The 57,335-nt window shown below is 61.4% G+C and carries 51 protein-coding genes (2 of these 51 cut by a window edge); 16 read left to right on the top strand and 35 right to left on the bottom strand.

Annotated features, from left to right (window positions below):
- The 4 genes in view from ACLH0H_RS04235 to ACLH0H_RS04220 are tightly spaced (at most 30 nt apart) and all read right to left on the bottom strand, a layout consistent with a single transcriptional unit that may run on beyond the window.
- Positions 1–1,038: the 5' portion of a heavy metal sensor histidine kinase gene (locus ACLH0H_RS04235; protein WP_411381112.1), read on the bottom strand. 339 nt of this gene lie to the left of the window's left edge; the window shows 1,038 of its 1,377 coding nt (coding positions 1–1,038); the start codon lies at positions 1,036–1,038; its stop codon lies beyond the left edge, outside the window.
- Complete coding sequence (locus ACLH0H_RS04230; RefSeq protein WP_411381111.1) at positions 1,028–1,720, bottom strand: heavy metal response regulator transcription factor; 693 nt, start codon at positions 1,718–1,720, stop codon at positions 1,028–1,030. The genes ACLH0H_RS04235 and ACLH0H_RS04230 overlap by 11 nt, the downstream gene beginning before the upstream one ends.
- A 30-nt stretch (positions 1,721–1,750) precedes the next feature.
- Positions 1,751–4,849 (bottom strand): multidrug efflux RND transporter permease subunit, encoded by a 3,099-nt coding sequence (locus ACLH0H_RS04225; RefSeq protein ID WP_411381110.1) that lies wholly within the window; start codon positions 4,847–4,849, stop codon positions 1,751–1,753.
- A complete protein-coding gene (locus ACLH0H_RS04220; protein WP_411381109.1) occupies positions 4,846–6,012 on the bottom strand; it encodes an efflux RND transporter periplasmic adaptor subunit in 1,167 nt (388 codons plus the stop codon). The genes ACLH0H_RS04225 and ACLH0H_RS04220 overlap by 4 nt, the downstream gene beginning before the upstream one ends.
- 215 nt (positions 6,013–6,227) lie before the next feature.
- Here ACLH0H_RS04220 and ACLH0H_RS04215 point away from each other — a divergent pair, with 215 nt between their 5' ends.
- Both ACLH0H_RS04215 and ACLH0H_RS04210 read left to right on the top strand, forming a co-directional pair.
- Entirely contained in the window at positions 6,228–6,461 is a 234-nt protein-coding gene (locus ACLH0H_RS04215) for a hypothetical protein (RefSeq protein WP_411381108.1), read from the top strand.
- Between the two features lie 164 nt (positions 6,462–6,625).
- Complete coding sequence (locus ACLH0H_RS04210; RefSeq protein WP_411381107.1) at positions 6,626–7,396, top strand: transporter substrate-binding domain-containing protein; 771 nt, start codon at positions 6,626–6,628, stop codon at positions 7,394–7,396.
- A 188-nt stretch (positions 7,397–7,584) separates the two neighbouring features.
- Here ACLH0H_RS04210 and ACLH0H_RS04205 read toward each other — a convergent pair whose 3' ends face one another.
- The 5 genes from ACLH0H_RS04205 to ACLH0H_RS04185 all read right to left on the bottom strand — a co-directional run bounded on the left by ACLH0H_RS04205 (position 7,585) and on the right by ACLH0H_RS04185 (position 12,171).
- Positions 7,585–8,328, bottom strand: a complete 744-nt coding sequence (locus ACLH0H_RS04205) for a YkgJ family cysteine cluster protein (RefSeq protein WP_411381106.1) — start codon at positions 8,326–8,328, stop codon at positions 7,585–7,587.
- 109 nt (positions 8,329–8,437) lie between these two features.
- Positions 8,438–8,920 (bottom strand): GNAT family N-acetyltransferase, encoded by a 483-nt coding sequence (locus ACLH0H_RS04200; RefSeq protein WP_411381105.1) that lies wholly within the window; start codon positions 8,918–8,920, stop codon positions 8,438–8,440.
- Positions 8,921–8,923: 3 nt separating this feature from the next.
- Complete coding sequence (locus tag ACLH0H_RS04195) at positions 8,924–9,826, bottom strand: chemotaxis protein CheV (protein WP_411381104.1); 903 nt, start codon at positions 9,824–9,826, stop codon at positions 8,924–8,926.
- Positions 9,827–10,018: 192 nt separating this feature from the next.
- A complete protein-coding gene (locus ACLH0H_RS04190; protein ID WP_411381103.1) occupies positions 10,019–10,993 on the bottom strand; it encodes a 2-hydroxyacid dehydrogenase in 975 nt (324 codons plus the stop codon).
- A 209-nt stretch (positions 10,994–11,202) separates the two neighbouring features.
- The gene (locus ACLH0H_RS04185; protein ID WP_314564688.1) at positions 11,203–12,171 is read right to left on the bottom strand and encodes a LysR family transcriptional regulator; all 969 of its coding nucleotides are present in this window, start codon (positions 12,169–12,171) and stop codon (positions 11,203–11,205) included.
- Between the two features lie 181 nt (positions 12,172–12,352).
- Here ACLH0H_RS04185 and ACLH0H_RS04180 point away from each other — a divergent pair, with 181 nt between their 5' ends.
- From ACLH0H_RS04180 to ACLH0H_RS04165, 4 genes are read left to right on the top strand one after another with little or no spacing between them, the layout of a single operon-like run.
- A complete protein-coding gene (locus ACLH0H_RS04180) occupies positions 12,353–13,888 on the top strand; it encodes an efflux transporter outer membrane subunit (protein WP_411381102.1) in 1,536 nt (511 codons plus the stop codon).
- Positions 13,889–13,898: 10 nt separating this feature from the next.
- Positions 13,899–16,076: an FUSC family protein gene (locus ACLH0H_RS04175; protein ID WP_411381101.1), complete on the top strand. Its 2,178-nt coding sequence runs from the start codon at positions 13,899–13,901 to the stop codon at positions 16,074–16,076.
- Positions 16,066–16,266 carry a DUF1656 domain-containing protein gene (locus tag ACLH0H_RS04170; RefSeq protein ID WP_411381100.1) on the top strand — a complete coding sequence of 67 codons (201 nt, stop codon included), beginning with the start codon at positions 16,066–16,068 and terminating at the stop codon, positions 16,264–16,266. Before ACLH0H_RS04175 ends, ACLH0H_RS04170 begins: the two co-directional genes overlap by 11 nt.
- Positions 16,267–16,276: 10 nt before the next feature.
- Positions 16,277–17,137, top strand: coding sequence for an efflux RND transporter periplasmic adaptor subunit (locus ACLH0H_RS04165; RefSeq protein ID WP_411381099.1), 861 nt, complete (start codon positions 16,277–16,279; stop codon positions 17,135–17,137).
- A 104-nt stretch (positions 17,138–17,241) separates the two neighbouring features.
- Here ACLH0H_RS04165 and ACLH0H_RS04160 read toward each other — a convergent pair whose 3' ends face one another.
- From ACLH0H_RS04160 to yaaA, 16 genes are all read right to left on the bottom strand, one after another.
- Positions 17,242–17,643, bottom strand: coding sequence for a DUF4440 domain-containing protein (locus tag ACLH0H_RS04160; RefSeq protein WP_411381098.1), 402 nt, complete (start codon positions 17,641–17,643; stop codon positions 17,242–17,244).
- Positions 17,644–18,456, bottom strand: a complete 813-nt coding sequence (locus tag ACLH0H_RS04155; protein WP_411381097.1) for an SDR family oxidoreductase — start codon at positions 18,454–18,456, stop codon at positions 17,644–17,646.
- A gap of 14 nt (positions 18,457–18,470) precedes the next feature.
- The gene (locus tag ACLH0H_RS04150) at positions 18,471–18,935 is read right to left on the bottom strand and encodes a multidrug transporter (protein WP_411381096.1); all 465 of its coding nucleotides are present in this window, start codon (positions 18,933–18,935) and stop codon (positions 18,471–18,473) included.
- A gap of 264 nt (positions 18,936–19,199) precedes the next feature.
- A complete protein-coding gene (locus ACLH0H_RS04145; protein WP_076951260.1) occupies positions 19,200–20,651 on the bottom strand; it encodes a mannose-1-phosphate guanylyltransferase/mannose-6-phosphate isomerase in 1,452 nt (483 codons plus the stop codon).
- Positions 20,652–20,846: 195 nt separating this feature from the next.
- Positions 20,847–21,503 (bottom strand): alginate O-acetyltransferase AlgF, encoded by a 657-nt coding sequence (locus ACLH0H_RS04140; RefSeq protein ID WP_411381095.1) that lies wholly within the window; start codon positions 21,501–21,503, stop codon positions 20,847–20,849.
- Between the two features lie 16 nt (positions 21,504–21,519).
- Positions 21,520–22,689 (bottom strand): alginate O-acetyltransferase, encoded by a 1,170-nt coding sequence (locus ACLH0H_RS04135; RefSeq protein WP_186688477.1) that lies wholly within the window; start codon positions 22,687–22,689, stop codon positions 21,520–21,522.
- A gap of 11 nt (positions 22,690–22,700) precedes the next feature.
- Complete coding sequence (locus tag ACLH0H_RS04130) at positions 22,701–24,233, bottom strand: MBOAT family O-acyltransferase (protein WP_411381094.1); 1,533 nt, start codon at positions 24,231–24,233, stop codon at positions 22,701–22,703.
- 226 nt (positions 24,234–24,459) lie between these two features.
- Positions 24,460–25,569, bottom strand: coding sequence for a mannuronate-specific alginate lyase (locus ACLH0H_RS04125; RefSeq protein WP_411381093.1), 1,110 nt, complete (start codon positions 25,567–25,569; stop codon positions 24,460–24,462).
- Between the two features lie 8 nt (positions 25,570–25,577).
- Positions 25,578–27,026, bottom strand: coding sequence for an alginate O-acetyltransferase (locus ACLH0H_RS04120; protein WP_411381092.1), 1,449 nt, complete (start codon positions 27,024–27,026; stop codon positions 25,578–25,580).
- An 11-nt stretch (positions 27,027–27,037) separates the two neighbouring features.
- Positions 27,038–28,627 carry a mannuronan 5-epimerase AlgG gene (algG, locus tag ACLH0H_RS04115; protein WP_411381091.1) on the bottom strand — a complete coding sequence of 530 codons (1,590 nt, stop codon included), beginning with the start codon at positions 28,625–28,627 and terminating at the stop codon, positions 27,038–27,040.
- Positions 28,627–30,114, bottom strand: a complete 1,488-nt coding sequence (locus tag ACLH0H_RS04110) for an alginate export family protein (protein WP_411381090.1) — start codon at positions 30,112–30,114, stop codon at positions 28,627–28,629. Before ACLH0H_RS04110 ends, algG begins: the two co-directional genes overlap by 1 nt.
- Complete coding sequence (algK, locus tag ACLH0H_RS04105; protein WP_411381089.1) at positions 30,111–31,562, bottom strand: alginate biosynthesis TPR repeat lipoprotein AlgK; 1,452 nt, start codon at positions 31,560–31,562, stop codon at positions 30,111–30,113. Before algK ends, ACLH0H_RS04110 begins: the two co-directional genes overlap by 4 nt.
- A gap of 83 nt (positions 31,563–31,645) precedes the next feature.
- Entirely contained in the window at positions 31,646–32,812 is a 1,167-nt protein-coding gene (locus ACLH0H_RS04100; RefSeq protein ID WP_076951267.1) for an alginate biosynthesis protein Alg44, read from the bottom strand.
- A gap of 38 nt (positions 32,813–32,850) precedes the next feature.
- Positions 32,851–34,332 (bottom strand): mannuronan synthase, encoded by a 1,482-nt coding sequence (alg8, locus tag ACLH0H_RS04095; RefSeq protein WP_411381088.1) that lies wholly within the window; start codon positions 34,330–34,332, stop codon positions 32,851–32,853.
- 83 nt (positions 34,333–34,415) lie between these two features.
- Positions 34,416–35,732 carry a nucleotide sugar dehydrogenase gene (locus ACLH0H_RS04090; protein ID WP_076951464.1) on the bottom strand — a complete coding sequence of 439 codons (1,317 nt, stop codon included), beginning with the start codon at positions 35,730–35,732 and terminating at the stop codon, positions 34,416–34,418.
- 825 nt (positions 35,733–36,557) lie between these two features.
- Positions 36,558–37,337, bottom strand: a complete 780-nt coding sequence (gene yaaA / locus ACLH0H_RS04085) for a peroxide stress protein YaaA (RefSeq protein ID WP_411381087.1) — start codon at positions 37,335–37,337, stop codon at positions 36,558–36,560.
- 132 nt (positions 37,338–37,469) lie between these two features.
- Here yaaA and ACLH0H_RS04080 point away from each other — a divergent pair, with 132 nt between their 5' ends.
- The 5 genes from ACLH0H_RS04080 (at position 37,470) to moaE (ending at position 41,640) form a co-directional block, all read left to right on the top strand.
- The gene (locus ACLH0H_RS04080) at positions 37,470–38,594 is read left to right on the top strand and encodes a polysaccharide deacetylase family protein (protein ID WP_411381086.1); all 1,125 of its coding nucleotides are present in this window, start codon (positions 37,470–37,472) and stop codon (positions 38,592–38,594) included.
- Positions 38,595–38,933: 339 nt separating this feature from the next.
- Entirely contained in the window at positions 38,934–40,328 is a 1,395-nt protein-coding gene (locus ACLH0H_RS04075) for a PhoH family protein (RefSeq protein ID WP_012722339.1), read from the top strand.
- Between the two features lie 147 nt (positions 40,329–40,475).
- Positions 40,476–40,949, top strand: a complete 474-nt coding sequence (moaC, locus tag ACLH0H_RS04070; RefSeq protein WP_411381085.1) for a cyclic pyranopterin monophosphate synthase MoaC — start codon at positions 40,476–40,478, stop codon at positions 40,947–40,949.
- Complete coding sequence (gene moaD / locus ACLH0H_RS04065; RefSeq protein ID WP_186688508.1) at positions 40,946–41,188, top strand: molybdopterin converting factor subunit 1; 243 nt, start codon at positions 40,946–40,948, stop codon at positions 41,186–41,188. Before moaC ends, moaD begins: the two co-directional genes overlap by 4 nt.
- Positions 41,189–41,190: 2 nt before the next feature.
- Entirely contained in the window at positions 41,191–41,640 is a 450-nt protein-coding gene (gene moaE, locus ACLH0H_RS04060) for a molybdopterin synthase catalytic subunit MoaE (RefSeq protein ID WP_411381084.1), read from the top strand.
- Between the two features lie 131 nt (positions 41,641–41,771).
- Here the strand turns inward: moaE and rhlB are convergent, their stop codons facing one another.
- On the bottom strand, positions 41,772–43,232 hold the full coding sequence (rhlB, locus tag ACLH0H_RS04055; RefSeq protein ID WP_411381083.1) for an ATP-dependent RNA helicase RhlB: 1,461 nt from the start codon (positions 43,230–43,232) through the stop codon (positions 41,772–41,774).
- A 95-nt stretch (positions 43,233–43,327) separates the two neighbouring features.
- Positions 43,328–43,984: an alpha/beta hydrolase gene (locus tag ACLH0H_RS04050; protein WP_411381082.1), complete on the bottom strand. Its 657-nt coding sequence runs from the start codon at positions 43,982–43,984 to the stop codon at positions 43,328–43,330.
- A gap of 345 nt (positions 43,985–44,329) precedes the next feature.
- Between ACLH0H_RS04050 and ACLH0H_RS04045 the strand changes: the two genes are divergently transcribed.
- The 4 genes from ACLH0H_RS04045 (at position 44,330) to ACLH0H_RS04030 (ending at position 48,499) form a co-directional block, all read left to right on the top strand.
- Positions 44,330–45,361, top strand: a complete 1,032-nt coding sequence (locus tag ACLH0H_RS04045) for an amino acid ABC transporter substrate-binding protein (protein WP_010212954.1) — start codon at positions 44,330–44,332, stop codon at positions 45,359–45,361.
- Between the two features lie 72 nt (positions 45,362–45,433).
- Positions 45,434–46,615: an amino acid ABC transporter permease gene (locus ACLH0H_RS04040; protein ID WP_411381081.1), complete on the top strand. Its 1,182-nt coding sequence runs from the start codon at positions 45,434–45,436 to the stop codon at positions 46,613–46,615.
- 10 nt (positions 46,616–46,625) lie between these two features.
- Positions 46,626–47,723 (top strand): amino acid ABC transporter permease, encoded by a 1,098-nt coding sequence (locus tag ACLH0H_RS04035; RefSeq protein WP_016978216.1) that lies wholly within the window; start codon positions 46,626–46,628, stop codon positions 47,721–47,723.
- Between the two features lie 11 nt (positions 47,724–47,734).
- Complete coding sequence (locus ACLH0H_RS04030; RefSeq protein WP_003171943.1) at positions 47,735–48,499, top strand: amino acid ABC transporter ATP-binding protein; 765 nt, start codon at positions 47,735–47,737, stop codon at positions 48,497–48,499.
- Between the two features lie 50 nt (positions 48,500–48,549).
- Here ACLH0H_RS04030 and ACLH0H_RS04025 read toward each other — a convergent pair whose 3' ends face one another.
- Both ACLH0H_RS04025 and ACLH0H_RS04020 read right to left on the bottom strand, forming a co-directional pair.
- Entirely contained in the window at positions 48,550–49,032 is a 483-nt protein-coding gene (locus ACLH0H_RS04025; protein ID WP_411381080.1) for a type II toxin-antitoxin system MqsA family antitoxin, read from the bottom strand.
- Positions 49,029–49,340: a type II toxin-antitoxin system MqsR family toxin gene (locus ACLH0H_RS04020; protein ID WP_411381079.1), complete on the bottom strand. Its 312-nt coding sequence runs from the start codon at positions 49,338–49,340 to the stop codon at positions 49,029–49,031. Before ACLH0H_RS04020 ends, ACLH0H_RS04025 begins: the two co-directional genes overlap by 4 nt.
- Positions 49,341–49,515: 175 nt before the next feature.
- Here ACLH0H_RS04020 and ACLH0H_RS04015 point away from each other — a divergent pair, with 175 nt between their 5' ends.
- Positions 49,516–50,769: a CynX/NimT family MFS transporter gene (locus ACLH0H_RS04015; protein ID WP_411381078.1), complete on the top strand. Its 1,254-nt coding sequence runs from the start codon at positions 49,516–49,518 to the stop codon at positions 50,767–50,769.
- A gap of 208 nt (positions 50,770–50,977) precedes the next feature.
- Here ACLH0H_RS04015 and ACLH0H_RS04010 read toward each other — a convergent pair whose 3' ends face one another.
- The 6 genes from ACLH0H_RS04010 to ACLH0H_RS03985 form a co-directional block, all read right to left on the bottom strand.
- Positions 50,978–51,601 (bottom strand): DUF1120 domain-containing protein, encoded by a 624-nt coding sequence (locus ACLH0H_RS04010; protein ID WP_411381077.1) that lies wholly within the window; start codon positions 51,599–51,601, stop codon positions 50,978–50,980.
- Positions 51,602–51,640: 39 nt separating this feature from the next.
- Entirely contained in the window at positions 51,641–52,291 is a 651-nt protein-coding gene (locus ACLH0H_RS04005; RefSeq protein WP_411381076.1) for a DUF1120 domain-containing protein, read from the bottom strand.
- 10 nt (positions 52,292–52,301) lie between these two features.
- Positions 52,302–53,429, bottom strand: a complete 1,128-nt coding sequence (locus tag ACLH0H_RS04000; protein ID WP_411381075.1) for a DUF1120 domain-containing protein — start codon at positions 53,427–53,429, stop codon at positions 52,302–52,304.
- An 11-nt stretch (positions 53,430–53,440) separates the two neighbouring features.
- On the bottom strand, positions 53,441–55,876 hold the full coding sequence (locus tag ACLH0H_RS03995) for a fimbria/pilus outer membrane usher protein (RefSeq protein WP_411381074.1): 2,436 nt from the start codon (positions 55,874–55,876) through the stop codon (positions 53,441–53,443).
- Between the two features lie 134 nt (positions 55,877–56,010).
- The gene (locus tag ACLH0H_RS03990) at positions 56,011–56,757 is read right to left on the bottom strand and encodes a fimbria/pilus chaperone family protein (protein WP_411381073.1); all 747 of its coding nucleotides are present in this window, start codon (positions 56,755–56,757) and stop codon (positions 56,011–56,013) included.
- A 2-nt stretch (positions 56,758–56,759) separates the two neighbouring features.
- Positions 56,760–57,335 carry the 3' portion of a DUF1120 domain-containing protein gene (locus ACLH0H_RS03985; protein WP_411381072.1) on the bottom strand. The gene runs 54 nt beyond the window's last position, so 576 of the gene's 630 nt are visible here — the last part of the coding sequence; its start codon lies off the right edge, out of view; its stop codon occupies positions 56,760–56,762.

Genomic DNA, 57,335 nt, shown 5'->3' with positions numbered 1-57,335 from the left:
TTCGATGTGCACCGTGGCATCGCCACGTACCTGTACCTCGACTTGGGCGTCTTCGAGAATGAAGTCCAGGTAGTCGAGGGTGGTCGCCACCTCATCAGCCAGGGAGCTTTCGATCAGCGTGGTGGCCTTGCTGCCCTGGTCGGCGCTGGCGAGGAACAGCATGTCGTTGATGATCGACCGCAGGCGCTCCAGCTCTTCTAGGTTGGATTGCAGCACCTCGAAATAATGCTCGGCCGAACGCCCGCGGGTCAGCGCCACCTGGGTCTGGCCGATCAGGTTGGTCAGCGGTGAGCGCAGTTCGTGGGCCACATCGGCGTTGAACGACTCCAGGCGCGAATAGGCCTGCTCGACGCGGTCCAGGGTGGCGTTGAACGAGTTGACGAACTGGCTCAATTCCGGCGGCAGCGGCGACAGTTGCAGGCGACCGGAGAGCTTCGGCGGTGCGAGTTTCTGCGCCTCATCCGAGAGTTTGCCCAACGGTTTGAGGCCGATGCGCGCTACCCAGAAACCCAGCAACGACGCCAGCACCACACCCACGAGCGCCAGGCTGATCAATGCCACCAGCAGGTGATGCTGGGTAGCGCGGAAATTTTCGGTGTCGATGGCGATCATGAACCGCAGTGGCGGGCGCTGATCCTTGGCCGGGAACTGGCTCACCAGCACCTTGAGCGGGTATGTACGGCCCGGCACGCGCAGGTCGCGCTTACCGGTCGGCCCTTCGGCGAAAGCGCGGATCTGCGCATCGGGGTTGCCATATTCATAGTTCGGGTCGCTGCTCACCACCCAGAAGCGGATGCGCTTGTCTTCCTCGCCCAGCAACTTGAGCTTGGCCTGTATCTTCACCCAATGCTCGGGCGTGCCGAAGCGGTTTACCGAAGACTCCAACACGCTGTAGCGCGCATCCAGCTCGGCGCCCGGCAACAAACCCAGGCTGCGGTCCACCTGCTGATACAGCGCGCCGCCGATCAACAGGAAGATCAGCGCCGCTACCAGGGTGAACATGCCGCTCAGGCGCAGGGCGATGGAGTCAGCCACCACTTGCATGCTCCTGCTGGCGACTCTCCAGCACGTAGCCCATGCCGCGAATAGTGTGCAGCAGTTTGGTATCGAATGGCCCGTCGAGTTTGGCGCGCAACCGCTTGATCGCCACTTCCACCACGTTGGCGTCGCTGTCGAAATTGATGTCCCAGACCATTTCCGCAATGGCGGTCTTGGACAGGATCTCGCCCTGGCGCCGCGCCAATACGCTGAGCAGCGAGAACTCCTTGGCGGTCAGGTCCAGGCGCTGGCCATTACGGCTTGCCTTGCGGCTGATCAGGTCGATCCACAGGTCCGCGACGGTCACCTGCACCGGTTCATGCCCGCCGCTGCGGCGGGTAAGGGCTTGCAGGCGGGCCACCAGTTCCAGGAAGGAGAACGGTTTGCCCAGGTAATCATCGGCGCCTTCGCGCAGGCCGCGGATGCGGTCTTCCACACGCTCACGGGCGGTGAGCATGATCACCGGCGTCTGTTTGCGCGCCCGCAGCGCACGCAGTACGCCAAAACCGTCGAGGCCGGGCAACATCACGTCGAGGACGATCACCGCGTATTCGTTTTCCAGTGCCAAGTGCAAACCCTCCACGCCTTCACGCGCCACGTCGACGGTGTAGCCTTGTTCCGTCAGGCCGCGGTGCAAGTAGTCCGCGGTTTTTTCTTCGTCTTCAATAATCAGGACGCGCATGAGCCTTTGCTCCAGGGCGGGGCCCCAGCCTCAGTGTGTGGTCGCCAACGCTGGCATGGGTTTGGGCTTGTGGAAAAACTTCTCCAGATACAAGTATATGACCGGTGTGGTGAACAGCGTCAGCGCCTGGCTCACCAGCAGCCCGCCGACCACTGAAATACCCAGTGGCTGGCGCAGTTCCGCACCGGCGCCGTAACCGAGCATCAATGGCAGCGCGCCGAGCAGTGCGGCCAGGGAGGTCATGATGATTGGCCGGAAGCGCGTGATGCAGGCTTCGAAGATTGCGTCGTGCGGTGACAGCCCGCGTGTGCGCTGGGCGTCCAGTGCAAAGTCGATGAGCAGGATACCGTTCTTCTTGACGATACCGATCAGCAGCACCAGGCCGATCAGCGCCATGATCGAAAAATCCTGGCCCAGCAGCCACAGCATGACCAACGCACCCAGGCCTGCCGAGGGCAGCGTCGAGATGATCGTCAGCGGGTGCACGAAGCTTTCATACAGCACGCCCAGGATGATGTAGACCGCCACCAGCGCCGCGAGGATCAGCCACGGCTGGCTGGCGAGCGAACTCTGGAACGCCTGCGCCGCGCCCTGGAAATTGCCGATGATCGAGGCCGGCATGCCAATCTGGTTTTTTGCCTGGTTGAGCAGGATCACCGCATCACCCAACGCAACACCGGGCGCCAGGTTGAACGACAGGTTGGCGGCCGGGAACATACCGTCGTGGCTGATGGACAGTGGCCCGACCGTAGGCGCGTCGACACGGGCCAGCGCCGACAGCGGCACCATTTCGTTGGTCAGCGGCGAGCGCAGGTAGAAGTAATTCAGGCTCTCCGCCTTGCCACGCTGCCGGGTGTCCAGTTCCAGCACCACCTGGTACTGGTTGATTTCGGTCTGGAACTCGTTGACCTGGCGTTGGCCGAAGGCGTCGTAGAGCGCCTGGTCGACGTCGGTGGCGGTCAAGCCGAAACGCGCGGCCGCACGGCGGTCAATGGAAATGTGGGTGATGCTGCCACCCAGTTGCAGGTCGTTGGAGATATCACGGAACGCCGGGATGGAACGCAGTTTTTCGGTCAGGCGCTGGGTCCAGGTATTGAGCGTCGCGCCGTCATTACTTTTAAGCACGTATTGATACTGGCTGCGGCTGGGGCCGGAGCTGAGGTTGATGTCCTGGCCGGCGCGCAGGTACAGCACGATGCCCGGCACCTTGGCCAATTTGGAACGGATGCGGTCGATGAATTGGCTGGCGGAAACGTCCCGGTCGCCACGGGGTACGAGGGAAATCCAGAAGCGACCGTTGGCGATGGTCTGGTTGCTGCCGGTCACGCCGACGGAGTGGGAGAACGCCCGCACGGCCGGGTCATCCTTCATGATTTGCGCCAGCGCCTTGTGCTTGGCCACCATGTCCGGGTAAGACACATCCGCCGCCGCCTCGCTGGTACCGAGGATGAAACCGGTGTCCTGTACTGGAAAAAAGCCCTTGGGGATGAACACATAGCCGGCTACGGCAAGCGCCAGGGTCAGCATGAAGATGCCGGCCATGGTGCGTTGGTGGGCCAGGGCGCGGCGCAAGGTCTTTTCGTAGCCCGCCAGCAGTCTTTCGCCGAAGCCGGGTTTGTCATGGTGCCTATGGCTGGGCGCGTTCATGAACAAGGCCGCCAGGGTCGGCGCCAGGGTCAGGGACACCACCACGGAAATCAGAATGGTCGAAGTGGCGGTCAGGGCAAACTCCTTGAACAGCCTGCCTACCACGCCCCCCATGAACAGCAGCGGTATAAATGCCGCCACCAGCGACACGCTGATGGACACCACGGTGAAGCCAATTTCGCTGGAACCCTTGAGCGCCGCCTCGCGTTTGTCCAGGCCGGTCTCGAGATGGCGATGGATGTTTTCCACCACCACAATCGCATCGTCCACCACAAAGCCCACGGCCACTACGATCGCAACCAGGGTCAGGTTATTCAGGCTGAAGCCCATCAGGTACATCAGGGCGAAACTTGCGATCAACGATACGCCCAGCACGCTCGACACAATGATGGTCGCCGACCATTGGCGCAGGAAAATCGCCATCACCCCGATCACCAGCAATACGGCGATCAGCAGGGTCATTTCCACTTCGTGCAGGGAGGCGCGGATGGTGGTGGTGCGGTCCATCAGCACGCTGACCTGCACCGATGCCGGCAACATGGCTTGCAGGCGTGGCAGTTCGGCCTGGATACGCTCCACGGTCTCGACAATGTTGGCGCCGGGTTGGCGCGTAATCACCAGGTTGACGCCGGGCGTGTCCACGGCCCAGGCCTGGACGTAGGCGTTTTCCGAGCCGTGGACGACCTTGGCCACATCACGCAGTTGAACCGGCGCGCCGTCCTTGTAGGAGACGATCAGGTCGCCGTATTCATCCGGTTGGAACAACTGGTCGTTGGTCGCCAGGGTCGACACGCTGTTCTTGCCGTACAGCGCGCCCTTGGCCAGGTTCAGGCTTGATTGCTGGATCGCCAGGCGGATGTCGGCCAAGGTCAGGCCGATGGCGGCGAGTTTGTCGGCAGACGCCTGCACGCGAATCGCCGGGCGTTGCTGGCCGGTGATGTTGATCTGGCCTACTCCATCGATCTGGCTGATCTGACGGGCCAGCAGGGTTTCCACCAGATCGCTCAGTTCGGTCCCGGGCATGTCGTGGGAGCTGACACTGACGATCAGCACCGGGCTGTCCGCCGGGTTCACCTTGCGCCAGGTCGGCAGGCTCGGCATATCGCCCGGCAGCTTGCCGGCAGCGGTGTTGATGGCCGCCTGCACCTCCTGCGCGGCGGTATCGATGCTTTTGTCGAGGGTGAATTGCAGGGTCAACAGGGTGGAGCCCAGCGCACTGCTGGAGGTCATCTGCGTCATGCCGGGGATTGCGCTGAACTGCACCTCCAGCGGTGTCGCAATCGAGGAGGCCATGGTGTCGGGGCTGGCTCCGGGCAACTGTGCGGTCACCTGGATGGTGGGAAACTCCGCCTCCGGCAGGGGGGCGATGGGTAATTTGGGGAACGCGATCAACCCGAGCAGCACCAGGGCGAAGGTCAGCAGCAGCGTGGCGACCGGGCGATCGATGCACCAGGCGGAAATCGATCCCCGCGCTGTCGTCATGGCTGCACCCTGGCGTCAGCGGTCTGGATCGTTTGCGGCGGATCCTTGAGGATCTCGACCTGAGCGCCAGCCTTGAGCCGCGACTGGCCATCACTGACCAGTACATCGCCCGCCTGGATGCCCTTGAGGATGTTACGGTCGCTGTCCTGATACACCACTTGCACCGGAAGGATCTCCACCTTGTCACCGTTGACGCGGTACACGAAGTGCGAGTCGAGGCCGCGTTGCACTACGCCTGGCGGGACGGCCAGGGCGTTGCGGTCAAGGGCGGTCTGGACCTTGATCGTCACCAGTTGGCCTGGCCAGAGCTTTTGCGTGCTATTGGGGAATTCGGCTTTGGCGCGGATCGTGCCGGTGGTGCCGCTGATCTGGTTGTCGATCAGGCTCAGGCGGCCCTCGTCCAGCAGGTCGGAGTGCTCGCCTTCGGTATCGGCACCCATGTAGGCGTCCACCCGTGCAGGCTCGGACGCGGCGATCAAGCCCTGCAACGTCGGTAGCATTTGCTGGGGCAGGGAGAACTCGATGGCAATCGGGTTGATCTGGGTGACCGAAAACAGGCCCTGGGCATCGCTCATGCGCAGGAAGTTGCCTTCATCCACGTTGCGAATACCGACGCGGCCGGTGACGGGAGAGCGAATCTGCGTGTAGGACAGTTGCACCTGGGCCGCATCAATGGCGGCTTGATTGCCTTGCAGCGTCGCTTTGAGCTGGTTGACCAGCGCCTGTTGCTGGTCGTAGGTCTGCCTGGAAATGCCGTCATCGATGCTCAATGCCTTGTAGCGCTTGAGGTTGACCTGGGCCACTTGCAGTTGCGCCTGGCTCTCGCCCAATTGTGCCCTGGCCTGGTCGAGACTGGCGCGGATCGAGCGGTCGTCGATAGTCGCCAACAAGTCGCCGGCATTGACCCGTTGCCCCTCCTTGACCAGCAGTCGAGTGAGGATGCCGTCGATTTGCGGGCGGATCACCACGCTGTGCAGCGACAGCACCGAACCAATCCCCGTCACGTAGCGCGGCAAATCCTGCTCCACCACCGTCATTACCCGTACCGGCACGGCGGCGGAGGCGGCCAGCCTGGTCTTGGCGGGGCGGGTCAGCGCCCAGGCGGCAGTCGCCAGAAGGGCAAGGACACCCACGGTCAATACAGTTTTTCTTTTAATGTGCATGCTGTAAGGCGCCCAGGCAGGGATCGGGGGAGAAGGGTGAGTATTTATAGCCTGCCGACCCAGTCAGTAAAGTGACTGCTATCTGACAGCCGTGTCAGTAAGCTCCTTACCATTCGTACGACGCTGGTCAAAGATCGCGGCTGCGCAGGTATACTTCCTACATATAGGGCCCATCACTGGGGTCCGCATCCTTGTCTGCATGCCCCGGAGCGTTCATGAAATCCCCGATACATTCCCCTGTCGAAGCGACCGACCCGGTCGATTCGGCCAACGCCGATGGCGTTGAGAAAGCCGAGATCCCGACGTTCAAGTTTCCTTTCAAGCCGGGTGAACTGGCCGGGGCCAGGAATGACGCCCAGCCCTGGTACAAGAACGGCGCCAAAAACGGCCACACCAAGACCCCGGGCATGGCCCCGCCGGGCACGCGCCGCTCGATGGGCAAACGCTAGGAATAATCAGCAACAAACATTGCAGGATGCAACCTACAGCTCTCGCTGAAATTTCCGCTTGTAGGCCCGTGATCGTTTCTTGAAAGCTTGCACCGCTTGTGTCCCGCCCCGACGTTTCAACGGGGCTGGGCAGAAGGTGCTCTTTCCGGAAAAGGACGTTTCCTGTGGCCCTGATACACCTTTGTGTCGCGCTTGCCCTGTTGCTTGCGGTGGATGCCGTTGCCGGCGTTGATCAACCGCGAAGTGAGCTCCGGTTCGCCGTTGCCGCGCAGTTTCCTCCCTTCCAGAGCCGTAATCCGCAAGGACAGTTGGTCGGTCTGAATATCGAGCTGGGCAATGCGCTGTGCCAGCAGCTGAATGTGCGCTGTACCTGGGTCGACCAGGTTGTGGTCGAAAACTTCGATGACCTTGACGCCCGCCAATTCGACGCCATCATGGGCATCGCCCCTACCTCCAGGCGCCGCCGCCGGGTGAGTTTCACCGATATCCTCTATCCCTTCACCACGCGCCTGGTCGCACGCCGCACCTCGGGCCTGATGCCGCTTGCGGCTTCGCTCAAGGGCAAGCGGGTCGGCGTATTGCTGGGCAGCAACCGCGAGGCCTTTGCCCGTTCGCAATGGGCTCGCAAGGGTGTGATCATCAAAAGCTTCTGGCTCAACGACGAGCTGGTCCGCAGCCTGGTGGCAGGCGATATCGATGCGACCCTGCAAGGCACGGTGGAAATCCGCGACGCCCTGCTCGATACCGACGCAGGCGAGGATTTCGCCTTCCTGGGGCCCGCCGTTTCGGCCGAACTGCTGGGCGAGGGGGTGGCGATCGCGCTGCGCAATACCGATACGGCGTTGCGTACCGAACTCAACCGCGCCCTCGAGCAACTTAAGCACAATGGTGAATACCAGCGGATTCTTGCGCCTTACCGCCTCAACACGCCCTAATCTGCATACATAACCTTGTAGTAAGCGGGCTTGTCCCGCGCTGGGCTGCGAAGCGGCCCCAAACCAGGCGAACCGGATTTACCTGTAGGTCGGCGGTGTCTTTATTGGGGCGGCTTCGCCACCCGGCGCGGGCGGTGCGACGATTCGACAAGCCCGCTCACTACAGAGATTCGTCAAGCCGGCAAGGCTTACGCAGCCCGCAGCGAGATAAACGCATAGTTGGCCGGCACCTCGGTTGCAATCTGCGCCCCGGCCTCCAGCACCTGTTCGGCGATGTCCATCCCCGATACATGAAACAGCCACTCATTGGCCACGGACGGGCGCTCCGCCGCTCTGTCAATCGCCAGGGCAAATGCGCCCATGTCCGGCAGGTAGGCGGTAAATCCGTCACCTTTGAGCGCCGTGGTCTTGATGCCCAGCAAGGCACATACCGCTTCCTTGGCCTGTACATCGTCGCGGTCGGCCTGGCGTGAGCGGCGGATCAACTCCGCCAGTTCCGGGTCTATCAACTCGCCACCGACGATCAGCGCCGGCCCCTGTTCCCAGGACTCCGGCGGGCAATCCTTGGCGGCGGGGTTCAGCGGGATATGCGGGTTGATCTCCATCGGGTAGATGCGGCACACCAACGGGCGACGCGCGTAGATGCGGCACAGGTTGTCTTCGTCAAGATTCCGGCAGCGGCCGGCGTTGTAGGCGGCAAAGGTGATTGCCACGAACGCCTCGGTGTTGCCACTGGGTACCACCACCGAACGGCGTTCGGCATGTTCGCGTTGCTGCTGGGGCAGGCCCAGGCCATTGCCCAGGAACCCCTCCACCAGAACAATGACAGTACCGCCGTCGGCCGCCCACATCCGGGCTTCGGCGAGGGTCAGGGGCACGTGATGGTCAGAGCAGCATTTGCCGCAACCGACGCAGGAAAAGTGAGTGTTCATGGCAGATCTGTCACCAGGCTAGGTCAGAGAGGCACGCAGGAACGGTGACGGGTTTTTACCTCTGTTCACCGTTTTGTCTCTATGGAAGCAAGTTATACGCCAGTGCCGCTCAGTCCTCGGGCACTGCATCGCGTAGGACAAATCTCATACCCGAACTTTCATACAGCTGCCGTGCGCGCAGGTTGCTCTCCATGACCTTGAGGTCCACATAGGGCTCGCCGCGCTGTTTGAAGACCTGGAAGCTGTGCAGCAGCAGCGCGCGGCCCAATCCCTGGCCTTGGGCGCAAGGGTGAACGCAGAGGTTCTTGATGAATGCGCTGGTCCAGCACTGTGCCACGCCGAGAATGCCCTCGGCGTTACTGGCGACCAGGCACAGCGTGGGATCGAACTCGGCATCGGTGACGAACTGACGCTGCCAGGTTTGCAGGTTGGGAACGCGGCCGCCGCCCTGGTCCTGGGCCAGGCGCAATACCGCATGAATCGCCGGGGCCAGGTCGTCGCGGTAATGGTCCAACTGGGTACCCACCGGCCATTGCGGGGCGGGAAGGCTGCCGGTGAGGTCGCGGCGCAGCAGTTGGAAGTACGCGGTCACTTATTACTGTCCCTGTTGTGCCACGCTCTGCGCCGCCACCACCAGGCACTTGGTCAGTTCGGGCGAGGAGAACTTGGTCAGCACCGCGTTGGCGCCGGCCAGGCGGGCTTTTTCGCTGTTCATTGCGCTGTCCAGAGAGGTGTGCAGCAGCACATAAAGGTGCTGGAAGTCCGGGGTCTCGCGCAGGGTGCGGGTAAGGGCGTAGCCGTCCATTTCAGACATCTCGATATCCGACACCACCACGTTGATCTGTTCGGCCGTGCCCTGCAGCTCCAGCAGCACATCGATGGCTTCCTTGGCACTGCGCGCGGTGTGGCAGGTGAGGCCGAGGTTGCGCAGGGTGTGCACCGATTGCTGCAGGGCGACCTGGCTGTCGTCCACCACCAGGATGCGCGCGTAGCCCAACACTTCGGCTTCATCCATGGTCAGGTCGGTCGGTGCCACTTCGATCGGTGCCGGGGCGATGCCGTGGATGACTTTTTCGATATCCAGCACCTGCACCAGGCCGCCTTCGACCTGGGTGACCCCGGTAATGAATGCGCGGTTACCGCCGGAGCCATAGGGCGGCGGACGAATGTCGGTGGTCAGGCAATGCACGATCTTGCTCACCGCCTGCACATGCAGGCCCTGCTTGGAACGGCTCACATCGGTGACGATCAGGCAGCCGCCGTCCGGGTCTGCCAGCGGCATTTCCCCCAAGGCGCGACTCAGGTCGATCACCGCCAGCGAGTTGCCGCGCAAGGTGGCGATGCCTTTGACGTGAGGGTGGGACTCCGGCAGCTTGGTCAGCGGCGGGCAGGGGATGATTTCGCTGACTTTCAGCAGGTTGATGGCCATCAGCTTGCCGCTGCGCAAGGTAAAGAGCAGAAGTGAAAGTGAGTCTGCGCGGGCTTTGGTGGTGGGCATAAAAACCTTCTGTGGATCAAGGATGGTGATCTATAGAGGGTTATCGACTTGGGGGCGCCAGGCTTTAACCGGATTTTGTGTCGGGCAGAGCTTGTGTGGGAGCTGGCTTGCCTGCGATAGCATCACCCCGGTGCAACTGAAAGACCGAGGCGCCTGCATCGCAGGCAAGCCAGCTCCCACAGGGAATTTGTGTCAACCCCTCCAGACTTGCGGGTTCACCAGATCCTGCGGACGCTGACCCAGCAGGGCGCTGCGCAGGTTGTCCAGGGCGCGGTTGGCCATGGCTTCACGGGTTTCGTGCGTGGCCGAACCGATATGCGGCAAGGTCACGGCATTGCTCAGTTGGAACAGTGGTGACTCGGCCAGCGGCTCCTGCTCATACACATCCAGCCCGGCACCACGGATGCGCTGGGTTTGCAGGGCTTCGATCAGCGCCGGCTCATCGACCACCGGGCCGCGGGAGATGTTGATCAGGATCGCGCTGGACTTCATCAGTCCCAGCTCGCGGGTGCTGATCAAATGACGGGTCTTTTCGCTCAACGGCACCACCAGGCAGACGAAGTCCGCCTCGGCCAGCAACTGGTCCAGGCTGCGAAACTGCGCACCGAGTTCTTGCTCAAGCGCCGTCTTGCGGCTGTTGCCGCTGTACAGGATCGGCATGTTGAAACCCAGCCGCCCACGCCGGGCCACGGCCGCGCCGATATTGCCCATGCCGACGATGCCCAGCGTCTTGCCATGCACATCGCAACCAAACAACGGCGCGCCGACGCTGGCTTTCCACTGGCCGGCCTTGGTCCAGGCGTCGAGTTCGGCCACCCGGCGCGCGCTGCTCATCAGCAAGGCGAAGGCCAGGTCGGCGGTGCTTTCGGTGAGGACGTCGGGCGTATTGGTGAGCATGATCCCGCGCTCATTGAAGTACGGCACGTCATAGTTGTCGTAGCCCACCGACACGCTGGACACCACCTCCAGCTTGCCCGCGCCCTGCAACTGCTCGCGCCCCAGCTTGCGGCCCACGCCAATCAGGCCGTGGGCGTGGGGCAGTGCTTCATTGAATTGAGCGTTGATATCCCCCAGCTTGGGGTTGGGCGCGATCACCTCGAAATCCTGTTGCAGGCGTTCGATCATTGCCGGGCTGACGCGGCTGAAGGCGAGGACAGTCTTTTTCATGGCAGGCGGGCTCATCGACTACGGAAGAATGCCAAGCACGCTAACATTCCTGTGCACAATTGTCAGGACGCGGCGGACCCGAACTGAACACTGATCAAATGTGGGAGCGGGCTTGCTCGCGAATGCGGTGGGTCAGTCAACTTATCTGTGGCTGACACACCGCTTTCGCGAGCAAGCCCACACATTGAATCTGCGGTGTTTGACAACAATCAGTTCGCCAGGCGAGCGCCGCTCAGGCTGCCGCTCAATTCATACGCCACCAACTCCGCCTGGTGCGCCGCCATAATTTCCGGCAACGAACCGCGTAGGTATTCGACCCAGGTCTTGATCTTCGCATCCAGATACTGACGCGACGGGTAGATGGCGTACAGGTTCAACTCTTGGGAGCGGTAGTTGGGCATGACCCGCACCAGGGTGCCATTGCGCAGCCCTTCGATGGCCGCGTACACCGGCAGCAGGCCGATGCCCATGCCGCTGGTGATCGCGGTTTTCATCGCATCGGCCGAGTTCACCAAGAAGGGAGATGTGTTGATGGCCACGCTTTCCTGGCCTTCGGGGCCGTTGAAGGTCCACTTGTCCAGCTGGATCACCGGGCTGACCAGGCGCAGGCACGCGTGGTTGAGCAGGTCATGGGGGCGATGGGCGCAGCCCTTGGCTTTCACGTAATCCGGCGAGGCACAGGCGATGCTGTAGGTGATACCCAGGCGTTGGGACACGAAACCCGAGTCCGGCAGTTCGCTGGCCAGCACGATGGACACGTCATAGCCCTCATCGAGCAAGTCCGGCACACGGTTGGCCAGGGTCAGGTCGAAGGTCACGTCCGGGTGGGTGCGGCGGTAACGGGCGATGGCGTCGATGACGAAATGCTGGCCGATGCCGGTCATGGTGTGCACTTTCAGCTGCCCGGAAGGGCGCGCGTGTGCGTCGCTGGCTTCGGCCTCGGCTTCCTCGACATAGGCCAGGATCTGCTCGCAGCGCAGCAAATAGCGTTTGCCGGCCTCGGTCAGGGCAATGCGCCGGGTGGTGCGGTTGAGCAAGCGGGTTTGCAGATGGGCCTCAAGGTTGGAGACCGCGCGCGACACATTGGCAGTGGTGGTATCCAGTTGCACCGCGGCTGCGGTGAAGCTGCCGGCTTCGGCCACGCAACTGAAGGCGCGCATGTTTTGCAAAGTGTCCATGGAGTGTTCTCAGGGGAGATAGCAAATTGTGACAGAAAGTTGCGCCGTCCAGTGATCCCTACCAACGGATTATCGCTTGAACGGTAACAAAGATTCACAGGAATGCCCGCTTATCGTCCTTCATGCCGCCGCCTAGAATTGCGCCACCTTCCCGCACTACCACCTCAGGAATTCGCTTGCCGTGCCGCGTCGCATCAGCAGAGAGCTGAAGACTCTCATTGACAGAGGGCTGCAGGCTCTCAGTGTCTGGGCCTTATCGCTGGCAATCAGCGGCTGCATCGGAACCGGAGGAATCGCGCCCCAAAGCCAGTCCATCGACGCCAACAACCTGGCCACCGACGAAGCTATCCAGAGCGCCGCCAAGGACGCCCACTGGCCCACCGCGCAATGGTGGCAAGCCTACGGCGACCCTCAACTCGATCGCTGGGTCGACCTCGCCACTCAGGGCAGCCCAAGCATGGCCGTGGCCGTCGCACGGGTGCGTGAAGCACGGGCGATGGCCGGGATTGCCGAGGCCGCCGAGTCGTTGCAGGTCAACAGCGACACCACCCTCAAGCGCCACAATTGGCCGAAGGATCAATTCTATGGTCCCGGCGAGCTGAGCGGTGCCAACACCTGGGACAACAATGCGTCGCTGGGCCTGAGCTATGCCCTGGATCTGTGGGGCCGCGAAAGCAACGCCAGCGAACGTGCCGTCGACCTGGCGCACATGAGCGTTGCGCAAGCGCGCCAGGCCCAGCTCGAATTGCAGAACAACGTGGTGCGCGCCTATATCCAACTGTCTTTGCACTACGCCAACCGCGATATCGTCGCGGCGACCCTGGCGCAACAGCAGCAGATTCTCGACCTGGCCAACAAACGCCTGAGTGCCGGGATCGGCACCCAGTTCGATGTCAGCCAGGCCGAAACGCCGTTGCCGGAAACGCATCGCCAACTGGACGCCCTCGACGAGGAAATCGCCCTGAGCCGTAACCAGCTTGCAGCGTTGGCCGGTAAAGGCCCGGGGGAGGGCGCGCAGTTGCAGCGCCCGACCTTGTCCCTCGCGGCTGCGCTGAAGCTGCCGTCGAGCCTGCCTGCGCAATTGCTCGGGCAGCGTCCGGACGTGGTCGCCAGCCGCTGGCAAGTCGCGGCCCAGGCCCGTGGCATCGATGTGGCGCATGCAGGGTTCTATCCCAACGTCGACCTGGTGGGCAGCCTCGGCTACATGGCGACCGGTGGCGGCATGCTCGCGTTTCTGGCGGGCAAGAAATTCAACTACACCGTCGGCCCTGCGATCACGCTGCCGATTTTCGATGGTGGGCGCTTGCGTGCGCAACTGGGTGAAGCCAGCGCCGGTTATGACATCGCTGTGGCCCAGTACAACCAGACCCTGGTCAATGCCCTCAAAGGCATCAGCGACCAATTGATCCGTCGTGAGTCGATGGATAAGCAATCGTCCTTTGCCGCGCAATCGGTAGCGTCGGCGCGCAAGACTTACGACATCGCAATGATCGCCTACCAGCGCGGCTTTACCGATTACCTCAATGTGCTGAACGCGCAAACGTTGCTCTTCCATCAGCAACAGATCGAGCAACAGGTGCAGGCCGCACGCCTGAGCGCCCACGCCGAACTGGTCACCGCCCTGGGCGGCGGCCTTGGTGCCGGCAACGACGTGCCGCAACCCGCCAAGACCCTCCCGAGCAAGACCCCGGCGGCGCTGGCCGTGTTTGATCACTGAGTAGGATCCGATGACCCCCTTGCCTGCACCGCTGCGCTGGTTGTACGCCCTTGAATGGCGCCGTGGCTTTTTCGACTGGGCACGCAGTGATGGCGTGACCTGGGTGTATATCTTCAAGGTGCTGATCGCGGCGTTCCTCACGCTGTGGTTGGCGATGCGCCTGGAATTGCCGCAACCGCGCACGGCGATGATCACAGTATTTATCGTGATGCAGCCGCAGAGCGGCCAGGTGTTCGCCAAGAGTTTCTATCGCTTCCTCGGCACCCTGGCAGGGTCGGCGGTGATGGTGTTGCTGATCGCCTTGTTTGCCCAGAACACGGAATTGTTCCTCGGTGCGCTGGCAATCTGGGTGGGTGTCTGCACAGCGGGTGCGACACGCAATCGCAACTTTCGCGCCTACGGTTTCGTGCTGGCCGGCTATACGGCGGCAATGGTCGGCCTGCCCGCGCTCGCCCATCCGGAGGGTGCCTTTATGGCGGCGGTATGGCGGGTGCTGGAAATCTCCCTGGGGATTTTGTGCGCCACGCTGGTCAGCGCGGCGATCCTGCCGCAAACCACCAGTGCGGCCATGCGCAACGCCCTGTACCAGCGTTTCGGCGTCTTCGCGCTGTTTGTCACCGATGGCTTGCGCGGCCGCAGCCAACCTGAAGCCTTCGAGGCCAGCAACGTGCGCTTTATCGCCGAAGCTGTGGGCCTGGAGGGGCTGCGCAGCATCACCGTATTTGAAGACCCGCACATGCGCCGGCGCAACGGCAGGCTCAGCCGCCTCAACAGCGAATTCATGAGCATTACCACGCGTTTCAATGCCTTGCACCAGCTGCTTGAGCGACTGCGCAAGGATGAAGCCGACCATGTGGTCGCGGCAATCAAACCCGGCCTGCAGGACCTTGCCGAAGTGCTCGATGGTTTCTCGGGCCGCGCGCTCACCAGCCCTGATGCGGTGCGCCTGGTCGACCAACTGAGTGCCTATAAGGACGGCCTGCCTGCCAAGGTCCGCAGCCTGCGTGCCACTTTCCAGGAAGCGAGTCCGAGCGAAGCCGAGCAGTTGGATTTCCACACCGCCTACGAGCTGCTCTATCGCTTCGTCGACGATCTGCACAACTATGCGCAAACCCACGCTTCGCTTGCTGATCACCGCCATGCGCGCGAGCAATGGGACGAAACGTTTATCCCGAAAACCAACTGGCTGGCCTGCGCCGCGTCTGGCATTCGTGCGTCATTTATCCTGATCGTGCTGGGCAGTTATTGGGTGGCCACCGCCTGGCCGAGCGGCGCAACCATGACCCTGATCGCCGCGGCCACCGTCGGCCTGTCCGCCGCGACACCGAACCCCAAGCGCATGGCATTCCAGATGGCGTGCGGCACGTTGATCGGTGCGTTGGTGGGCTTTGTCGAGATGTTCTTCGTGTTTCCCTGGATCGATGGCTTCCCGCTGCTGTGCGTGATGTTGGCGCCGGTGATCATCTTTGGCGCCTTCCTCGCGTCACGCCCGCAATACGCCGGTGTCGGCGTCGGCTTGCTGATCTTTTTCAGCACCGGGTCAGTGCCGGACAACCTGACGGTCTACAACCCCTACACCTTCATCAACGACTACATCGCCATGGTCGTCGGCATGCTGGTGTGCGCGGCGGCGGGGGCGATCATCCTGCCGCCCAACAGCCGCTGGCTCTGGCGGCGGTTGGAGCAGGACCTGCGCGAGCAGGTGGTGTACGCCATCAGCGGCAGGCTCAAGGGACTGGCGTCAAGTTTCGAAAGCCGTACCCGCGATCTCTTGCACCAAGCGTATGGCCTCGCCGTCGGCCAGCCGCAGGTACAGCGCGACCTGCTGCGCTGGATGTTCGTGGTGCTGGAGGTCGGCCACGCGATCATTGAACTGCGCAAGGAACAGGCGATTCTACCGGTGCACCCGGCGTACGCCGAATCCCAGCCGTGGCGCCAGGCGATCCGCGTGATGGGGCGCTCGCTGGTGCGGCTGTTCCTGCAACCTAGCGCGAGCAATCTGGAGCGCGGCCTGATCGCTGTCGATCACGCGATCAGCCGCGTGCAGGCCACCGACGAACCCTTCGCCCCGCACTTCGACACCTCGGCCCTGCGGCGGGTGAAAAGCTACCTGCACTTTATCCGCACCTCGTTGCTGGACCCACAATCACCGCTGGCGGCCCTCAAAGGAATCCCGAATGCCTCGTGAAATCGCATTCCACGGCCTGTACATGCCGACCATGACCCTGATGTTCCTGATCGCCGCCATGCTGGCCTGGGCGCTGGACCGCTTCGCGGCCGGGTTCGACCTGTACCGTTTTTTCTGGCACCCGGCGTTGCTGCGCCTGAGCCTGTTCGTTTGCCTGTTCGGCGCCCTGGCGCTGACCGTCTACCGTTGAGACTGCCCCGATGAAAAAGTTTTTCAGCCTGCTCGCGACCTTGCTGGTACTGGCCCTGGCGATCTGGATTGGCCGCACGTTGTGGGTGCACTACATGGAAACACCGTGGACGCGTGATGGCCGTGTACGGGCCGATATCATCAACGTGGCCGCCGACGTCACCGGTGAAGTGGTTGACGTGCCGGTGCGCGATAACCAGCTTGTCAAAAAAGGCGACCTGCTGATGCAGATCGACCCCGAGCACTACCGCATCGCCGTCAAACAGGCGCAATCGCTGGTCGCCTCGCGCAAAGCCACCTGGGAAATGCGCAAGGTCAACGCCCACCGCCGCGCCGACCTCGACGCCCTGGTGATTTCCAGGGAAAACCGCGACGACGCCAGCAACATCGCCGACTCGGCGTTCGCCGATTACCAACACGCGTTGGCCCAGCTGGAAGCGGCCGAGCTCAACCTGAAACGCACCCAGGTGGTGGCGGCAGTGGACGGCTACGTCACCAACCTCAACGTGCACCGCGGCGACTACGCACGCATCGGCGAAGCCAAGATGGCCGTGGTCGACATGAACTCGTTCTGGGTCTACGGCTTCTTCGAGGAAACCAAACTGCCCCATGTGAAAGTCGGTGACAAAGCCGATATGCAACTCATGAGCGGCGAGACCTTGAAGGGCCACGTGGAAAGCATCTCGCGCGGCATCTACGACCGGGACAATCCGGAGAGCCGAGAACTGATTGCGGATGTGAATCCAACGTTCAACTGGGTGCGCCTGGCCCAGCGGGTGCCGGTGCGGATTCATATTGATGAAGTGCCGGAGGGCGTACTGTTGGCAGCAGGCATTACCTGCACCGTCATCGTGAACCAAACACAAAACTAAACGGTGGGAGCTGGCTTGCCTGCGATAGCGCAGTGTCAGTTAACGTATACCCAACTGACCCGCCGCCATCGCAGGCAAGCCAGCTCCCACAGTTTTTGACCGAGTCAGGCCTTGATAAAGGTCTCATGCAGATGGCGCCACAGCAGCGCGCCACTGGCTTGTTTTTCGAAGACCACCGTGGCGCGCCGATCGGTCTGCGTGCCGCTGTCATCGATCTGATGCTCGCGGTAGGTCACGGTGGCGCCGCGTGCATGGCGGTCGATTCCCGCCATCTCGCTCAAGGTGATTTTCAACCCCGGCCGCATGCCGCCCAGGCGCGTGAACAGTGCTTTGACCCCGGCCGCATTCACCCGCGTGCCGGTGGCGGGGGCGACCATGCTGAATTCAGGCGAGAAGCGCGCCAGCAAATTTTGCAGGGTGCCCTCAGGCGCAGCGCCGGCAAACCATTGCTCGATCTCGACGTGGGTCTGGATCACTTCTTCGAAAAAATCGCTGTAGTCGATCATTTATAAACTCCTGTCCAATCCAAAGCGTTTGTTCAACACCTTCTCCAATAACCCTTTGGGCACTAACGCCGCCATCAACGGCAACGCTCGGCTGCCATTGCCCGAACGCAGCAGGCGGGGCGGTTTTGGCTGTTGCACGGCTTTGAGCACATCGGCCGCAAATTCGTTGGCCGGCGTCGGCTTGTCCTGGGAAGCCTGGCTGCGTGCGCGAATGCCTTCGCGCAACGGCCACCACGGCGATTGTTCGTTGATCAACAGCTCGGCCTGGGCGCCGGCGTTTTTTGCAAAGCTTGTATCAATGGCGCCGGGTTGAACTTCCATCACGCGCACGCCGAACGGCGCCAGCTCCATGCGCAATGCATCACTCAACGCATGCACTGCCGCCTTGGAAGCGCAGTAGGCGCCGGCAAACGGTGTGACTAATACGCCGGAAACACTGCCGATGTTCACCACCAGGCCTTTGCTGCGGCGCAGGGCCGGGAACAACGCCTGGGTTACGCCGACGATAGCGAACACATTGGTTTCGAACTGGCGCTGCATGGCCTCGGTACCGCCATCGAGCAACGGACCCATGCCGCCGTAGCCGGCGTTGTTGACCAGCACATCCAGCTCACTTAGTTGTTCGGCCAGGCGCTGTAGCGCGGCTCGGTCGTTGACGTCGAGTTCGACTGCATTGAAACCCGCGGCGGCGAGGGCGGTTACGTCTTCCGGGCGACGCGCGCTGGCCCATACGGTGTAGCCGGCGGCTTTGAAGGCGTCCGCCAGGGCGCGGCCAATGCCGCTGGAGCAGCCGGTGATGAGTACGTTGGGCATGACTCAGTCCTTTGTCAGTCCGAGAAACTGCCTTGCAGGTGCTCGGCACGAAATTCCAGGGTTTGCGGGCGGTAGCCGGGGCGCAGCGGCGGTGTGGGCAAGCAATCGTCCCAGGTCGCGCCGGCCTGCAACTCGCCGGGGCCGCGATAGCGGGGGGCAGCATAGACGCTATCGGCCAGGTTGACTGTGTCACCCGGTGCATGGGCGGCAACGCGCCAGCGCAGTTCGGTCAATGGTACGTCGTTACCGTTGTTGAGGGTCAGCTTAAGCGGTCGGTCGGCGGGGCATTCCTGCGGGGCGTAGGTGATGCGCAGCTCAAGGCGCGCCAGTTGGGAAGCTTCACGGTTATCCAGCCATACCATCCAGATCGCTACGAAGCCCAGGCCGACAGCGGCGGCGAGAGATACCGGCAAGGCCTTGGCGGGATAGCGCAGCAGCAGGATCAGCCAGGTGATGATCAGGAAAACGCCGAAGAACATTGAGGTTGCCTCAGAAATGGATGAGCCATCCTACTGCGGGGCAGGCGGGTTGACTATCGGGTGTGCTGCCGGACGCCTTCGCAGGCAAGCCAGCTCCTACAGTTGACCGGGGTACATCCTTTGCAATGCGGTTAACTGTGGGAGCTGGCTTGCCTGCGAAGAGGCCCTTACAGCCACTGCAAGGCCCAAACAAAAAAGCCCCCACCCAACCCACTGCGGATAGGGGACGCAATGGGTTGGGCGAGGGCTTCTCTTACGACTGTATTACTGCGCGATAGTTTTCACCGACACGCCACGTTCAACCGGGGTTGAGCGACCGTAGATGTCTTCGAAGCGCTCGATATCGTCTTCGCCCAGGTAGCTGCCCGATTGCACTTCGATGATCTCCAACGGGATCTTGCCCGGGTTGCGCAGGCGGTGCACCGAGGCGATCGGGATGTAGGTGGACTGGTTTTCGGTGAGCAGGAACACGTTTTCATCGCAGGTCACTTCGGCCGTGCCGCTGACCACGATCCAGTGTTCGGCGCGGTGGTGGTGCATCTGCAGCGACAGGCACGCGCCCGGCTTGACCGAGATGTGCTTGACCTGGAAGCGACCGCCCATGTCCACCGAGTCGTAGGAGCCCCACGGACGATAGACTTCGCAGTGGTTCTGGGTTTCGCTGCGGCCCTGGTCATTAAGGGTCGAGACCATCTGCTTGACGCCCTGGACCTTGTCCTTGTGGGCAATCATCATCGCGTCCTTGGTTTCCACTACCACGATGTTGTCCAGGCCGATCACCGACACCAGTTTGCCGTTGCCGTGGATCATGCAGTTGCGGCTGTCTTGGATCACCACGTCGCCTTTGCTCACGTTACCGTGGACATCTTTATCGTTGACCGCCCACAGCGACGCCCAGCAGCCCACGTCGCTCCAACCGGCGCTCAGCGGCACCACGCAGGCGCGCTGGGTTTTTTCCATCACGGCGTAGTCGATGGAGTTGTCCGGGCAGCAGGCGAAAGTGGCTTCGTCAAAGGTGACGGTGTCAGCATCCTGCTGGCTGCGCTCAAGGGTCAGCAGGCAGGTGTCGTAGATGTCCGGATCGTGTTTTTTCAGCTCTTCGAGGAAGCGGCTGGCACGGAACAGGAACATGCCGCTGTTCCAGAAGTAACCGCCGCTCTTGACGAACTCGACGGCGCGTTTTTCATCGGGCTTCTCCACGAACTGTTCGACGCGGCTCACGCCCTCGGGCAGCAGCGCATCGTTGGTGGACTTGATGTAGCCATAACCGGTTTCCGGACGGGTCGCCGGCACGCCGAACAGCACCATCTCGCCGCGTTCGGCCGCTACGGTGGCCAGGGCCAGGGCACGTTGCAGGGCTTTCTGGTCGTCGATCACGTGGTCGGCCGGCAGCACCAGCATCAGTTCGTCACGGCCTTCATTGACCAGCATCATCGCAGTGAGGGCCACGGCCGGCGCGGTGTTGCGGCCGAAGGGCTCCATCAGGATGCGCTGGCATTCGAGCTTGCGCGCGGCCAGTTGCTCGTTGACGATAAAACGGTGGTCCTTGTTGCAGACCACGATCGGGGAGTCCATGCCTTCGAACACCAGGCGTTCCAGGGTTTGCTGGAACAGGGTGTGCTCGCCGGTCAGGGCCAGGAATTGTTTCGGGAACTGTTTGCGGGAAAGCGGCCAAAGACGTGAGCCGCTACCACCGGAAAGGATTACTGGAATCATGGGGGTTTCTCCTTGAATCGATTTGGGTCAGAGCTACGAAGGTTTGTCGTTTCACTCTTGTTTTTGTCTCGGTCCGAACTGACGCCTCGATCCTTGTGGGAGCTGGCTTGCCTGCGATGGCGATGTTGGATTTACCATCGCTATCGCGGGCAAGCCCGGCTCCCACAGGGGGCATAGGTCAGTTCAGGAATTCATTCAGCGGGTCGACACGGGACGTTTTACCCAGACTGGCGACAGGTTCGAACCGGAGCCTGTGACGTACAGCACCGCCGCTTCACCGCGCTCCAGGGCAACCGGCTTCACATCGCCGACCTTCTTGTCACCGTCATACAACGCCAGGCTCACCTTCACCGGGTTGATTTCGCGTTCGCCGCGGCTTTTGGCTGCGACCGCCTTGACCACGTCAGTCTTGCCATCGGCGGTTTTCAGGGTCAGCGCTTTGTCGCTGAGGTTCTGCACACGCACCAGGGACTTCTGCTTGTTCTTGAACGGCGGTTCTTCGATCAGCTGTGGCTGGCCGCTGCCGCTGTTGACCAGGGTGTAGTAGTGATCGGGAGCCAGTTTGACCGGCACGGTCTGGCTGCCGACCTTGGCGCTGTAGTCACCGCCAGGCATGAAGCTGAAATCGCTGCTGGCCAGTGGCGCGACTTCGCTCAGGTTGGTGCTGCCCACCGTCGCGCTGACTTCCTGGTTCGAAGCGTTGTAGATTCGCACGAAGCTCGAGCCTTTTGGCGCGGTCGGGCCATACAGGGCGGCGTCACCGCCGGCGAAGGCGGACATGGATACGAAGCTCAAGCCGGCAGCGATGGCCAGGGTCTTGGCGAGACGACGCGGAGTTGTAGTGAAAGTCATGTGAGTTACCTCTCTTTCAGTTTTGCGCCCGGTCGGGCGTCTCGGATTTAGTGTTGATTGCCATGTTTTGTTGGCGCGAACCGGCTTGTTTCAGCTGCGCAACCCATGAAGGGTCGGCATCGCCGATTTCGTTGTTGATAGGCAGATAACGTTCAGGGAACTCCCAGACCAGCACCTGTGGCGGGCTGTTCTTGAAGTCATCGCTTTTGAGGTAGCTGAGCATCGGCAGGATCGGGCCGTGGCCGTCTTCGGCGTAGCTGACCACGTCGCGGCCCAGGGCTTGCTTGAGCGCGCCCACGAAGTTCCAGTTGGGGTTGGCGCTGTAGCTGGTGCCCACCAGGGCCACCGGGGTTTCGCTGTCGCTGAACAGCGCGTCGTCGCCTTTGGTTTCGGCCAGGTGCGTCACGCGTTTTTCCAGCGGCTCTTTAGGCGGCATCAGGTTTTCGAACAGCGGGTCCAGCGGCAGGAACAAACGCAGGTCGCCTTTATGCGGCACAGTTGTTTCGGCCTCGGTGACAAACTGCTGTGGCTCGCCGCTCAGCGGGGTCTTGTCGGCAATCGCCTTGGCCAACTGCTTGGCCGCGATTTCCGCGCCGTCCGGCGTCCAGTGGGTGTCGGTGCGCAGGAACACTTGCTTGCCGCCCAGCTTGGCTTGTTGCAGGGGGCCGAGCAGGTCCGGAGCGATGATCTTGTCCGCCGCAACGCGGGCATGGAAGTCCTGGTACAGGTTGGCGTGGATGCTCGCGGGTTTCACCTCATCCAAGTGCTCCGGGTACAGGCGCACCTTGGCCGGCACGATCGCCATCACCAGTTGAATGCCTTGGGCCTTGAGCTTCTGGCGTACGCCTTCGACCAGCGCGTAGTTGCCTTCAAGGTTCTGGTCTTCGTTGACGGCGGGGTTGAACTCCTCGTCGCTGTACAACCAGTGATCGCGGCCCAGCACCACGCCAGGGCGGCCTTCATTGAACAGCTTGTAGTCCAGCGCCGCCCACAGGTTGGTGCCCAGGCGCTTGATCGGGAACTCCTCGTCGTAGTGCGTCTCGACGGCTTTGGCCCAGCGGCCGTTGAGCACGGTCGCGTCTGCATTAGTGCTGAAGCCGAAGAAGCTGCGCAGCGACCAGGCGCCCAGGGCCAGCAACAGCACCAGGAACAGGCCGATATAGAGGACGCGTAATGAACGGGTCATGGTCGGCTCCCTCAGAATTGGAAGTAAAGGAACGGCGAGAAACTCTGCGCCGACAGTTTGAGAATCGACGCCACGAACAGCAGCAGCACCGCAGCGCGCATGGCGTAGCGTGGCCAGTCAGCGGTCCAGTAGGCCGGTTGCACGGCGGCGTCACGGCCCACGGTAAAACCGGGCTCGTGGATGCTGCCTGGGTTGTCGCCCGGTACGGCCTTGATCAGGCTCGGGTCGGCCGGTTTGGTCTTCTCGGCGGGGCGATTGGTGTAGAAGTCGCGCAGGCCGAAGAACGCCAGGGTTGCGTAGGCCACCACCAGGGTCGCCACTTGCAGCCCGGTGAGGTTGGCGCGGTTAAGTTCCGACAGCGACCACTCGCCAAAGCTGAACATCGCACCGTACATACGCCCGGCAACGTGCAGGTTCTCGGCGCGGAAGATCACCCAGCCCATCACCACCAGCAGGAAGGTGAAGGCCCAGCGCAGCACATTGAAACTACGCGGCGCGGTATTGAGGCCAATCGCTTTCTCGATCGCCAGCCACATGCCGTGCCAGGCACCCCACACGATGTAGGTGATGTTCGCACCGTGCCACAGGCCACCGAGCAGCATGGTCAGGAACAGGTTGCGGTAGGTGATCAGCGTGCCTTTACGGTTGCCGCCCAGGGTGATGTACAGGTAGTCACGCAGCCAGGTGGAGAGGCTGATGTGCCAGCGCCGCCAGAACTCGGTGATCGACTGGCTGATGTACGGCTGCTTGAAGTTTTCCATGAAGCGGAAACCCATCATCAAGCCCAGGCCGATCGCCATGTCGCTGTAGCCGGAGAAGTCGAAGTACAGCTGCGCGGTGTAGGCCAGCGCGCCAAGCCAGGCATCGCCAGTCGTCGGGTTCTGCAAGGCGAAGCAATGGTCGGCCACCACCGCCAGGGTATCGGCGATGAACACCTTCTTGATGAAACCCTGCATGAACCGCGTGCAGCCCTCGGAGAATTTATCCAGGGTGTGGGTGCGGTTGTTGAACTGGTCGGCCAGGTCGCGAAAGCGCAGCACGGGGCCTGCGATCAGATGCGGGAAAATCGCCACGAACGCCGCGAAGTCGATGAGGTTGCGGGTCGCCGGGGTATCACCGCGATACACGTCGATGATGTAGCTGATGGACTCGAAGATGTAGAACGAGATCCCGATCGGCAACAGCACGTGCGTGAGGATGAACGGCTCCAGGCCCATCGACTTCATCATCACGTTGATGCTGTCGACGCCGAAGTTGGCGTACTTGAAGTAGCCGAGGATGCACAGGTCGACTGCCACGCCGAGCAGCAGCCAGCGCTGGGCCGGCTTGGTGCGCACGCCGGCCGCACCGACCTTGAGGCCGATCCAGTAGTTCCACAGCGTCACGGCGGCGAACAGGGCCAGGAAGTCCACTCGCCACCAGGCGTAGAACACGTAGCTGGCCAGCAGCAGCAGCAAGTTGCGATAGCGTTGCCCGCTCAAATAGTACAAGCCGAGAAAGATCGGCAAGAACAGAAACAGGAACACATTGGACGAGAAAACCATCCCGATCTCTCCATGTTTAAACCAACAGTCAAGGGCCGCAGCCCCCCCAAACCCCCCACGAAAATCGGGGAGGGCGGTATTACATTCCTACTGAAGAAACCGGGTTAACTGTGGGAGCGGGCTTGCTCGCGAATGCGGTGGTTCAGTAACAGATGTGTCGATTGATACACCGCTTTCGCGAGCAAGCCCGCTCCCACATTGGGAACCCATTTCTTCAGTTAATTCGTCAGGAACCGTTGTTGCCTTTTTCATGCGTCGGGTCGTAGACCTTGGTCAGGTCACCCCCCAGACGGAACGTCTTGAACGGCTGCATCCCATGCTTGCGCTCGATCACATCCGGCGCGCAGGTGTAGAGGGTGCAGAAGGGCTCAAGCCAGGCGTATTTCATGTCTTCCTTGAGGTCCTTCATGTCCTGCTCTTTGCCGTTCTTCTTCTCGAAAATCTCCGGGTCTTTCACGCCGGCCAGCACTTTTTCGCCGAGGCGCTTGAGCGCGCTGTTGTTTTCCTGGCGCAGGTCAACGCCGTTGACCAGGGCAAAACTGGCGATCATCGACAGCGGCGGCAGGGCGTAGTTGTGGTACGACAAAGCCCGTTGCTGACGCTTCAATTCATTGGGCAGGAAGCCCTGGTCATCGACCTGATTCACGCCGACCTTGTATTCCTTGACGGCCCAATCGAACAGGTCGCGGCGGTTGGTGGCGATGGAAGTCGCCATCACCGACCAGGCGGCCCAGTAGGAATGGTTGTTGGTTTTTTCCAACGGCAGGTTGTCCCAGTCGCTGACCACTTGATCGGCCAGTTTGTTGAACCAGGCTTCGATCAGTTGCGCTTCCTGCGGGTGGTTGGCCAGCGGGTGCGACTCGGAGAACTTCAGGCGCACATAGGCCGAAGCCATGCTGCCCAGCGCCCATTTGCGCATCGATTTGCCGGTGTGGTTGAAGTCCTTGGACATCAACGCATCAGCCTTGGCCCACGACACCAGCCAGTTCAGCGTGCATTCGAGCTGCTCCGGGCGACCGTCGCGCATGAACTGCATCACGCGTTTGCTGGTGTCTTTTTCCAGCTTGGTGATGTCGGCGGTACTGTCGCGAAAGGCTTTTTCCGACTGCACATTGAGCGTCGAACGCGCCTTGTCGGAGCCTTCGTACTTGCTGCGAAACTGCAGAGGCCCGGTGTAGGGCGTCGGCATGGCGTCGCAGTTTTCCTTGGCCTCGCCGGTCTTGAACGCTTCGATCGGTGCGAAGTAGCCCTGGGGCGGACGCAGCGGGGCGGCGGCGTTGGCTGCGCCGGCGAAGATCGCCAAGCCCAGTAACGATGGAATCAGTAATTTCTGCATAAGTAACCTCATTGCCCCGTTGAAGCGGTCTGTTGACCACCGGCGGGGAATACGTTGCGTGTGCAAATTTTCGCTTCGACTTTCTGCGCCGCAGCGCCCGCTTCAGGGCCCTGCACTTCCACGGCCAGCAAGTTCTGCGAGGCCCAGTCTTCATCGGTGCGCAGTTCAAAGGCGAAACGCCCGTCTGTATCGGATGTTTCGGGTTTCTCGATCTTGATGTCCTCGTGGCGCCCGTTCATGTACCAGAGGGTGGCTTGCAGGGTTTTCACCGACGGGTCGGCGAAGCGGATATCAACCTGATGGTTGGCGTTGCGCAGGTCTTTGTTCGAACTGTTAACCATCAATTCGTTCTTGCCGGGTTTCAAGGTCGTGCTCGCGGTCATCTGCGCGGTCTTGCCCTCGCAACCGTTGTCCAGCAGCGCCATCATCTGGCGGTAGATGGTTTCCTGGTCAAGGCGGTACAGCGGCGAGAATTCCCAGATCAGGATCTTCGGCGGGTTTTTCTGGAATTCTTCGCTGCCCAGGTACTGGATCATCGAGCCTTCCAGGCCACCGCCGGGGAAGGCGACGTTGAGGATGTCGGCACCGATCTCCTCCTGCAGGAAACCGGCGAAGTTGTAGTTCTTGCCGCTGTGGCTGGTGCCCACCAGTGTGATCTGCGGGTCGCCCGAATCGCCGAACAGGTCCCCGTCGCCCGCTTCGCCCTTGGGCTCGGTGGTGAACTGGTCCATGTACTGGATCGCGTAGCTGGTGCCGCACAGTTGCCCGGCCATGTTGTGCAGGGTGCCGGTCTTGCCCATGCGCCCGGAGCGCTTGGTTTCGAATTCGCGCTTGGGAATCCCGGCGTACTCAGGCATCTGCTTGATCTTGGCGGCGACGATTTTCGCCGTGCGCTGGGCACCGTAAGGGGTCCAGTGCTGGTCGCCACGGAAGTAGAAGTCGTGGGCCGGCAATTCATCCGGCAGTTGCTCGTTGGTCAACGGCGACAGGTCCGGTACCACGTAGCCCATCTTGGCGAAACGGCCGAGCATGGTCTTGTAGTTGCCCAGCGCCTTGTCGAAGTCGAACTTGGCTTTCTCTTCGGGGTTGAGCTTGTTGCGGTTCACCAGGCCACGGGTCGGCTGGTAGACCACCACCAGTTCCACGCCCTTGCTCTTGAACGCATCGTGCAACTGCTGCATGCGCTTGTAGCCGGACGGGGTGGTGTCGAATTCGGTCCGCAGGTCTTCCTGGGTACGGAACAGCCAATCGCCCTGGGCTTGCACCAGGGTGGTGAAGTTCTGCTGATACCGCGTGGTGTAGTTCTTCGCGTCATGGGCGGCCGGGCACAGGCTGCAGCAAGGTTCGGCGGTGAAGGTCGGCGCCTTGATTTCGTCGGCGCGCACGCCCTGGCTGGCCGCGAGCAGGCCGAGGGTCAGACCCGAGAGGCTCAGCAGTTTGATCATGTGTGGGTGCATAAGGGTCATCCTCAGTCCTGCAATTCGGTCTGGCGTTCGACAGGGTCGATCAGCACGGCTTTCTGCTGGCGCACCAGCAGGTCGAGAATCTCTTCCTGGCGATCGCCCAGCACGCCGTTGAAGCTGATACCGCTGGTTTTGGTCGGCGCCAGCATCGACACGCGATACAGTTCCACGCTCAACGGCGAGTCGATGGACAGCGGCCCGCTGCCGTTACCCGCCAGTTCACCGCCGACCACGATCAGCGACACCTTGGCGTCGAACGGGTCGAGCGCGATGTCGCGGTCAGTGTCGGTCAGGTCCTTGATGTGGCCGTAGAGCCCGGTCAGGCCGTTGGCCATCGAGGTGTTTTCGTAGAGCTTGATGTTCACGCTGTTACGCACGCGGATGCCGTGACGACGGTTGGCGATCACCTTGTTGCCCCACAGCAGGTTGTCACCGCTCTCATAGAGTGTGATGCCGTCGGTGTGGTTGCGGTAGAACTCGTTGTCGGCTACCAGGTTGTTGACGCTGTTACGGTCGAGCACCAGGCCCGAGAGCTTGTTGTCGTAGCTGCGGTTGTTGAAGATGAAGCTGTCGTTCACTTCCCGGGAAATGATGATGCCGTGCTTCTTCTTCGTGCCGTAGACGGTGTTGTCCGCAATGATCAAGCCGTGGGAACGGTCATGCGGGTCAATGCCGTAGACGATGTTGTCTTTGTAGGTGTTGCTCTTGATCACAAAGCCCGTGGTTTCGTAGCAGTAGAAGCCGTACCACATGTCCGAGAACTCGGAATCGATGATCCAGCCGGTCGGCTCCGGACGCTTGAGCACCTTGGCCATGTTTGGCGTGTACTGGGAGATACTCACCCCGTACGACTTACTGTTGGCGTAGCCGAAACTGGCCATCTTGGTGTTGGAGATGTATGTCTCGGTGCCGCCCCATGCCAGCAGGAACGGGCGGAATTCCTTGGGCGACTTGAACAGCGCCGGGCCATTGGCCTTTTCGCTCCAGCCGGTGACTTTGGTGTCACGCACAAACAGCTGGCCGTCGTTGATCAGGAACGAACCGGCTTCCTGGGACAGGCGCAGCTCCTGAGTGTTCTTGTCGATGTCCAGGATGCCCTTGCGCCCGACCACGATCGGCAGCTTGGCCAGGAACACACCCGGCGAAGTTTCGCTCAGGTACTGCTTGGGTACTTTGCCCAGCAGGTCCTTGAGGTTCATGTAGCCATCGTCGATGAAGATCGCCTGGGGGATGCCGTGCTGGCGCACCACCCATTCGGCCATCTTGTTGTCACCGCCAATGAAGTCCTTGAGCGCGTCTTCCTGCATCATGCGGCGGATGCTGATTTTGCCTGGTTTGGTGCGCACGATCTTCTTCTCGATCGCCGCCGCGGTGTAGCCCGACAGGTCCGGCAGGGCCGGCTTGGCCATTTCCAGCGGCGCGGTCGGCGGGCTGGAAATGGTGTAGGTCTTGGCCTGCTGCAGCTCTTTGGCGATGGTCGGCGCTTTAGCCTGCGGCGCGACATCGGCCATGGCGGCGCCGCTTGCCAGCAGCATCGCTGCCGCCAGCAGGGCCGAGCCTTTGAGGGCTTGAGGGTTCATTGCGCAGGCTCCCATCAGAATTTCCAGATCACGTCGACGAACGCGCGATGCATGTAGGAGTCGACATTGCTGCCGTAGGCATCACCCGGCTTGAACACACCGGCACGAAAACGCACCAGGGCCGAAGGCTCGTCAAACGACTGGCTGATTGCGGCCGGCAACAGGCCGGACTTGAAGTACTTGGTGACCACCAGGTCCATTTCCTGGCCCAGGTCTTTCTTGCCGTCTTCAAGCGGCAGGGAAGTGCTGGACAGGATCGCGCCGGTCACGTCGTCGGTGTTGTTTTGCACGGCATCGATGCCGTTGCTGCCCACCGGCTTGTTACCGTCCACGCGCCAGAACTTGTGGTACACCAGGCTGGCGTCATAGTCCTCACGCAGCTGCCAGGAACCGAACAGGCTCATGGACTGCATGTTGTTCATCTCGCCACGGAACGCTTCGCCGAAACGGTGCACGCGCGACTGGGTGCCGGTCCAGTTCGAACGGTTGCTTTGCAGGCCGTTCTGCTCGTAGTTCTCGCTGGCGCGGGCATAGGCCGCACCCACTTGCCACTGCGGGTCCAGACGCAGGCGAACACCGATGTCGGTCGCCCAGCCATTCACGTCCTGACTGCGCTTGGCCTGGTCCGGGCGTGAGCCGTCGGACTTCAACGCGTTGACGCTGTCACGGTCGCCGCGCATGCCGGTGATGCTGGCCCAGTAGTTCACGGTGTTGGTGTTGCGCCAGTTGTAGGCGTCGCTGTTGGCTTCGATGCCGAGCCAGGTCAGGTCGCCGTTCGAGCGCTTGTCCAACGAGTCGGTGGGCTGGCCCGGTTGCGGATAATCGAGCTTGCCGTTGTCGTGGGTGTGATGACCGCGCAGGCCGATCCACTGGCCGGGCATCCACTGGTAGGACGCGTCGGCGTAGAGGTGCTGACGGTCCTTGTCCACCGGCGACAGTTCCTTGAGGTCGGTGCGGTATTCGCTGAAACGCTCGGCGACGCCGACATTGGCCTTGAGCAGGGTGGTGTCGAAGGTCCAGTTCAGCGCTTCGATATTGGTGTCGCGCCACTGGCCGTCGTCATTGCGCAGGCGTTGGCGACCCAGCTTGAGGATCTCGCCGGGGTACGGCGTGAAGCCGCTGTAGCCGACCCAGAATTCGCGCATGGCCAAGTAGTTCTTCTTGGCCTTGCGATCATTGTTGGTGGTCTGCTGGTTTTCGTCATTCGCCGACTGTTGCAGGGTGTCGGTCTCGATGATGTCGCTCGACACCACCGCCTGACCCATGGCGTAGGCGCTCCAGGCGCCACTTTCGCCGTAGACCCAGGGGCGCAGGTCGAGGCCGATGCCGTTGACGTCGCCGCCTTTCTGCGTGCCCAGGTCGCGGTCATCTTCGGACTGGGCGGTGGCCTTCACTTCCAGGCCGAAGTTCTTGGCTTCGGTCAGGGCGGCCAGGGTCGGGCACGACCACAGCAGGGCAAAAGTCAGGCCGATGCCGGCCTTGACGAATGGGTTGAGCTTCATAGGGATTCCTCGCCTTCTTCTTCTTCATCCAGGGCGTGCAGTTGCAGCGTGCTCTGGGCCAGGGTGCCGCGGGCGGCCAGTTCCTGCTGCACCAGGCGTTGGCCTTGCGCGCGTTGTTCCGGCGTGAGCGGGGCTTCGAGCTGCGTGGCCAAGTCGTTGGCCTCTGGCGTGTCCTGGGCTTTAGCCAATTGGCTGAAGACATAGGCGTTCAATGGGTCGGGCTTGGTGCCCTTGCCTTGGGAAAACAATTGGGCGATGGCGAAATCGGCACTGTTCTGGCCGTTGCGCGCAGCGGTCAGCAAGTGGTCCAGGGCTTTTTGCGGATAGACCTTGCCCAGGTAGCCACGACGGTAGATCTGGCCGAGGTAGTAATCGGCGGCCACTTCCTTGCCGACGGCTTTTTCGAAATGGGCTTCGGCGGCCTTGGCGTCAGCCGGTACCCACTTGCCTTCGTAGTAGAGCTTGCCCAGCAACAGCTCGGCGCGCGGCTGGTCGGCGGCGCGGCCGTTGTCCAGGTATTTCATCATCTGGTCGACGTCGCCCAGTTCCGGGAAGTCGTAGAGCAGTTGCGCCAGGCTGACCCACGATGCCGGGTAGCCAGGGGCGATTTTTTCCAGCAGGGCCTGGGCGGTTTTTTCGTCGGTCTTGCCCAGGGTCGAATCGCCCAACACACGGGCGACGCTGTCGACACGTTGTGCGGTGACGGTGCCACGGCTGTAGCCGGCTTCCATCTGCTTGAGCAGCTCGGCCTGTTTTTCCGGCTCGGCTTTTTTCTGGTAGACCGTGGCCAGCTCGACGTAGCAGATATCGGTGGTGTTCAGCGCCGCTTTGCAGATGCGCTCTACGTCATCCAGATGCTGGTCGTAGGTGTCTTGGGTGCGATACAGCAGCACCTGGGCCAGGCCGGCTTCCGGGTAGCCGGCGGCTTGCCACTGGCTGATCTGCTGCTGGGCGTTGACGTTGGGGAAACTGTGCGGGTATTGCAGGTACAGCATCGCCAGCGGGATCAAGGTGTTGCCTTCGCCATTGGCAAAAGCTTTTTTCAGCAGGCCTTCGGCTTCATGGTGTTCGGCTTCGGTGCTGCCTGGCTTGGCCACCAGCAGGCGGCCCAGACGGGCCTGGGCGCGTGGCGAGGTGTCCGCCGCCGCACGGTAGGTGGCCTCGGCCTGCTTGATTTGCGCCGGATCGCGGGTGCTCACCTGGATATCGGCCAGGCCCACCTGGGCCTCGCTGTAGCCCAGGTCTGCCAGTTGCTGGTAATTCTGCTGGGCGGTGACGGTGTCGCCGCGCTTGAGTGCTTCATTGGCCAGGCGTTGGTCGGGCAGGCCGGCGCAACCGGCAAGGCTGACGGCCAGCGCCAGCGCGCAATACACAGCCGCCGAATGGGCTCTGCTCTGTGTGGGAGCTGGCTTGCCTGCGATAGCATCGCCGCGGTGCAACTGATGCACCGAGTCGTCTGCATCGCGGGCAAGCCCGGCTCCCACAGAAGCTGATGGTGTGATTGAAATACGATTCACAGGCATGTCCTCGCTTACAGACCGTGAGCCATGGCTTTATCGATCAGCCAGTTCAGCGATGGGCCGCGGTCGCTGGTCACTTCCACCGGGCGGCCGGCGTAGGTGCTGTCCAGCGGTGCATCAGGCTTGATCTGCACACGGATATCGGAGGACAGGTCGGCGCTGTTCAGGCTGGTGCTGCTGACGATGGTGCCGGTGCGGGTCTGTTCTTCGTCGGCGACCTGGAAGGTCACCGGCGTGCCTGGGCGCACGTCGCCGAACTGGCGATAGGAGAAGCGTGCTTCAACGTTGGCCTGGGCACCGCGTGGAACCAGTTGGAAGATCACATCGCCTTTGCTGGCGTACTGACCGTCGGCGACCATTTGCTGGGCAACGATGCAGTCGCATGGCGACGTCAGGGTGCCGGTCATTTGCTTGCCGAACAGCTCTTCAACCTTGGCCGGTTGCAGTTGGTCTTCGTCCAGGTGGCCCTTGAGCACGTCCAGCATGCTGGTGCTGAAGGTTGCCAGTGGCGCGCCTTTGGCCGCGATGGCGTCACCTTTGAGCAGGCTTTGCACGGTGCCGTCGCGCGGCATGGTCACGTTCATGCCCGGTACGCTGACCAGGCCGGCCTGGGCGTGGCTGACGAAATACATGCCGTAGAGGGACTTGAAGACAAAACCGAACGCGGCAAGGCCCACCAGGAAGATCGCCAGGCTGAACGTCACGGCGCGCAGACGGCCAAAGGCGCTCATGTTGCTGCCGCTGTCCTTGTTCTTGCGCGCCTTGGTGAAGTTGTCGCGTTGCAGGGTGGCCAGCACGTCGCCCATGGTCACGATGTCACCGGACAAGTGCGAGGTGATCAGGTGGCGCAGGGTGGAAATATCCTGGGCGTCGAGGTTCTGGAACTGGCAACCGGTGCGGCCGGTCTGGCGGTCGTAGGAGCGGATCTGCAGCTCCACGTCCATGGCCAGGCCGAGGTTATCGATCACGAACTGCAGGCGGCCCTTGTGCACTTCACCCACGGTCAGCGGCTGCGTGGCGGTGAACGCCAGGCCGCCGGCGGACAGGTCGAGCACGCGTGCTTCGGTCGGCGTGCGGTCAGTGTTGAAGAAGCGCAGCTTGGCCGGGATTTTGACCCGGGCGTGCTGGCGCTGGGCTTCGGATTCGTGGACAACGTTGGCGTTTACTTGGCTATTCATGATGTGTGTAGTTCCTAGTTAATTCAGGCTTGGCAGGGTCAGACCATCATCAGCAACACGGCAACGAAGATGCTGCCGGCGGAGAAGGTCATGGTCCGAGACGACCAGGTGTTGAACCAACGTTGAAAGCTGGCCAAATCGCGGGTCAGTTTGGTGTCCTGGCGGGTCCAGGACTGTTGATCAAGGCGGAAGAACACGTAGATCTTCACCAGCGCGCCCATGATCTGGTTGTAATAGAGAATCGCCGGGTACGCCGGGCCGATCTTGTGGCCGGAGCACGACAGCAGCAGGGTCAGGATCAGGCGGGTGATGCCGATCCACAGCAGGTAGACGAGGATGAACGCGCCGCCGTACTTGAAGGTGGCGATCATCGCCACGGTCAGGCCGAGCAGGGAGGTCCACATCGACACGCGCTGGTCGAACAGCACCACGCTGGTGAACAGACCCAGGCGGCGTACACCCAGGCCCAAGGCACGGGAGTTCTGGCGCAGGTTGTTGCCGTACCAGCGGAACATCAGCTTGCGGCTGGCCTTGATAAAGCTCTTTTCCGGCGGGTGTTCCACGGTGTGGATCGCTGCGTCCGGTACGTAGAAGGTGTCGTAGCCCAGGCGCATCAGGCTGAACCAGCTGGACTTGTCATCCCCGGTGAGGAACTTGAAGCGGCCCAGGCGCCAGTGTTGCAGCGAGTCGCTTTCCACGTCGGCGATAAAGCCCGGGTCGGTGACGACGCTGGCACGGAACACCGACATGCGACCGGTCATGGTCAGTACGCGCTTGGATAGCGCCATGGAGCACATGTTGATGTGGCGCTGGGCGAAGCGCAGTTTGTGCCACTCGCTCATGATGTAGCCGCCGCGCACTTCGCAGAACTCGTTGGTGGTCAGGCCGCCGACATTGCCGAACAGTTGGAACCACGGCACGGTCTTGCACACCACGCCTTCGGCGAGCACGGTGTCGCCATCGATCACGGCAACCACTGCGCGGTCATCCGGCAGGTGGCGCGAGATGGCGCGGAAACCGAAGGCCAGGCCGTCGCGCTTGCCGGTACCGGCGATACGCACGAAGTCGAGCTTCACATGCTCCGGCGGGTTCATGCGTTCCCACAGGCTTTTCACCAGCAGCTCATCGGACATTTCCACCAGCGAGCACACGACGGTGGTGGGGAAACCGCACTCGATGGCTTCGCGGATCACCGAGCTGTAGACCTGGGCGGTGGTCAACGCATCGATACGGAAACTGGTGACCATCAGGAACACATGGGACGGGTCGGCGGTCTTGCCCAGTTTGCGCACTTTGCGGCGCAGGTGTGGGTACACCACATACAGGAACAGCATGCCGCGAAAGAAATGCGTAGCACCCATCGAGTAGCGCCAGATACCGACGGCACCAATCAGGAAAATAAAATTCTTCGACTCGGAGTCGAACGTACTCGCCGGCAGCAGCAGGGCGAGTCCCATCAGCAGGCTCAGGAAGAACAACCAGCCGGCGGATTGAAGGAGTACGTGTTTTAACTTGGACATAAGCGTCATCCGAAGGTGAAGAAGGCTCCAGGCTGCAAGCGCTGGGGATTGGTACGCTTGCAGCCCGGAACTTGCCGTTGCTGTTACCAGCAAATGCCTTCGGTGCGACCGCCCGCACTGGTGGCCTTGGACATGAAGCCCACCAGGTCGATCACTTGCTTGCCGTGCGGTGCGTTCTGCGCCAGGGCACGGAACTTCTCATCACGGTTGCCCAGGATGATCACGTCGGAGTTGTTGATCACGTCGTCGAAGTCCGAGTTGAGCAGGGACGACACGTGCGGGATCTTGCCTTCGATGTAGTCTTTGTTCGCGCCGTGCACACGGGCGTACTCGACGTTGCTGTCGTAGATGCTCAGGTCGTAGCCCTTGCCGATCAGCATTTCGGCCAGCTCGACCAGCGGGCTTTCGCGCAGGTCATCGGTACCGGCCTTGAAGCTCAGGCCCAGCAGCGCGACTTTGCGTTTGTCGTGGCTGGACACGATGTCGAAGGCGTTCTGTACCTGGGACTCGTTGCTGCGCATCAGCGAGTTGAGCAATGGCGCTTCCACGTCCAGGGAGCTGGCGCGGTAGGTGAGGGCGCGCACGTCTTTTGGCAGGCACGAACCACCGAAGGCGAAGCCTGGGCGCATGTAGTACTGGGACAGGTTGAGGGTCTTGTCCTGGCAGACCACTTCCATCACTTCACGACCGTCGACGCCGACAGCCTTGGCGATGTTGCCGATCTCGTTGGCGAAGGTCACCTTGGTGGCGTGCCACACGTTGCAGGTGTACTTGATCATCTCGGCAACGGCGATGTCCTTGCGGATGATCGGTGCGTCGAGTTCTTCGTACAGCGACTGCAGGACATCGCCGGAGGCTTTGTCGAATTCGCCGATGACGGTCATCGGTGGCAGGTCGTAGTCAGCGATGGCGGTGGATTCACGCAGGAACTCCGGGTTGACCGCAACACCGAAGTCGACGCCGGCTTTTTTGCCGGAGCAGTCTTCAAGGATCGGGATCACCACGTTGGCCACGGTGCCTGGCAGGACGGTGCTGCGCACGACCACGGTGTGGCGGGTGGCTTTGTCACGCAGGACCAGGCCGATCTCGCGGCATACCGCTTCGATGTAGTCGAGTTCCAGGTCGCCGTTTTTCTTGCTCGGCGTACCGACGCAAATCATCGACAGGTCAGTATCGCGAATGGCTTCGGCGAAGTTGGTGGTGCCGCGCAGCCGGCCGGTTTCAATACCCTGGCTCAACAGCTCGCCCAGACCGGGTTCAACGATTGGCGATTTGCCTGCATTGATAAGGTCAATCTTGTCCTTGGAGATGTCTACGCCAACCACTTCGTGGCCGCGGGCAGACAGGCAACCGGCACATACCGCGCCAACGTAACCCAAACCAAATATGCTGATGCGCATCGCATTTACCTCATTGTCATTGAAGACGGTGTTAATCATGCCAAATAGATGGCGAGTTCATTTTTGCAAGCGTCACTGAATGCCACGGAAGTTGAGCGAATAGACGCCGACTTACCGCGTACAGGCATGTTAAGTAGTGAGTGACTAACTATTGCACTCAAGTTGTGCGCAACTTGGCCTTGTTATTGGGGCTTGCTCCTAAATGCAGCCGGCCTTCTTGGGGGAAGGTGCCGACGCCAGTGCCACAAGGTGCAGATAGAGGCTGTGAGCCTTTAAATATCAACACCTTGGGTGTCATCACTGACACATTTGGGTAAGCGCTACCTTGGCCTTTCGGGGATAGCAATTCATCCTTATCGCCGCCCTCAACTCATATCAGTCGATGATGTGACCCGTGAGTCAAAGTTGATGGGGCAACTTGGCTGCTTCCTTGGGTCGCTATGTAAGTCATCTCTTACAGAAACAGAGAATTTCGTTACCGGTGGTATGAGCCGTGCGTTCAGACGAAGTTCCGGGCCGCTCATCCTGTTTCCCGAAATTTTTTGAAATATTGGCTGAGATGGCACTAATACTATATTGATAGCACTTGCAATTTGGGCCAGTAGTTACAGGTAGTTGGCGCGAAGGGATAGTTTTGTGCCACTAGTGTTTTAAAAAAGTGGTGCCACTACGAAAAAAACCGACGGATGTCGAGTGAAAGAATTGTTAGATGTGCTTCATGATGTTTTTTGACGCCAAAAGTATGACGTTTTAAGGCGGGAATGCGCTAAAAAATGTGGGAGCTGGCAAGCCAGCTCCCACATTTGAAATCTGTGCGAGCGCGCCTTATTCCGGTGCGTGATCGCGCAGGAATACCAGGTTGTCCGGCTTGGACTGCTGCGCATCGAAGCGATAGCCCTGCGCATCAAAGGCCTTGAGCTTGGCCGGGTCGTTGATGCGTTCCTGGATCACAAACCGGCTCATCATGCCCCGCGCCTTTTTGGCGTAGAAGCTGATGATCTTGTATTGGCCGTTCTTGAGGTCCTTGAATTCGGTGTTGATGATCCGTGCGTTAAGCGCCGTGCGCTTGACCGCCGAGAAATATTCGTTGGACGCCAGGTTCAGCAGCACGTCGTCACCCTGCTCAGCCAGCGCTTCGTTCAGCCATTCGCTGATGCGCGTGCCCCAGAACGTGTACAAATCCTTGCCGCGCGGATTGGCGAGCTTGGTGCCCATCTCCAGGCGGTACGGCATCATCAGGTCCAGGGGGCGCAGCAGGCCGTAAAGGCCGGAGAGCATGCGCAGGTGGTCCTGGGCGTAGGTGAAGTCGGCATCGCTGAAGGTCTCGGCATTCAGGCCGGTGTACACATCACCTTTGAACGCCAACAGCGCCTGCTTGGCATTGGCCGGCGTGAACGCCGGGGTCCAGCTGCCGAAGCGCGCGGCGTTGAGGCCGCCGATCTTGTCGGAGACGTGCATCAATTCGCTGATCTGCGCCGGGCTGAGTTCGCGCAGTTGTTCGATCAGTTGCTGGGAGTGGTCCAGGTACTGCGGCTGGGTGAAGCGCTGGGTCGTGGGCGCAGTCTCGAAATCGAGGGTCTTGGCGGGGGAAATCACCATCAACATGAAGTCGTTTCCTTAAATCGTGGCGTGTAACGTGAGCGCGATTCTAGGGGCTGGGGCGTTTTGACTCCACCTATGATGGCGATAGGCATGATCCGCTATAGTGGCCAACGACTCTGGAGAAGGAGACCCTGTGTGCGAATCGCACTTTCATTATCGGCCTGCCTGCTGTGCCTGAGTGCCCAGGCGGCGCCAGTCGATGTAGCCAGCCTCGACCGTGGCACCTGGCCTGAGCAGTTCAGCACGCCAGCGCTGTTCGATGTGGCTTCGCGCGCGGAAATCCTGATGTTCGCCCACAGCCTGCTTGCGAGCGAGGCCTTGGACGACGCGGCGCTCAAACAGCGCCTGGGCTTGAAGATCATTAACCGGGCCGCCATTGACGACCTGCGCCGCCAGCTCTGGCAGCGCTTGCTGGAAAACTACAGCTTTGCCCAGGAAAGCTGCGAGGTCGACGCTTCGTTCTGCTATCTGGTCGAAAGCATGGACGACCTGCGAGAACAGGCCGGCAAGTTCGAAGTGGGCGATGATTCTTTCTATATAGGCTGGGCTGCCCCGAGCCACACGTTTCATGAGCGCTATCTGGACGATTTGCTGCGCAAGGCCGCGCTGTTCCCGCAGATCAGCAGCGAAGTCGCGCGTTTCGGCGAGCATGAGCGCAATGGCGACGAATTCAACGACCGCCTGTTCCTCCTGACGTTTGACGGCGGTCCCGCGCCGGTCAGCGGCAACACCGACTGGCTCACCGATTACCTGCGCAAGCAAAAGATGAACGCCACGTTCTTTGCCCTCGGCAGCAGCCTGCAAACCCGCGTGGAACGTAGCTCGGTTGCGCAGGTGCAGGCGTTGTACCAGGGCCAGTGCGTGGGCACCCAGGGCTGGCAATATCGCTCCCACAGCCACTGGGTGGACTGGCAGGGCTCCGTCACCCGCAGCGCCGCGCTGGTGCAAAACCTGATGCCGGAGAATTATGTGCCGCTGTTCCGTCCGCCCTACGGCCAGCGCCGCGCCGACAGCCAGGGTTTTTTCCAGGCCCAAGGCTTGCAGGTGGCGCTGTGGGACATCGATTCCCAGGACGAGCCGGGCAAGCTCAAGGCCCAAGAGTCAGCGCAACGGGTGCTCACGCTGATGCTGCTGTGGCGCAAGGGCGTGATTGTGTTTCACGACACCCAGGACAAGGCACGGGTGGCGTTGCCGATGTTGCTGCAGGCGACGGCGCAGAGTGGGCTGGGTTGGCAGGACTGCCGGGAGGCGTTTCGCTGAAGTGCCCGGCCCTGTTGGGTGCGGGGGAATTTCGGGGTAATTTTGCGCGACATTTCGATGCAGGCGGACTTCCGACTTTAGCGGGCTGCCTGGCACTCGGCTAGTGCTATTCGTCATCCTGAAAAATAAACTTCAAAAAAACGTCAAAGTGCTTTTTCCTGTCATGGGTTTTGCGGTATTACGAAGTCAGATCGCCGAAACCTGCAACACAGGTGGCGTCTTCCAAGACTCCTGCTGTGGGCAATGCACTTGACGTCACTCAGGTGTGTTCGGTGGTCGATTCGAGGCGCAGCACCGCCCAGGTATTGCGTCGAATGGCTCCCACAAAGGTGACCGAGTATGGATGATCATGGACGTAACCCTTCTTCCGACCAGCCAATCCTTTATGTGCTTGATACCAACGTACTGATCCACGATCCAAACGCACTGCTTAACTTCGAAGAACACCACGTCGCCATCCCCATGATCGTGCTTGAGGAGCTCGACAAACTCAAAAGCGGGCACCACAGCGTGGCCGCCGAATGCCGCCAGGCCATCCGCCTGATCGACAAGACACTGGGCGAAGCGTCGCCGGAGGATGTCGAAGTCGGCGTACCGATCCAGCGTGGCAAGAGCGGGCCCAAGGGCTTGCTGTCGATTCTGATGAGCAAGCGCAGCGAGCCCAACAGCCTGCTGCCCGAAAACCTCAACGACAACAAAATCATCAACCAATTGATCGACCTGCACGCGCGCGACAAGGACCTGCGCCTGGTGCTGGTGACCAAAGACATCAATATGCGCCTCAAGGCCCGCGCGTGTGGGATCGCCGCCGAGGACTACAGCACCGACCAACTGGTCGACGACGTCTCGATGCTGTCGCGTGGTTATCACACCGTGACAGGCTCGTTCTGGGACCTGGTCAGCAAGGTGGAAACCCGTCAGGACCATGGCCGCACCTGGCACCAGGTACAGCTGATCGACAACCTGCCGGCCGTGCACATCAATGAATTCATCATCGACGAACAGGGCTTCGTCGGCTGGATCAAGGAAATCCAGGTCGACAAGCTGCTGATCCTCGACCTGCATCAGGAACCCCTGTTGCACCAGGAAGCCTGGGGCCTGAAACCGCGTGATATCTACCAGAGCCTGGCGCTGTATGCGCTGCTCGATCCGGACATCCACCTGGTCAACCTGACCGGCGCCGCGGGCTCGGGTAAAACCATCCTCGCCCTGGCCGCCGCCATCGAGCAGACCATGGTCACCAAACGCTATCGCCGCATCATCGCCACCCGCAGCGTGCAGGGCCTGGACCAGGAGATCGGCTTTTTGCCCGGTACCGAAGCGGAAAAAATGGAGCCGTGGCTGGGGGCTATCACCGACAACCTCGAAGCCTTGCACATGGATGACGAAAACACCCATGGCAGCGTCGACTACATCCTCAGCAAAGTGCCGTTGCAGTTTAAATCCCTCAACTACATCCGAGGTCGCAGCTTCCAGCAGAGCCTGATCCTGATCGATGAATGCCAGAACCTGACCCCGCACCAGATGAAAACCATCATCACCCGTGCCGGCGCCGGTTCCAAAGTGGTGTGCCTGGGCAACCTGGCACAGATCGACACCCCTTACCTGTCCGCGACCAGCTCCGGGCTGACCTACCTGACGGAACGCTTCAAAGATTTCCCGAACGGCGTGCATATTGCGCTGCAAGGGGTACCTCGTTCGATCCTGGCCGAATACGCCGAATCGCATCTGTAAAACGCGATCACTGTAGGAGCGAGCTCGCTCGCGAAGAACGTCAACGATAACGCGGGGTCACTGGTGCTCCGCGTTGTTCTTTGGTTTTCGCGAGCGAGCTCGCTCCTACAAGGTTTACAATCGCTGCTCCTGATCAGGAGTATCCCTGTGCTGACTCATCTCGATTCCCAAGGTCGCGCCCATATGGTCGACGTCACCGACAAGTCCGTGACGTTCCGTGAGGCGGTGGCCGAAGCGCGGGTGCGCATGTTGCCCGAAACCCTGCAAATGATTGTCGACGGCGCTCATCCCAAGGGCGACGTATTCGCCGTGGCCCGCATTGCCGGGATCCAGGCGGCGAAAAAAACCAGCGACCTGATCCCCCTGTGCCATCCGCTGATGTTGACCGGCGTCAAGGTCGAACTCAGCGCCGACGGTGCAGACTCGGTGCACATCCTGGCGCGCTGCAAACTCTCCGGCCAGACCGGCGTGGAAATGGAAGCCTTGACCGCCGCCAGCGTCGCGGCATTGACCATCTATGACATGTGCAAGGCCGTGGACCGTGGCATGACCATCGAAAGCATTCGCCTGCTGGAAAAACTGGGCGGTAAAAGCGGGCACTTCAAGGCGGAGCATGCATGAGCATCAACGTATTGTTTTTTGCGCGTTACAGCGAAGCGGTGGGCCTGGATTCCCTGGAAGTGGAAGGCGAGTTCGCGACCGTTGATGCAGTGCGCCAAGCGTTGGCGGGTGATGAAGGGTTCGAAGTGCTCAAGGAATCCAGCTTGATGTGCGCCCGCAATCAAGAACTCTGTAGTCTCGACGAGCCCTTGCAGGCTGGCGATGAAGTCGCGTTCTTCCCGCCTGTGACAGGGGGCTGAGCATGGCCATCCGTGTGCAGGTCGAAGCGTTTGATCCCGGTGCCGAAGTCAACGCGATGCACGCGGCCAATGTCGGCGTGGGCGCGGTGGTGAGTTTTGTCGGGTATGTGCGCGATTTCAATGACGGCCACGACGTGTCAGGGATGTTCCTGGAGCACTATCCCGGCATGACCGAAAAGGCCTTGGCCAAGATAGCCGTGGAAGCCGAGCAGCGCTGGCCGTTGCTCAAGCTGGAAGTGTTGCACCGCATTGGCGCGTTGGAGCCTGGGGAGCCGATTGTGTTTGTTGCGGCGGCGAGTGCCCATAGGCAGGCGGCGTTTGATGCCTGCGCGTTTGTGATGGACTACCTGAAGACGCGGGCGCCGTTTTGGAAGAAGGAGAATACCCCTGAAGGCCCACGCTGGGTGGAAGGGCGCGCCAGCGACCACACCGCCGCTGACCGCTGGAAATAATCGGCCGAACATAGAACCCAATGTGGGAGCGGGCTTGCTCGCGAAAGCGGAGTGTCAGTCGATACATGCATGACTGATACACCGCTTTCGCGAGCAAGCCCGCTCCCACAGTTTTGACCGCATTCCAATCGTTAAGGGCGTTTGCGCTCCACGGCCCGCAACAAATGCGTCGACGGCGTCTCGCAACTGATCTTGCGCCCCAGCAGCGTCTCGATCGACGGCAACTGGTACGAATCATCTTCCCCGGCAAAACTGATCGACACACCCGCCGCCCCGGCACGGCCGGTACGGCCAATGCGGTGCACGTAGTCGTCCGGCACTTCCGGCAGGGTGAAGTTGATCACGTGGCTGATGCCGTCGATGTGAATCCCGCGCCCGGCCACGTCGGTGGCCACCAGCACGCGGATCTTGCCTTCGCGGAAGCCTTCCAGGGTCTTGATGCGCTTGTGCTGGGGTACATCACCGGACAATTGCGCGGCGTTCACGCCGTCACGCACCAGGCGCTCTTCGATGCGGCGCACTTCGTCCTTGCGGTTGGCGAACACCATCACGCGTTCCCAGCCGTTGTCGTTGATCAGGTTGTAGAGCAGCTTGTACTTGTCGGCACCGGCCACGGCGTAGATGTGTTGCTCAACGTTTTCGCTGGCGACGTGAAGCGCTTCGATCTCGACGATGGACGGGTCGGTGGTCCATTGCTTGGCCAGGTTCATCACGTCTTCGGTGAAGGTCGCCGAGAACAGCAGGGTCTGGCGCTCGGCTTTCGGCGGGGTCTGGCGAATGATCTGGCGCACTTGCGGGATGAAACCCATGTCGAGCATGCGGTCAGCTTCGTCCAGCACCATCACTTCGACCATGTCCAGGTGCACGTCGCCGCGCTGGTTGAAGTCCAGCAGGCGGCCCGGGGTGGCGACCAGGATGTCGCAGTGGCGGGCTTCGAGGTGCTTGAGCTGCTTGTCGAAGTCCATGCCGCCAACGAAGGTCATCACGTTGAGGCCGGTGTACTTGGTCAGGTCGGCGGCGTCCTTGGCGATCTGCACCACGAGCTCCCGGGTGGGGGCGATGATCAGTGCGCGCGGCTCACCCATGTAGCGTTCTTTCGGCGGCGGCGTCTGCAGCAGTTGGGTGATGATCGAGATCAGGAACGCGGCGGTCTTGCCGGTGCCGGTCTGGGCGCGGCCGATGGCGTCCTTGCCGGCGAGAGTGAAGCCCAGCACCTGCGCCTGAATCGGCGTGCAATACGGGAACCCCAGGTCCTGGATGGCGTGCATCAGTTCCGGGGCCAGGTTGAAATCGTGGAAACGGGTCTTGCCTTCCTGGGGCTCGACGACGAAGTCTTCGAGTTTCCACGGGATGAGGACCGGTTTGGGCGCGCGTTCGCGGCGCGGCTTTGGCGCGACTGGCGCGACGGCGACCTCAACCGGTTTTGCCTGCTCAGGCGCGGTTACCTTCGGCTGGGCAACAGGTGCCGTCCTGGCGGGCTGTTTGCCGTCATGGCGGCTGCCGGTTGGCGGGACAGGAGCACTGGGAACTGGCGCGAGCGGCTCAGCCTCGCTTTTGCCGAACATCTTCTTGAGTGCTTTGAGCACGGTCATCTCATCAATTGGTTAAGGAATGTACGCCGGCCAGTGTAATGCAAGAATCGGGCGCGGCGTAGTGCGTCTGTCATACGGCTACAAAAACGCCCGGTTCAGCCCAGGCGCGCGGTCAACCAATTGCCGATATCGCGTATCTCCTCGGGTAACACTTCGTGGCCCATTGGGTATTCCTGCCATGTCACGGTGACACCACGGCTCTTCAAGTGCTCGAAGGCGCTGCGGCCCATGGCGTTCTGTACCACCTCGTCGTAGTGGCCGTGCAGGCACAGCGTCGGAATGCGCTGTTGGCTGGCGGATAATTCCAGCTCATCACCGAAGGTGGGCGCATAAGTGGAGAGGGCGATCACGCCACCCAACGGGCCTTCCCAATTCAGGAAGGCGGTGTGGAAGACCACGGCGCCGCCTTGGGAAAAACCGGCAAGGAAAATTCGCGAAGCGTCTATTCCGGTTCTCTTCTGCGCTTCGATCAGGTCCGTCACCATCTTTGCCGACACTTCCAGCTCTTCCAGGCTGATCGAACGGGCCGGGCTCATGGCCTTGATGTCGTACCAGCTGGGCATCTCGTAGCCGCCATTGATGGTCACCGCACGGGTCGGCGCCTGGGGCAGAACGAAGCGGGTAGACAGCAAGCTTTCCTGCAGCGCTTCGGCCACCGGCAGGAAGTCGTAGCGATCGGCACCCAGGCCATGCAACCAGATTACGCAGGCGTCTGCGGGCTTGGCGGGCTGGAGAATCAAGGGTTCGGTCATATCTGCTCCATTAATGTGCGCGCGCTCCGATTGGGTGCGTCGGAACGGTGCGCGACGGGTTGATCTGTTAAGAAGATGTCGCACGGTTGAATCTTTTTCTATTGACCGTGGGCTGGATCGACTCAGCGGGCACTCTGGTACGGGCCTTGCTATGTGTTGAACGATGTCAGCGCTATCTCAGGACGGTAACACTATCAGTGACAGCCGCTCGTGGGATAGCAACTGGAATGACCGCGACAACTTCATGCCGCTTGACCCCAAAAAAAGCCAACACGGGTCGATATCGCCTCATAAGGGTGCGCTGAAGTTCGAGCTCCGACACAACAAGAGCAACTGGAGGTTTGAATGAAGGTATTGAAATCCACCCTGGCCATCGTTTCCGCGGCGGCTGTACTGGGTGTCAGTGGTTTCGCCCAAGCTGGCGCCACGCTGGACGCCGTGCAAAAGAAAGGCTTTGTGCAATGTGGCGTGAGTGACGGTCTGCCGGGTTTCTCGGTACCGGATGCCAGCGGCAAGATCCTGGGGATCGACGCTGACGTTTGCCGCGCTGTGGCCGCTGCCGTTTTCGGCGACGCGACCAAGGTCAAATTCAGCCAGTTGAACGCCAAGGAGCGTTTCACCGCGCTTCAATCCGGCGAAGTCGACATTCTGTCCCGCAACACCACCATGACCAGCTCCCGTGATGCCGGCATGGGCCTGAAATTCCCGGGCTTCATCACTTACTACGACGGCATCGGCTTTCTGGTAAACAACAAGCTGGGCGTTAAAAGTGCCAAGGAACTGGACGGTGCAACCATCTGCATCCAGGCCGGTACCACCACTGAGCTGAACGTTTCCGACTACTTCCGTGGCAACAACCTCAAATACACCCCGATCACCTTCGACACTTCCGACGAAAGCGCCAAGTCGCTGGAATCCGGGCGTTGCGACGTATTGACCTCCGACAAATCCCAACTGTTCGCCCAGCGCAGCAAGCTGGCCGCGCCGAAAGATTACGTGGTGCTGCCGGAAACCATTTCCAAGGAACCCCTGGGCCCGGTCGTACGTAACGGCGACGACGAGTGGCTGGCTATCGTGCGCTGGGTGGGCTACGCCATGCTCAACGCTGAAGAGGCCGGTATCACCTCCAAAAACGTTGAAGCTGAAGCCAAGTCCACCAAGAACCCGGACGTTGCCCGTCTGCTCGGTGCCGACGGCGAATACGGCAAAGACCTGAAAGTGAAGAAAGACTGGGTCGTGCAGATCGTCAAGCAAGTGGGTAACTACGGTGAAGTGTTCGAGCGCAACCTGGGCAAGAGCACCCCGCTGGAAATCGACCGTGGCCTGAACGCACTGTGGAACAACGGCGGCATTCAATACGCACCCCCTGTGCGCTGATCGCTGATGGTTCTGTCACCCGGTGGGCCAACCGCCGGGTGATGTTCTGTTCCATTCTTTTCGGGGCACTTCATGCAAAATCAAATCGGCGCACCCAAGCAGAAGCTCAGCTTCAGCGATCCCAAAGTGCGTGCGTGGCTCTTCCAGATCATCACGATTGTGGCGGTGGTCTCGCTGGGCTGGTACCTCTTCAACAATACCCAGACCAACCTGCAACACCGGGGCATTACCTCGGGTTTCGACTTCCTTGAGCGCAGTGCCGGCTTCGGCATCGCGCAGCACCTGATCGACTACACCGAATCGGACAGCTATGCCCGGGTGTTTGTGATCGGTTTGCTCAACACTCTTTTAGTGACCTTCATCGGCGTGATCCTGGCCACACTGCTCGGGTTCGTCATTGGCGTGGCGCGGCTTTCGCCGAACTGGATGATCAACAAGCTGGCGACCGTGTATGTGGAAGTGTTCCGCAACATTCCGCCGCTGCTGCAGATCCTGTTCTGGTACTTCGCGGTGTTCCTGACCATGCCGGGGCCACGTAACAGTCATAATTTCGGCGATACCTTCTTTGTCAGCAGCCGTGGTCTGAACATGCCTGCGGCGCTTGCCGCGGATGGTTTCTGGCCGTTTGTAGCCAGTGTGGTGGTGGCGATTATCGCTATCGTGCTGATGGCGCGTTGGGCCAATAAACGCTTCGAAGCGACCGGCGTGCCTTTCCACAAATTCTGGGCAGGCCTGGCACTGTTCATCGTGATCCCGACCTTGTGCGCGCTGATCTTCGGCGCGCCGCTGCACTGGGAAATGCCAGAGCTTAAAGGCTTCAACTTTGTCGGCGGCTGGGTATTGATCCCCGAACTGCTGGCACTGACCCTGGCGCTGACCGTCTACACGGCCGCGTTTATCGCCGAGATCGTGCGTTCGGGCATCAAGTCCGTCAGCCACGGCCAGACCGAAGCCGCGCGCTCCCTGGGCCTGCGCCCTGGGCCGACGTTGCGCAAGGTCATCATCCCCCAAGCCTTGCGGGTGATCATTCCGCCGTTGACCAGCCAATACCTGAACCTGGCGAAAAACTCTTCGCTGGCCGCCGGTATCGGTTACCCGGAAATGGTTTCGCTGTTTGCCGGCACGGTGCTCAACCAGACCGGCCAGGCGATCGAAGTCATTGCTATCACCATGAGCGTGTACCTGGCGATCAGCATCAGCATTTCCCTGCTGATGAACTGGTACAACAAGCGCATTGCGCTGATCGAGCGGTGAGGAAACGCCCATGAGTTCTCATACATTCAAACCGGATATGCCGCCGCCGAACAAAGTGTTCGGGCCGATGGCATGGATGCGCGCCAACCTGTTCTCCAGCTGGCTCAACACGCTGCTGACGTTGCTGGCGTTCTACCTGATCTACCTGGTGGTACCGCCGATCCTCAGTTGGGCGATCATCGACGCCAACTGGGTCGGCACCACCCGCGCCGATTGCACCAAGGAAGGCGCCTGCTGGGTGTTTATCCAACAGCGCTTCGGCCAGTTCATGTACGGCTACTACCCCGGCGACCTGCGCTGGCGGGTGGACCTCACCGTGTGGCTAGCCATCGTTGGCGTGGCGCCGTTGTTCATCTCGCGTTTCCAGCGCAAGGCGGTCTACGGCCTGAGCTTTTTGGTGCTGTACCCGATCATCGCGTTCTTCCTGCTGCACGGCGGCGCGTTCGGGCTGACCAACGTGGCCACCAGCCAATGGGGCGGCCTGATGCTGACCCTGGTCATCGCCACCGTGGGCATTGCCGGCGCGTTGCCGCTGGGCATCATGCTGGCGTTAGGGCGACGTTCGAACATGCCGGCGATTCGGGTGGTCTGCGTGACCTTCATCGAATTCTGGCGCGGCGTGCCGTTGATCACTGTGTTGTTCATGTCTTCGGTGATGCTGCCGCTGTTCCTGCCTGAAGGCATGGGCATCGACAAGCTGCTGCGCGCATTGATCGGTGTAATCCTGTTCCAGTCGGCCTACGTGGCCGAAGTGGTGCGCGGTGGCTTGCAGGCGATTCCCAAGGGCCAGTACGAAGCGGCCGCGGCGATGGGCCTGGGTTACTGGCGCAGCATGGGCCTGGTGATCCTGCCGCAGGCGCTGAAGATGGTGATCCCCGGCATCGTCAACACCTTTATCGCATTGTTCAAGGACACCAGCCTTGTGATCATCATCGGCCTGTTCGACCTGCTCAACAGCGTCAAGCAAGCCGCCGCCGACCCCAAATGGTTGGGCATGGCCACCGAAGGCTACGTGTTCGCCGCCCTGGTGTTCTGGATTTTCTGTTTTGGTATGTCGCGCTATTCCATTCATTTGGAACACAAGCTCGACACAGGCCACAAGCGTTAGGAGTTGTTGTTATGAGCGAAGCGATTAAACAGCCTGTTAGCCCTGAAGGCATTATCCAGATGCAGGGCGTCAACAAGTGGTACGGCCAGTTCCACGTGTTGAAAGACATCAACCTCAACGTCAAGCAGGGCGAGCGTATCGTGCTGTGCGGCCCGTCGGGTTCGGGCAAGTCCACCACCATCCGCTGCCTCAACCGCCTGGAAGAGCACCAGCAAGGCCGCATCGTGGTCGATGGCGTGGAACTGACCAACGATTTAAAGCAGATCGAAGCGATCCGTCGTGAAGTCGGCATGGTGTTCCAGCACTTCAACCTGTTCCCGCACCTGACCATCCTGCAAAACTGCACGCTGGCGCCGATGTGGGTGCGCAAGATGCCCAAGCGCAAGGCCGAGGAAATTGCCATGCATTACCTGGAACGCGTGCGCATTCCGGAGCAGGCCCACAAGTTCCCCGGGCAACTGTCCGGCGGCCAGCAACAGCGAGTAGCGATTGCCCGTGCCTTGTGCATGAAGCCGAAAATCATGCTGTTCGATGAGCCGACGTCGGCGCTCGATCCGGAGATGGTGAAAGAGGTATTGGACACCATGATCGGCCTGGCCGAAGACGGCATGACCATGTTGTGCGTGACCCACGAGATGGGTTTTGCGCGCACTGTGGCCAACCGGGTCATCTTTATGGACAAGGGCGAGATCGTCGAGCAGGCGGCGCCGAATGACTTCTTCGACAACCCGCAGAATGATCGGACGAAGTTGTTCTTGAGCCAGATTTTGCATTGATTGCAGCTTAAAGACACCCGGCTTTTACGCCGGGTTTTTTGCGTCTGTTCTCAAGGTGTAGTCAGGGTTTCGTGTTCTCTATGTACCGTATTCTTGGAGTTGCGCAGGTCTGTACCTTCACTCAGGATTTTCGCATCGACAAGCAAATGTGGGTGACGTTCAAGCAAGCGCATCAGGATGACGAGCGATTTGGGTGGTAATACTTCGCCGCGTTCGTAGCGAGAAACCGCGTTGTGCCCGCCACCTGACAACAGTTCTACGGTTTCCTTTTGTGACAGATGCAATTTGCGGCGTATGCGTTTCAGCTCTGTGCCGATCATTCGCCGGAAGCTGTGGACTATGTCATCGCACAGGTTCGAATAGCGTTCTGCGTCTTCCGGATCGAGGAGGACTTCTCCACACGCCTCGCATTCCCACCCAGACAAATTGTCGATACGGCGAAGCAAGCCTTTTACTTCCATTGTCTCGCTGCGTCCCGAGAAATGAAGCATCCCGTCCTGCCTTCCGCAACTGCAACATTGTTGTCTTTTCATGTGTTTTTCTCCTTGAAGGAGATCACCGGAGGTCCGTCGCCTGGACGATAAGTCACCTTTATGTAGATCTCCAAACCGTGCGAGCAAATGTGGTAGACGTCCTGCCAGGCACGATGATCGTCATAACTTGTCATCGACTTGTACAACATCGTCCTTTTCAGCGCGTAGATGACTGCCTGCATCTCTCCTATATCCAGGCCAAGGTCTTTACCGCTCAGCCGTGCGGTCGCGGTAAAGGCTCTGAAGCCAAGCCGCCTGACATCCGCCTTTATCACCGCCAGGTCGTAATGAGGTGTGTACTTTTCCATAAGACACCCGAGTCCAATAATTACCCTTTAAGGGTAATTTTACCAATCGAAAATACTGCTCCTTTTGCCGCTTAGAAAACCTAGTGCGTTGCTCTTGTAGGCGCGTCCGAATAGTCTGTGAGACTTTTCGTTCATTGATTAGGGCAAACGCCCGTCCCTCTGCCGGCAGTGAGCAATGACCCCCGAAAGCAAACTTGAAGAACTGTTAATTGACGCCGAGGCCGATGATGAAGTGGTGCAACACAGCCACCCGCGGGTGAGTCGTCCGTGGCTGTTGCTGCTGGGCCTGGTGCTGGTGGCGCTGAATCTGCGCCCGGCGCTGTCGAGCTTGTCGCCGTTGCTGAGCGAGGTGTCCGGCAGCTTGGGGCTGTCGGCCGCCAGGGCGGGGTTGCTGACCACTTTGCCGGTGCTGTGCCTGGGTTTGTTTGCGCCGCTGGCGCCGATCCTGGCGCGACGGTTTGGTGCCGAGCGTGTGGTATTGGGGATTTTGCTGACCCTCGCCGCCGGCATCGTCCTGCGCAGCGCTTTCGGCGAAGCCGGACTGTTTGCCGGCAGCCTGGTCGCCGGCGCGAGCATCGGCATCATCGGCGTGCTGCTGCCGGGCATCGTCAAGCGCGACTTCGCCAGCCAGGCCGGCGCGATGACCGGTGTCTACACCATGGCACTTTGCCTGGGCGCCGCGTTGGCGGCGGGGGCGACGGTGCCGTTGAGTCATTATTTTGGTGACAGCTGGAACATCGGCCTGGGCTTCTGGATGATTCCCGCGTTGGTGGCAGCCCTGTTCTGGCTGCCCCAAGTCGGCCAGAAACATGGGGCGCACCAGGTGGCTTATCGGGTTAAAGGGTTGCTGCGCGACCCGCTGGCCTGGCAGGTGACCTTGTACATGGGCCTGCAGTCGTCCCTGGCGTACATCGTATTTGGCTGGGTGCCGTCGATGCTGATCAGCCGTGGCCTGAGTGCCACCGAGGCCGGCCTGGCGCTGTCCGGTTCAATTATCGTGCAGTTGCTCAGTGCGCTTACCGCGCCGTGGCTGGCCACCCGTGGCAAGGATCAGCGCCTGGCGATCGTGGTGGTGATGCTGCTCACCCTCGGCGGTCTGTTCGGTTGCCTGTATGCACCGCTCGACGGGCTGTGGGGCTGGGCGATCCTGCTGGGCCTCGGCCAGGGCGGCACGTTCAGCCTGGCGCTGACCTTGATCGTACTGCGCTCGCGGGATTCCCACGTCGCCGCCAACCTGTCGGGCATGGCCCAGGGTATCGGTTATACCCTGGCCTCCCTCGGCCCGCTGGCCGTGGGCGTGCTGCACGACTGGACCGGTGGCTGGGGCGCCACCGGTTGGGTATTCGGCGTGATCGGCGTGGGCGCGATCATCACCGGCTGCGGCGCCGGACGTGCGCTGTACGTTGGCGTCACCAGCGAAAAAGCCTGACCCTCCTCAATACAAATGTGGGAGCGGGCTTGCCCGCGATGGCGGTGGGTCAGTGAATAATCCGGTGGCTGGCCCACCGCTTTCGCAGGCAAGCCAGCTCCCACTGGGGATTGATGTTGTCCACCCGTCCTGTGTCTGGCACCGAAAAGTGTGGGAGCGGGCTTGCTCGCGAATGCGGTGTGTCAGTGGATAAATCCGGCGGCCGGCGTTACAGGTACCTTACGGTCAGCGTCACCGAGCCGTCGATGGGTTGCTCTTCGTTCAAGGTCAGGTTCTGGGCTGGGGCTATTACGGCTCCGACCTGCAAGTCGGTGGTGAGTGCTTGTATCGGCAATGGCGTGGTGGTTGTCAAGTCGGCAAAGGCTGTCAGACCGTCGTCCGTAAAAGAGCTTTCACGTTCCCACGTCACACCACCGTCTCTTGAGCCAACGCTTCTGACTGTTGCACCGTCCGCGATGGAGTTGCTCGGGCTGATCGTGACGTAACCCAGTTTTTCACTGCCGTTGATCAGTCCTATACCAAAGTTGTAGTAATCCATGCTGGACTCAGTGTTTTCACGGTTGTCCTTGGCGGCTATCGCAATGAGCGTCGCGGCATCGCAGTTCACCGTCATTTGCAGGTTCTGCCTGGGCAGATAGGTGTGTTGGGCAGGTCGCAGGTCCTTGGCGGAAATCTTGCCGAGATCAACCTCGCCACCGTTGGCCAGGGTTGGTGTACAAGCGCTGGGCGTAATCATGCCTTTGACACTAAGGTCAACGCTTGAGGCGGCAAACGCGCCGCCGCTGACGGCCAGTAGCAGGGCGCCGGTCAGCGTGGTGAAAGTAGTGCGCATGGTGTTGCTCCTTTGACTAGGGAAAGTCGCGGTTGGGAATTACAGGTAAACCACTTCCAGCGTGGCGGAGCCGTCCATCACCACCTCTTGGCTCAAGTCCAGGTTTTGCTTGGCGTTGATCACGGCTTCCAGGATGAAGGTGCTGGTCAGGTTCTGGATCGCCGTGGGCCCGGCGCTGCTGCCGTTCACTTCGGTAAACCCGAGGAGGCTGCGCGAACCCATGTCGATGGGGTTGCTGTTGGAGGTGCGCCAGGCCACGCCATTGGTGGTCGATTCGGTGCCATAAATCACCGGCAAGGCGTCGGCGACGGTCTGTTTGGGATCGAATTTGAGTGAGTACACACCGATCTTGCCGCCGCTGCCGTCGAGGCCGAAGCCGTAGTAAATCTCGCTGTTGACGTAGGCGGTGCCGTCGCGGTTGTCACGCATGCGCAAGGCGTAGCGCCCGGCGCTGTTGCAACTGACGGTGAGGGTCATGGTTTTGAGCGGCAACATCGTGGGCTTGGCCTGATTGAGGTCCTGCTGGGAGATTTTGCCGAAATCCACCAGCCCGCCCGCGGAAAATACCGGCGTGCAGGCCATGGGCGTGATCAGGCCGGTGACGGTCAATTCGGCGGTGGAGGCGGCGTGGGTCGAGCTGACGATACCCAGGAGGGCAAGACTGGCCAGCGATAGACGAACGGTGTTCATGAGCGTGCTCCTAGAGATAGTTGATTTCGAGGGTGGCGGCGCCGTCGAGGCGCACTTCGTTGCCCAGGTCCAGTGAGCCGAGCGGCGCGATGAACGCTTCCAGGCTCGCCGTGGCGCTGAGGTGTTGAATCGAGGAGGGGCCGCTGGTGCTGCCGGCCACGGCGCTGAAACCGATGAAGCGATTGGCGCTGATGGCAATCGGGCTGGCGCTGGCGCTGCTCCAGGGGCCAGTGTCGGCGGCGGCGTCGGTGCGATACAGCGCGCCGTAGCTGTCGGCCGTGGCGCGCGTAGGATCGAAGATCAGCCGGTAGCGACCGATCTTGTGCTGGCGCGAATCGAGCCCCAGGCCGTAAGCCGTGTCATCGGCGCCGCCGGTGGCAGAGCCCTGGCGGTTGTCCTGCATGCGCAAGGTAAAGGCGGTTGGCGCATCGCACGCCACGTTCACCGCCAGGGCCCGGGCGGGCAGGGCGGTGTCGCTGTTCTGGCTCAGATCCAGCACCGACAGTTTGCCGAAGTCCACATGCCCGCCGTTGGACAACAATGGCGTGCAGGCAGCCGGGGCGAAGCGCGCTTGCAGGCGCAGCTCCCGCGAGCGGCCACTGGTGATCGCGTCGAACAGGCCGCCGCTGTCCCAGGTCACCGCATCGCTCACCCGCGCCGCCGCTTCATCGGCCCAGGCGCTGGCGTCAATTTGCAGCGACAGGCTGCGCCCACGCATCGTTACCCCGTCACGCAGCGGCACCACCCCATGCTCCGGGCGCCAGACCAACTGAGTTCCACTGGCCACCGGTGGCTGGCCGCTGCCGGGGATCAGCCCGAGTTCCACGGCGTGGCCATCGACCACCGCCTCGCTGACTTGCAGGCGATAAGTACCCTGTTCGGTAAACCGGTAGCGTTGCGCACTTGCGCCCGGCGCCCGGTAAAACAGACTCAAGTCCTGGACCTGCGGGCAGTTCAACGTGAGGCTGATTCGTCGCTCGCCCAGTAGCCGTTCGGGCGCGGGCGTCACGGCGACCGCGCGGTTCATCAGGCCGAAATCCAGGCGTGATTCGCTCAGGTTCAGCCGACATTCGTCGTCGCCCCAGGCGTTGACGCTCAGCAGCAGAAGCAGCGGCAACAGTGCGCTGTTAAAACCCATGACAATTGTCCTCATGGCTGGCGGCACCGGGCCGCCGCGGTTTCGAAATACACCTCGGGGTCGCCTTTGTCCGGCAACTCGAAGTCCAGGCGGCAAGGCTCGCGGCCGCTGGCCTTGATAAACAGTGGGCGCTGGTCGAACACATTGGGCAGGAACACCTGGCTGCCTTCCTGCACCAGGGTGACGAATTCGCCGTCGCCGGTGCTCACCGCCGCGCCGCGTGGCAACGACGTACCGTCATCGCGGGTCACGCTGAGCAGCGCACGACGGGTGAGGGCCACGCCGAACTCAACCTTGTCCACCGCTCCGCGCCCCGCCGATAACACCGCCAGGCCGTTGCTGATGTCGGCATTGCGCGGCAGCGAACGGGTTTGCACCTCCACCGGGCTGCGGCCATAGGCACTCAGTTGCGGCACCACCGCCTGACCTTGCCAATCGGTCCACACCGGGCCGCTTGGCGTGCTGACCTTGATTCCCGCCATCTCGCCCACCGACATCACGGCAAAGGTGTCGCGCACCGGGTACGGCGAGAAGGTCAGCCCGTCGCCGTGCAGCACCACGCCGCCGCGCGCGCCGCCCTGATAGCTGGCGCGCTCGGCGTCGGAGCGGGTGTAGTTGAAGTCCAGCTGGCTGTAATACGGCAGCGCCGACACGCCGAGGGAGGACTCGACTTCACGGTCGCGGCTGTCGCGTTCCACGCCGACCCGGTAGCTCAGTTGGTCATTGAGTTGCTCGCTCAAGCCTGCGCCGATTCGGTGTTCACCGCCGGCATTGCGTGCCCACGCACGGGCGCGGCGGTTGTCACCCAGGGGCAGGCTGATATTCAGGTAGACGCTGTCGTCACTCTGCTTGCGCCCGCCCACTTGCCATTCGGCGCTGGCCGACACCGACACGCGGCCAACACTGGTGCCCCACGACGCCAGGGCGCGGGTGCTGCCGTCGCCGGTATAGGACGACGAACGCGACATCCCGGCACTGAACGCCCCCAGCATCGGGTGCGACCACGACGCCGTGGCGCTTTGCTGATCGCGATAGCGCGAGCGCCGTTGCTCGCGGGTGTCGGTGGTGTAAGTCGAGTCTTCCAGCTCGCGGTAACCCAGCGAACGCCAGGACGCGGACGTGGTGATCGCCCAGCTGTCCGACAACCGTTGCGACCAGGACAGGTCGGTCTGCAGGCCCTGATCCTTAGCACGCCGGCTGGCCTGCGCACCTTGCACGCCGAACTGCAACTGGCTGTCGCGCCACGGCAACCAGCCCAGGCTAGCCCCCGCCGCGCGGTAATCTTCGGCGCCCAGGACGCCCGCGCTCAGGCTCACCTGCGGGTGCAGCGCGCCGCTCCAGCCGGCGCTGACCACCCAGGGCTCGGCGCCTTCGCTGTCGCCGATCTTGCGCACTTGCCCGGCGGCCACCGAGTAGCCGGGCGCCGGCAGGCCCAGGCCGAGCATCGCTGCGGGCACGGTAAAGCGGCGTTCTTCGCCGTTGGTTTCCTTGACTGTGACTTCAACGTCGGAGCGGCTGTTCAGGCGCCGCACATCGGTCAGCGAGAACGGCCCGGCGGGCACTACCGTGGAATGAATCAACGTGCCGTTCTGGCGAATTTCCACCTGGGCCGGGCTGTTGGCGATACCGTCGATGGTCGCGCCCTGGTTCTGGTCCTGCAACGCGGTTTCGGTCAGCACTTGGGCCCCGGTGATCTGCGCGCCGGCCAGCACCGGGTTGTAGAGGTTGATCTGCCCGGCCTGGAACACCGCCTGCTGAGCGGCAAAGGTGCGTTGCGCGTAGGCGTCCAGGTGGGTGGTGCGTGTTTGGCCATCCTGCCAGGTGCGCACTTGGCGGCTGCGCACGATCCAGTCGCCGGCGTTGAACCCGACTTCGGTATTGGCCGAGCCGAAGCGGTTGCTGTCGTCGCCATATTCGTTGTACAGCCCGGTCAGGTCGTAGTTGAGCAACGCGGCGAAGCCGCCGGTCTGGTAGCCGGAAATATCCTGCAGCGCCGGGCGTATGGCGTCTGTCGGCACCACCAGGGACAGACTCAGGCTGGCCGGCTCCTGCTCGATGACCGTCTGCGGATACAGCTCGAGAAAGCCCAGGCACCGCGTATCGGCCGACGCCTCGGGCAGTTTCAGGTTGCCGGCATCCAGCAGGGCGCGGTCGAAACACAGTGCGCCGGTTTTATCGAAGGTCACGTCGACGCGGCCTCGGCGCTGACCGTTGACGTTAAGGTTGAGGGCGTGGCGGCCGGCGGTGAAACGCGGCGCTTGCAGCAGCAGATTGGCGAGTGCCGGGTCAATGCCGCGTTGGGACAGGGTCTGCGGGTCAAACGAACCGCCGGCTTCATCGGCCAGCGACAGGCCCACCGGCAGCAGTGCCAGGACCAGGCCCGCAAGGAATGGGTGCGTGCGCCCTAGCGAAATGCCGGGCACGGCTTCGCCGTCGCGATCAGTCATGACTGTGCTCACACGTCGTACTCAAGTGATGGAAGCGCGCCGCCGATCCCTCGGAGCGGGCGGGCTTCTGGTGACCTTCTATGGGAGGTCACTTCGTTATCAGGGCGCCGGTGTGAGTCCTTCCGGCGCGGGCATCAGAGCGAAACCGGCGCCTCATAGGGCGCCACGGCGAAGCCGTAGACGGTGGCCGGCTGTAATTGCACGGTGGTGGCCGTGGCCTGAGTGGCGGCCACGCTCAGGGTTTCGCCGGGCAACACATAGGTGCGCGGCAGCAAGGCCGAACCGTTGCCCGGTAGCAGGCGCAGTTCCTGGGCCAGGCGCACCACATACGGCGACGGGTTATGCACGCTGAGCTGGCTGTTTTTAAGGCTCCAGGTCAGGCCGGTCCAGGGTGTGCGGTTCGGCTCCAGGCCCTTGGGATGCAGGATTACCGGCAGGTTCTGGCGCACCGTCACGCCAACCCGCGCATGCCCGGCCTGGGCGGTGGAACGGCCCTGGGGCATGCCCTCGAAAATCACTCGTTTAAGGCGCTGGGTTACCAACGGTTCCGGCGATTGCAGGATGAAGCGGATCAATTGGCTCTTGGAAGGCTCCACGCGGGTCAGCGGCGGCGTGACAAACAGCAACGGCGCCGAGTCTTCGGGAATGTCCTCCAGGGTCACGTGCAGCAAGGCCAGCTTGGAATCGGTGTTGGTCACCGACACCGAGGCTTCGCCGTCGGCCTCGTTGACGATCACCACGGACGTGTCCGGCACCATACCGTCGGCCAGCACCAGGCTCGAACCACCGAGCACCAGGGCCAGACCGCCAACGTAGACGCACAGGTAACGCAGGCCGAGAAACACCCGGACGAAAAAGGAAACATAGGGAATGGACAACATGACTACAGGTACCTCAGGTCAAGCACGATTGAGCCGTCCAGCGGGACCTCTTGATTGAGGGTCAGGTAGGCGGCGGCGTTGATCGACGTATCGATGTGTAAGGTTGCGGTGATCAGCCGATGAGGGTCCGGCACCAGCGTGCCGGGATGGGCAAAGCCCATGTAGTTGTCCGGGTAGGCGTTGGACTCTGGAAACCAGGTCAGGCCGTGGTTACTGGAGGCCAGGACCAGGACCGGCTCGCCGTCACCCATGACATTGCGAAAGGCCAGGGACACCGATCCCAGGCGCTCGGTGGGCGCATGGATATTGTTGCCCAGTCCATAATAAAACCCCGGCCCCACTGACGAGTCGGCGCGATTGTCCACCCCCACCAGCACGTACAACACCGGCTCGTTGCAGCTCACGCTCAGGTCCAGCGTGCGGCTGGGCAAGTCACTGAATTCATATTGATTGAGGCTGCGGGCCGGCACCCTGCCGTGGTCGACGATGCCGTTGTCCGACAGCGTAGGCGTGCAGGCATTGGGGGTGATGGTGCCGGTGACCGTCACCTCGGCGTTGGAAGCGCTGAAGGCGGGCTT

It is taken from the genome of Pseudomonas sp. MPB26, assembly GCF_046605355.1.
Taxonomy (GTDB): domain Bacteria; phylum Pseudomonadota; class Gammaproteobacteria; order Pseudomonadales; family Pseudomonadaceae; genus Aquipseudomonas; species Aquipseudomonas cedrina.
This window is presented reverse-complemented; position numbering and strand designations above follow the sequence as displayed.

Coding starts and splice junctions, on each gene's coding strand:
- ACLH0H_RS04230 (WP_411381111.1), bottom strand. CDS start 1,720: ATGCGCGTCCTGATTATTGAAGACGAAGAAAAAACCGCGGACTACTTG.
- ACLH0H_RS04225 (WP_411381110.1), bottom strand. CDS start 4,849: ATGACGACAGCGCGGGGATCGATTTCCGCCTGGTGCATCGATCGCCCG.
- ACLH0H_RS04220 (WP_411381109.1), bottom strand. CDS start 6,012: ATGCACATTAAAAGAAAAACTGTATTGACCGTGGGTGTCCTTGCCCTT.
- ACLH0H_RS04215 (WP_411381108.1), top strand. CDS start 6,228: ATGAAATCCCCGATACATTCCCCTGTCGAAGCGACCGACCCGGTCGAT.
- ACLH0H_RS04205 (WP_411381106.1), bottom strand. CDS start 8,328: ATGAACACTCACTTTTCCTGCGTCGGTTGCGGCAAATGCTGCTCTGAC.
- ACLH0H_RS04195 (WP_411381104.1), bottom strand. CDS start 9,826: ATGCCCACCACCAAAGCCCGCGCAGACTCACTTTCACTTCTGCTCTTT.
- ACLH0H_RS04190 (WP_411381103.1), bottom strand. CDS start 10,993: ATGAAAAAGACTGTCCTCGCCTTCAGCCGCGTCAGCCCGGCAATGATC.
- ACLH0H_RS04185 (WP_314564688.1), bottom strand. CDS start 12,171: ATGGACACTTTGCAAAACATGCGCGCCTTCAGTTGCGTGGCCGAAGCC.
- ACLH0H_RS04175 (WP_411381101.1), top strand. CDS start 13,899: ATGACCCCCTTGCCTGCACCGCTGCGCTGGTTGTACGCCCTTGAATGG.
- ACLH0H_RS04170 (WP_411381100.1), top strand. CDS start 16,066: ATGCCTCGTGAAATCGCATTCCACGGCCTGTACATGCCGACCATGACC.
- ACLH0H_RS04165 (WP_411381099.1), top strand. CDS start 16,277: ATGAAAAAGTTTTTCAGCCTGCTCGCGACCTTGCTGGTACTGGCCCTG.
- ACLH0H_RS04160 (WP_411381098.1), bottom strand. CDS start 17,643: ATGATCGACTACAGCGATTTTTTCGAAGAAGTGATCCAGACCCACGTC.
- ACLH0H_RS04155 (WP_411381097.1), bottom strand. CDS start 18,456: ATGCCCAACGTACTCATCACCGGCTGCTCCAGCGGCATTGGCCGCGCC.
- ACLH0H_RS04150 (WP_411381096.1), bottom strand. CDS start 18,935: ATGTTCTTCGGCGTTTTCCTGATCATCACCTGGCTGATCCTGCTGCTG.
- ACLH0H_RS04145 (WP_076951260.1), bottom strand. CDS start 20,651: ATGATTCCAGTAATCCTTTCCGGTGGTAGCGGCTCACGTCTTTGGCCG.
- ACLH0H_RS04140 (WP_411381095.1), bottom strand. CDS start 21,503: ATGACTTTCACTACAACTCCGCGTCGTCTCGCCAAGACCCTGGCCATC.
- ACLH0H_RS04135 (WP_186688477.1), bottom strand. CDS start 22,689: ATGACCCGTTCATTACGCGTCCTCTATATCGGCCTGTTCCTGGTGCTG.
- ACLH0H_RS04130 (WP_411381094.1), bottom strand. CDS start 24,233: ATGGTTTTCTCGTCCAATGTGTTCCTGTTTCTGTTCTTGCCGATCTTT.
- ACLH0H_RS04125 (WP_411381093.1), bottom strand. CDS start 25,569: ATGCAGAAATTACTGATTCCATCGTTACTGGGCTTGGCGATCTTCGCC.
- ACLH0H_RS04120 (WP_411381092.1), bottom strand. CDS start 27,026: ATGCACCCACACATGATCAAACTGCTGAGCCTCTCGGGTCTGACCCTC.
- algG (WP_411381091.1), bottom strand. CDS start 28,627: ATGGGAGCCTGCGCAATGAACCCTCAAGCCCTCAAAGGCTCGGCCCTG.
- ACLH0H_RS04110 (WP_411381090.1), bottom strand. CDS start 30,114: ATGAAGCTCAACCCATTCGTCAAGGCCGGCATCGGCCTGACTTTTGCC.
- ACLH0H_RS04100 (WP_076951267.1), bottom strand. CDS start 32,812: ATGAATAGCCAAGTAAACGCCAACGTTGTCCACGAATCCGAAGCCCAG.
- alg8 (WP_411381088.1), bottom strand. CDS start 34,332: ATGTCCAAGTTAAAACACGTACTCCTTCAATCCGCCGGCTGGTTGTTC.
- ACLH0H_RS04090 (WP_076951464.1), bottom strand. CDS start 35,732: ATGCGCATCAGCATATTTGGTTTGGGTTACGTTGGCGCGGTATGTGCC.
- yaaA (WP_411381087.1), bottom strand. CDS start 37,337: ATGTTGATGGTGATTTCCCCCGCCAAGACCCTCGATTTCGAGACTGCG.
- ACLH0H_RS04075 (WP_012722339.1), top strand. CDS start 38,934: ATGGATGATCATGGACGTAACCCTTCTTCCGACCAGCCAATCCTTTAT.
- moaD (WP_186688508.1), top strand. CDS start 40,946: ATGAGCATCAACGTATTGTTTTTTGCGCGTTACAGCGAAGCGGTGGGC.
- moaE (WP_411381084.1), top strand. CDS start 41,191: ATGGCCATCCGTGTGCAGGTCGAAGCGTTTGATCCCGGTGCCGAAGTC.
- rhlB (WP_411381083.1), bottom strand. CDS start 43,232: ATGACCGTGCTCAAAGCACTCAAGAAGATGTTCGGCAAAAGCGAGGCT.
- ACLH0H_RS04050 (WP_411381082.1), bottom strand. CDS start 43,984: ATGACCGAACCCTTGATTCTCCAGCCCGCCAAGCCCGCAGACGCCTGC.
- ACLH0H_RS04045 (WP_010212954.1), top strand. CDS start 44,330: ATGAAGGTATTGAAATCCACCCTGGCCATCGTTTCCGCGGCGGCTGTA.
- ACLH0H_RS04040 (WP_411381081.1), top strand. CDS start 45,434: ATGCAAAATCAAATCGGCGCACCCAAGCAGAAGCTCAGCTTCAGCGAT.
- ACLH0H_RS04035 (WP_016978216.1), top strand. CDS start 46,626: ATGAGTTCTCATACATTCAAACCGGATATGCCGCCGCCGAACAAAGTG.
- ACLH0H_RS04030 (WP_003171943.1), top strand. CDS start 47,735: ATGAGCGAAGCGATTAAACAGCCTGTTAGCCCTGAAGGCATTATCCAG.
- ACLH0H_RS04025 (WP_411381080.1), bottom strand. CDS start 49,032: ATGAAAAGACAACAATGTTGCAGTTGCGGAAGGCAGGACGGGATGCTT.
- ACLH0H_RS04020 (WP_411381079.1), bottom strand. CDS start 49,340: ATGGAAAAGTACACACCTCATTACGACCTGGCGGTGATAAAGGCGGAT.
- ACLH0H_RS04015 (WP_411381078.1), top strand. CDS start 49,516: ATGACCCCCGAAAGCAAACTTGAAGAACTGTTAATTGACGCCGAGGCC.
- ACLH0H_RS04010 (WP_411381077.1), bottom strand. CDS start 51,601: ATGCGCACTACTTTCACCACGCTGACCGGCGCCCTGCTACTGGCCGTC.
- ACLH0H_RS04005 (WP_411381076.1), bottom strand. CDS start 52,291: ATGAACACCGTTCGTCTATCGCTGGCCAGTCTTGCCCTCCTGGGTATC.
- ACLH0H_RS04000 (WP_411381075.1), bottom strand. CDS start 53,429: ATGGGTTTTAACAGCGCACTGTTGCCGCTGCTTCTGCTGCTGAGCGTC.
- ACLH0H_RS03995 (WP_411381074.1), bottom strand. CDS start 55,876: ATGACTGATCGCGACGGCGAAGCCGTGCCCGGCATTTCGCTAGGGCGC.
- ACLH0H_RS03990 (WP_411381073.1), bottom strand. CDS start 56,757: ATGTTGTCCATTCCCTATGTTTCCTTTTTCGTCCGGGTGTTTCTCGGC.